Below are 57,671 nucleotides of genomic sequence, written 5' to 3'. Positions count from 1 at the left end.
CAGGTTCTGCCTGTCCTGCTTCGTCAGGTATTTATACGCCGTGTTGTTCATCGCCAGATGGTCGGAAGAGACCACGATCACCGTGTTACGGAAATACGGCGAGGCTTTGATTTTGTCTATCAGCGCCGCGATATGCTCCTGGCTGCAGGAAACGGCGCTGAAAGATCGGTTTTCTTTGCCCCCGTAGCTGTAGCTGCGGCGGTTACAGGTTTTCGAGATAAAGCCATCGGGATGATGGGTATCGACCGTCAGGGTAAACAGCGAGAAACGCTTCCCGGCTTTAGAAAGCTCGATAAACTTGTCATAAGCTTCGTCCAGCACCGTATCGTCGTAAAAGCCCCAGTTATTCTTGTAATTCGGGTCCGCCACCATTCCCTTCAGCTCCTGCGCGCCGTACATATGCTCGAAGCCGTGGGACTGCAGGAAAATGTCTTTACCCGCAAAGCGCAGGTCCGCGCCCTGGATAAAGTAGTTTTGATAGCCGGATGCCTTAAGAATATCCCCGAGGCAGATGTTCTTCGGGAAGAAGCTCGACATTGACGCCGAGGAGTTCCCCTCGAAAGGTGCAAACAGCGGGATCCCGCACTGCGAGGCCACAATGCCCGCAATGGTGTAGTCCATCCCCGCCATCTGCCCGGTATGGCTGAAATCTATTGCCTGGCTTTTCAGAGCGTTCAGCTCGGGCGCTAAGCCGGGAAACGTCTGCTCATCAAAATAGGTGCGTTCCAGACTTTCGCCGTAGATATAAACCAGGTTGAGCTTCGGCTGTTTAATGGTGCCTTCCGGGACTTTATACCAGTCGGCAAAGTCAGACGTGCCGGTGCGGGTCTGGGATTTAATCAGCGACACCACCTGCTGGTAGGCAGGCGTTGTTTTGATTGAAAACAGGGCCAGAAACAGCGCCAGGGCACTGTAGCCCAAATGATGAGGATGATTCTTCCGGCGTAAAATCCAGGTCAGACCGCCAAAAATCGCAATCAACCCGACGGCGAGGCCCAGCCCAGGCAAAATGTATTTGCCGACGCCCGCGCCTGTCATGCTGCTGGTGAGCGTATAGAGCACCGCGTCGTTAATGCCTTCGCCGGTAAAATAATTACTGGCCAGCAACGTCACGTTGAGCACGATAAACAGGCCGAGCATCAGCAGGATGATCGACAGCCACCAGATATTTCGACCCGCCTTTACCGCATATACGGCAATAGCTGCCAAAAACAGCACCAAAGAAAGCAATTCGGACAATGCCAATACCTCAACCCTCGCGCAGCCTGGCGCGATTATTCATGCAGAAAAATAACAGCCGGTAATTTAACCTTACCGTCATATAGCTGCAATTCCCCTGACATTACTTTGCTCACCAGCTCGACTTTTCAGAATATCCCGCGAATTTTAGGACTGATGACCTTTAATAGTTTTCAACGATTACAACCATCGCTACTACAACGAACCGGGGAATTGACCTTTTTAAGGCTAAAGTGCTGTAATTTCGCCGCTGTTATAATTTTTTAAAGTGGAATTGTAACGCGCAACACCGGCCACCCCGCAACGGGTGGCCTTTTTTATGCCCGCCGCATAGCTGTTAGGAAATACCTCTTGATTCAATAAAGCCTACCCATTAGTGACGCAGTTCAAAATTCGGTACCTTTCTCCCATCGCAAAACGGAGGAAGTTTAGATGTCTTTAATTAATACCAAAATCAAACCATTCAAAAACCAAGCTTTTAAAAACGGCGAATTCGTTGAAGTTACGGAAAAAGATACCGAAGGCCGCTGGAGCGTTTTCTTCTTCTACCCGGCTGACTTCACTTTCGTTTGCCCGACCGAACTGGGCGACGTGGCTGACCACTACGAAGAACTGCAGAAACTGGGCGTAGACGTGTATTCCGTTTCTACCGACACCCATTTCACCCACAAAGCGTGGCACGGCAGCTCTGAAACCATCGCTAAAATCAAATACGCGATGATCGGCGACCCAACCGGCGCACTGACCCGTAACTTCGAAAACATGCGTGAAGACGAAGGTCTGGCAGACCGCGCTACCTTCGTGGTTGACCCACAGGGCATCATCCAGGCTATCGAAGTGACCGCCGAAGGCATTGGCCGTGACGCGTCTGACCTGCTTCGTAAAGTGAAAGCGGCTCAGTACGTGGCTTCTCACCCAGGCGAAGTTTGCCCGGCTAAATGGAAAGAAGGTGAAGCGACTCTGGCTCCATCTCTGGACCTGGTCGGCAAAATCTAAGTTTTACCCGCGTTACCCTCTTTTATTTTACGGCTGCTCCGGCAGCCGTTTTTTTCTCGCCACCAGGGAGACTGACCATGCTCGACACAACAATGAAAACCCAGCTCAAAGCCTATCTTGAGAGACTAACGAAACCTGTTGAGTTGATTGCCACGCTGGACGACGGCGCGAAATCATCTGAAGTAAAAGAACTGCTGGCAGACATCGCTGAGTTATCCGATAAAGTTTCTTTCAGCATTAATAACGACCTGCCAGTGCGCAAACCGTCGTTTTTAATCACTAACCCAGGCTCAAGCCAGGGCCCGCGCTTTGCCGGCTCTCCTCTGGGTCACGAATTCACTTCCCTGGTGCTGGCTTTGCTCCAGGTCGGCGGTCACCCGTCCAAAGAATCTCAGGATCTGCTGGCACAAATCCGTGAGATCGACGGTGACTTCCACTTTGAAACCTATTATTCCCTCTCCTGCCACAACTGCCCGGACGTTGTGCAGGCGCTGAACCTGATGAGCGTGCTGAATCCGCGCATCACCCATACTGCTATCGACGGCGGCGTTTACCAGAATGAAATTCAGGCACGCAATGTGATGGGCGTGCCTGCCGTGTTCCTGAACGGCAAAGAATTTGGTCAGGGCCGCATGACGCTGGCTGAAATCGTGGGCAAAATTGATACCGGCGCAGAAAAACGCGCGGCGGAAGCGCTGAACCAGCGTGAGGCTTATGACGTGCTGATCGTCGGCAGCGGCCCTGCGGGCGCGGCGGCGGCGGTCTATGCGGCGCGTAAAGGCATCCGTACTGGCCTGATGGGCGAACGCTTCGGCGGCCAGGTGTTGGATACCGTGGATATCGAAAACTACATTTCCGTGCCGAAAACCGAAGGCCAGAAGCTGGCGGGCGCGCTGAAAGCCCACGTGGACGACTATGACGTGGACGTGATCGACACCCAAAGCGCCAGCAAGCTTATCCCGGCGAAAACCGAAGGCGGCCTGCACCAGATCCAAACGGCATCAGGCGCCACGCTGAAAGCACGCAGCATTATCGTGGCGACCGGCGCAAAATGGCGCAACATGAACGTGCCGGGTGAAGATCAGTACCGTACCAAAGGCGTGACTTACTGCCCGCACTGCGACGGCCCGTTGTTCAAAGGCAAGCGCGTGGCGGTCATCGGCGGCGGGAACTCCGGCGTGGAAGCGGCCATTGACCTGGCGGGTATCGTTGAGCACGTCACCCTGCTGGAATTTGCCCCGGAAATGAAGGCCGATCAGGTTCTGCAGAACAAAGTACGCAGCCTGAAAAACGTCGACATCGTGCTGAACGCCCAGACGCTGGAAGTGAAAGGCGACGGCAGCAAAGTGACCGGCCTGCAGTATAAAGACCGCGTGACCGAAAGCGTGCATGACGTTGCCCTGGCCGGCATCTTCGTGCAAATCGGCCTGCTGCCGAATACCACCTGGCTGGAAGGCAGCGTGGAACGCAACCGCATGGGTGAAATTATCATCGACGCGAAATGCGAAACCACCGTCAAAGGCGTATTCGCTGCAGGCGACTGCACCACCGTGCCTTACAAACAGATCATCATCGCCACCGGCGAAGGCGCGAAAGCCTCCCTGAGCGCGTTTGATTACCTGATTCGCACCTCAGCCCCGGAATAAAGTACCTGCCAATATGGCCGCGCCACAGCGGCCAGCCATAAAAAAAGCGGCTCATTGAGCCGCTTTTTCACGTTCTAAATGTTACTTACGACGCCAGGTTGTGCCGCCCGCGCCATCTTCCAGCACAATGCCCATCTCGTTCAGACGGTCACGCGCCTGGTCCGCCAGCGCCCAGTCTTTCGACTGACGCGCATCGTTACGCTGCTTGATCAGCGCTTCGATTTCCGCCACTTCGCCGTCGTCCGCCTGCGCGCCGCCCTGCAGGAACAGCTCCGGATCCTGCTCCAGCAGGCCCAGAATTGCGGAGAGCTTACGCAGCGCCGCCGCCAGTCCGTTTGCCGCCGCAAGATCTTCCGCTTTAAGGCGGTTCACTTCGCGGGCCATATCGAACAGCACGGAGTAGGCTTCCGGGGTGTTGAAGTCATCGTCCATCGCTTCGCGGAAGCGGGCTTCGAAGGCTTCGCCCCCGGCTGGCGCCACGCTACTGTCGGTCCCACGCAGCGAGGTGTACAGACGCTCCAGCGCCGAGCGAGCCTGTTTCAGGTTCTCTTCACTGTAGTTGAGCTGGCTGCGGTAGTGGCCGGACATCAGGAAGTAACGCACGGTTTCCGCGTCGTAATACTTCAGCACGTCACGCACGGTAAAGAAGTTACCCAGGGATTTGGACATCTTCTCGCGGTCAACCATCACCATCCCGGAGTGCATCCAGGTGTTGACGTACTCGCCGTCGTGGGCACAGGTAGACTGCGCGATTTCGTTCTCGTGGTGCGGGAACATCAGATCGGAGCCGCCGCCGTGAATATCAAAGTGGTTGCCCAGCTCTTTGCAGTTCATGGCGGAACATTCGATATGCCAGCCCGGCCGGCCTTCGCCCCACGGAGACGTCCACGCAGGCTCGCCTGGCTTGGACATTTTCCACAGCACGAAGTCCATTGGGTTGCGCTTAACGTCAACCACGTCCACGCGTGCACCCGCCTGAAGCTGATCCAGATCCTGGCGAGACAGCAGGCCATAATTCGGGTCGGTCAGCACCGAGAACATCACATCGCCGTTTTCCGCAACATAGGCGTGATCGCGGGCCAGCAGCTGTTCAACAATTTCGATGATTTCCGGAATGTGTTTGGTCGCACGCGGCTCGCTGTTCGGGCGTGAAATGTTCAGCGCGTCGAAATCTTTGTGCATTTCGACGACCATGCGGTCGACCAGCGCCACAAAGTCTTCGCCATTTTCATGGGCGCGCTTAATGATTTTATCGTCGATGTCGGTGATGTTACGCACGTAGTTCAGCTCATAGCCGAGAGAACGCAGGTAGCGCGCCACCACGTCGAACGCAACAAAAGTACGGCCATGGCCGATATGACAGAGATCGTAAACGGTGATACCACACACGTACATGCCTACCTTTCCGGCATGAATAGGTTTGAATTCCTCTTTTTGGCGAGTCAGTGTATTAAATATTTTTAACATCAGGGGATTCCATGTAAGCGTGTGGAAGAATACTCCCGGTTATCTTACCCGATTATTTTCCCCGACGGCAGTCTGCTTTGCATTACTGACTATGATGTAGCGTTATGCTATAACAGCGTGCTGGTACGATGGCACCGTTTGCCGCCGTACTCTCTGACACTCATAGGATGCAAGCATGGTTACTTTTCACACTAATCACGGCGACATCGTCATCAAAACTTTTGATGATAAAGCGCCTGTTACCGTTAAAAACTTCCTGGACTACTGCCGCGAAGGCTTCTACAACAACACCATTTTCCACCGTGTGATCAACGGCTTTATGATCCAGGGCGGCGGTTTCGAACCGGGTATGAAGCAGAAAGCGACCAAAGACACCATTCAGAACGAAGCGAATAACGGCCTGAAAAACACCCGCGGTACGCTGGCAATGGCTCGTACCCAGGCTCCGCACTCTGCCACCGCACAGTTCTTCATCAACGTTGCCGACAACGACTTCCTGAACTTCAGCGGCGAAAGCCTGCAGGGTTGGGGCTACTGCGTGTTCGCAGAAGTGGTCGAAGGGATGGACGTGGTTGAGAAAATCAAAGCCGTTTCCACTGGCCGCAGCGGTATGCACCAGGATGTACCGAAAGAAGACGTTATTATCGAAAGCGTGACCGTCAGCGAATAATGTCGACGCTGTTTATTGCAGATTTACACCTCTGCCCAGAAGAACCGGCGATCACCGCCGGTTTTCTGCGTTTCTTATCCGGTGAAGCCCGCCAGGCGGATGCGCTCTACATTCTTGGCGATCTGTTCGAAGCCTGGATTGGCGACGACGCCCCGGAGCCGCTCTACCAGCAAATCGCCGCGGCCATTAAAGCGGTGGTTGATACCGGCATTCCCTGCTATTTCATTCACGGCAACCGGGACTTTTTACTCGGCAAGCGCTACGCCAAAGCCAGCGGCATGACGCTGCTGCCGGAAGAAAAGCTCATCGATGTTTATGGCCGCAACATACTGATCATGCACGGCGACACGCTGTGTACCGACGACGAAGGCTATCAGGCGTTTCGCCGCAAGGTGCATCAGCCGTGGCTGCAGAAGCTCTACCTTGCCCTGCCGCTGTTTATTCGCCAGCGTATCGCCGACCGCATGCGCGCCGACAGCCAGGCGGCGAATAATATGAAGTCGCTGGAGATCATGGATGTGAACCCGCAGGCTGTGGTCGACGCCCTCACCCGCCACAATGTTCAATGGCTGATTCACGGGCATACCCATCGCCCGGCGATTCACGAACTCGAAGCTAACGGCCAACCCGCTTTCCGCTGCGTGTTAGGCGCGTGGCATAAAGAAGGGTCGATGATCAAAGTCACGCCGGAAAACGTCGAGCTGATTCATTTTCCTTTCTGACCTAAAAGCCCGCTTTTTTGCCGATTCGTTAACCACGCAACCGTTTTCCTTGCCGGAAGTTCGTGCTATTCTCTGAGCCCTTCTGATACGGGCGACCGTCGCCCGATGATGTCTGCACACCCACAGGAGTTTTGAGACGCATGTCTTCTGAGCACACCCCGGCGCGTATCGCCATTGTTATGGGTTCCAAAAGTGACTGGGCCACCATGCAGTTCGCCGCTGAAATCCTTACCGCCCTGAATGTCCCTCACCATGTCGAAGTCGTCTCCGCCCACCGCACGCCGGATAAGCTTTTCAGCTTCGCCGAGCAGGCCGAAGCCAATGGCTACCAGGTGATCATCGCCGGAGCCGGTGGCGCAGCGCACCTGCCGGGTATGCTGGCCGCGAAAACCCTGGTCCCGGTGCTGGGTGTGCCGGTTCAAAGCGCTGCTCTGAGCGGCGTGGACAGCCTTTATTCTATCGTCCAGATGCCGCGCGGCATTCCTGTCGGCACGCTGGCTATCGGTAAAGCCGGAGCCGCCAACGCCGCCCTGCTGGCCGCGCAGATCCTGGCCCTGCATGACGCCGACCTGAGCCAGCGCCTTGCGACCTGGCGTCAAACCCAGACCGACGAAGTGCTGGATAATCCGGATCCACGGAGTGAAGCATGAAGCGCGTCTGTGTCTTAGGTAACGGCCAGCTGGGGCGCATGCTCCGCCAGGCCGGTGAGCCGCTGGGCATCGCCGTTTACCCTGTCGGGCTGGACGCCGAGCCGGAAGCCGTGCCGTTCGCCCAAAGCGTAATCACCGCCGAGATTGAGCGCTGGCCGGAAACCGCGCTGACCCGCGAACTGGCGCGCCATAACGCCTTCGTTAACCGCGATATCTTCCCGATCATCGCCGACCGCCTGACGCAAAAGCAGCTGTTCGATAAGCTCGGCCTGGCCACCGCACCGTGGCAGTTGCTCTCCGGCAGCCACGAATGGCAGGACGTGTTCAGCCAGTTGAGCTCTCTGGCTATCGTGAAGCGCCGCGTGGGCGGCTACGATGGCCGCGGCCAGTGGCGCTTACGTGCCGATGAAACCGACCAGCTGCCGGAAGAATGCTACGGCGAATGCATCGTCGAGCAGGGCATTAACTTCTCCGGCGAAGTTTCTCTGGTAGGTGCGCGCGGCCACGACGGCAGCACGGTGTTCTACCCGCTGACCCACAACCTGCACCAGGACGGCATTCTGCGCACCAGCGTTGCCTTCCCGCAGGCCAATGCCGAACAGCAGCGCCAGGCCGAAACCATGCTCACCGCCATTATGAACGAGCTGGGCTACGTCGGCGTGATGGCGATGGAGTGCTTCGTCACGCCAGCCGGCCTGCTGATCAACGAGCTGGCCCCGCGCGTGCACAACAGCGGGCACTGGACGCAAAACGGCGCCTCCATCAGTCAGTTCGAGCTGCACCTGCGCGCCATCGTGGATTTGCCGCTGCCGCAGCCTGTCGTTAATGCCCCGTCGGTGATGGTGAACCTGATCGGCACCGACCTGAACTATGCCTGGCTGAAGCTGCCGCTGGTGCACCTGCACTGGTACGACAAAGACGTTCGTCCGGGCCGTAAAGTCGGGCACCTCAACCTGAACGACACCGACACCGGCCGCCTGAGCGCCTCGCTGGAAGCCCTGGTTCCCCTGCTCCCGGCCGAATACGCCAGCGGCATCGCCTGGGCGCAGAGCAAGCTGGTGAAGTAAAACCGCACCTCGTCTGACCCTCTGTTTGACTTTAGAGGGTCAGACCATTTTCCCCCTTCCCCTTTCCTTTGCCCGACCAGAAGCGCACAATCCCCCCGTTTCGCCGCTTCAGACTAAGGTTATGCCATGGAAAAACGCCCCAACACGCAGGACTACGACCGCCTGCTGCTCAACGACATTCCGCTGATTGACGTTCGCGCCCCGGTAGAGTTCGCTCAGGGTTCAATGCCCGCCGCGCATAACCTACCGCTGATGCTGGACGATGAACGCGCGCAGGTCGGAACGTGCTATAAGCAGCAGGGCCAGCAGGCCGCCGTCGAACTGGGGCACCGGCTGGTAAGCGGCGAGCGAAAAGCCAGCCGAATCGAAAGCTGGCTGGAAAGCTGCCGCCAGCAGCCGGAAGGCTATTTATGCTGTGCCAGAGGCGGAATGCGCAGCCACATCGTGCAGCAGTGGCTGCGGGAAAACGGCCTCGAGTACCCGCTGGTCACCGGCGGCTACAAAGCCCTGCGCCAGCATGCCATGCAGATAATCGACACCCGTTCTCAGTCGCCGATGATTATCGTCAGCGGCAACACCGGCTGCGGTAAAACTATCCTGATCCGCTCGCTGCCGACGGGCGTTGACCTTGAAGGCCTGGCGCACCATCGCGGCTCGTCGTTTGGCCGCACAATTGTCGCCCAGCCCTCTCAAGCCAGTTTCGAAAACAATCTCGCCGTCACCCTGCTGAAAATCAGCCCGGCTGAACCAACCAGGCTGGTTGTGGAGGATGAAGGCCGGATGATTGGCTCCCGCCATATCCCCGAAGCTTTCAGGGAACAGATGCTGCGCTCGCCGATTGTGGCCATTGAGGATCCGTTCGAGCTGCGGCTGGAGCGCCTCCAACACGAATACTTCCGGCAGATGAGCGAGGCGTTTTTATCCGTCAGCGAGGAAGAAACCGCGTGGCGCGATTACGCCGAGTATCTGCACCACGGTCTGTTTGCCATCCGCCGCCGCCTGGGCATGGAACGCTTTCAGCAGTTCACCGCCAGGCTGGACGAAGCCTTGTTAACACAGCGGAAAACCGGCTCCTGCGAAGGCCATCTGGCCTGGCTGTCGCCGCTGCTGAAAGAGTATTACGACCCGATGTATCGCTATCAGCTCAGCCAGAAGGCCGACCAGATCGTCTTCCGGGGGGATTACCAGCAGGTCGAAGCCTGGCTGCGCAGCGTTAACGAGTAGCCGATTTTTCCCCGGCAGCGAGCGTCAGCCCTAGTCCGGTCACCGCCAGCCCGACCAGCGGAATGCCCACCGCCCACGGCAACGTAAACGCCAGCGCGAACAATGCCGTGCCGGTCGCTGGCCCCACCGAGCCCTGCAGATCGCTCACCACTGAAAGTGCCGCCATGTAGGTCGCGCGCAGCCTCGCCGGGGCTAACTTGTTCACCGCCGTCGGGATCAGCGGGCCGGTCATCATCTGGGACAGAGAATAAAGGCAGACCGCCATCATCAGCGTGACGACGTGTGGATGTGCCAATAGCAAAACAAAGGCAGCGATCAGCGCCAAACCCGCACTGAGGGTGATAAATAACGGCGAGCGTCGGGCAAACAGCTTCGTTAAGGCCAGTTGGCCGACCGTGTTAATCCCCGCCCCGAACGCGAACAAATAGCCGATACTGGCCGCGCTCATTCCCATCTGATTGCTGGCATACAGCGGCATGACGGCCTCCACCCAGCTCCCGGAGACGCCCAGCAGCAGCACCCAAATCAGCAGCCCGGCCAGACGGCGGTCCCGAAACGCGGGCAGCAGCGCGCTGAGCCCCTCTTCATCGTCGGCCTCATCGTCCATTCCAGCAGCCAGCGGACGCGTTTCCGCCAGAGAGATCGCCAGCATCAGGCCGCCGATCACCATTCCCGAACCTCCGGCCAGAAAAACGTAGCCCAGCCCCTCTTGCACCAGCACCGCGCCCAACAGCGGCCCGGCAATCGCCCCCGCACCGGAACACACGCGCATGATGCTGAACTGGCGGCGGTGCTCCGAGGCTGGCGTGGCGTCCGCCACCACGGTGTAGATAGTCGGGTGCAGCACGGATTCAAACAGGCCAATAACGATCAGCACGGCAGCGGCGGCAAATACGCCGTGCGCAAAGAACAGCGCAATAAAGCCCGCCCCGACGCCGGTCGCCGAAATAATCAACACGGGCCTTCTGCCCACGCGGTCGGCAATGCCGCCGATAAACGGCGCGGCCACCAGCTCGCCCCCGGCATAGCAGCCGAACAGCAGGCCAATAAACTCCACCGGGATAGCGGCAGACTGCTGCGCCCACAGCGGGAAAAAAGGCACAATCGCGCCGTCGACCAGGCCAACGATGAAATAGAGGATAAAGCCCAGAACGTGGGGCTTGCGGTACGAAACAACGGGGGATGCGAATAGTGCCATGATATTACCCAAGTACAATTACCCCGAATGCCGGGGAGAATATGTACGTTGGATAACGTTAACGTTTACGACTTGCGAGAAGCTGGAGCGATACTAGCCAATCGCCGGGCAAAGGGCAACTGTGAGATTTGGGGCAACCTGGATACAAATTTTCAAAGATACGCCGCCCCCTATGTCACCAAGTTCTCTGAACCGCAAACTATCACCCACACATCAAAACATCTGCGTGGGCTCGGAATAAACATGAAATCTAAATTCAGCTAAAGGTTACAAAAATCCAAATGAGTTTTATTTGGCAAAGAAAAAAAGGAAAGCCAATACTGTCATGATCGCCGCTGCCCATTTCCATTTTTTCGATTGCTCAAAGTAAAAAAATAGCATCTGAGATAGAGATATAAAGAGTAATATTACCCCTGAAAAAACGACATCATTATTGCTGCCATTACCTAATGCCCCCCTGGGAAATGCCGAATCCATATCATATATGACATCATATTTATCAACCATAGATAAATACATCGCAACCATACACAATAGATAAAACAGAACAAGTACAACCCTAATAAACACTCTCATTCTGCCCCCTACTGCAAAACCAGTCTGTTAAAGTGCGGCCAATGCTTGACAATAAAATCACCATATCGCGTATCTTTTTTTATATTTTCCAGACTCGGACTCGTACCACGGTTATATCTCGCCCCAATAATTTTCACATCATTAATACTAAGCCGCGAAGGTAACCTGTCATAGTCGGCAAGTTGGCGTAAATGCATAGCAGCAAGATTGATATTATAGGTGTCTTTTTCAAGGCACTGAGACAGGGAGCGAAGCTCTGATGTGCTCATTGTGTCAGCATCCAGCCCCATAGTTTGAGCGGCAGTACGCAACTGCATACTGACATATCCAAACGAGGTTTTAGCAGGAGGGGAGGTTATTGTGAAATAACGGTCGGTATACGCAGGCCCGCTCCAGTCTATGGCTCGAACCTCAAAAGCAAAACGATCTATGATATTTGGGTCACCGCCTACCTCTATCCAGCAAACACCCGCGAGCAATTCTGGCGGAAGTTTATAGCGAAACGCTGCAGCTCTGATAAGAGTACGATTTTTTTTGACCCATGCATCTTTAAAATCTCGGGCATAAGATCTGCCGCCGCCGAATTTTTCGGGAAGTATTTTCCAGCGAAAGACATCAAGAAAAGTCCATGATGGTGATTTCGTCATCCCTCTACATTGTTGGAAATTACGCATATCCATATAAAAATCTCCATTATTCGGGGGCGCTTCTTTTTCCGGCTTTGACCGGGTTTATCTTTTGCTCAACGCTCCGATCATACGGGATGGCTGCACAGTCATATAGATTAAAAATCAGGCAGAATGGAAAAATTCGAGGCGGTTCGCAGGAATGATGAAACGCCTTGGGGAATTGCAGTTTGGGGGCTTATCAGGCAGAAAGCCGCCGGGAAATGAACCTCTCCGGCAGCTAAAAATCATATTGGCCGAACGAACGCCCGGCCAGAAAGAAGGTTAATGCCTGTCGCGCTTGTCCGCGCGTTTGGCGAGAAAGTCGCCAAACATTTGCACGATTTGCACCAGCACGATCAGCGCCACAACCGTGACCACCATGACCTGGGTTTCGTAGCGGTAATAGCCGAAGCGGATCGCGAGGTCGCCCACGCCGCCGCCGCCGACAATCCCCGCCATCGCAGAGTAACCGATCAGGCTGACCAGGGTTATGGTTAACCCTCGCAGCAAACCGGCGCTGGCTTCCGGCAGCAGCACGGTACAGATGATGCGCATCGGGCTGGCACCAAAGGCTTCTGCGGCCTCAATAATGCCTTTGTCCACTTCCCGCAGCGCGCCGTCTACCAGGCGGGCATAAAACGCAATTGCCGCCACCGACAGCGGCACGGAAGCCGCAATCGGCCCGATGGTGTTGCCGAGCAGGAACTGCGTCAGCGGCAGCAACAGCACCAGCAGAATGACGAACGGCACCGAGCGCACGATGTTCACCAGTACCGAGCTGATGATGTTCAGCGAACGGTTCTGCCAGAACAGATTGCGGTCGGTCACGAAGATCAAAAAGCCCAGCGGCAGGCCGCCGATGATCGCCAGCAGCGTGGAAATGCCCAGCATCTGGAAGGTTTCGCCAAAGGCAATCGTCAGGTCCGCGACTAAATCATCCATTCAGCACCTCCACACAGGCCGTATGTTTCCGAATATGGTCGATGGCATCCCCCACCGCCGCCGGGTTGCCGGGTGCGGTGATCGCCACCACCAGAATGCCCAGCGCACGGTCGCTGATGTACTCAATTTTGCCGTGCAGAATGTTCACCGCCACGCCGTATTTCACCGCCGCGAAGGAGAGCACCGGCTGTTCGGCCGAGTCGCCGACGAACATGATTTTCAGCAGCGCGCCGCGCATGTTGTCCAGCAGGCGCACCGGCAACGTCAGGTTCAGCGTGTGGGACACCAATTGACGGGTAAATTCATGCTGCGGATGCGCGAAGATGTCGAACACCTCGCCGGATTCCACCACTTCCCCGCCGGACATCACCGCCACGCGGTCGCAAATCGTTTTGATCACGTTCATCTCGTGGGTGATCAGCACGATGGTGATCCCAAGTTGCTGGTTGATCTTCTTCAGCAGCGCCAGAATGGTGGCCGACGTTTCCAGATCCAGCGCGGAAGTCGGTTCGTCACAGAGCAAAACATCCGGGTGGTTAGCGATGGCGCGCGCAATGCCTACGCGCTGTTTCTGCCCGCCGCTCAGCTGCACCGGGTAGCGGTTCGCTTTGTCGGCCAGGCCCACCAGCTCAAGAATTTCGGCCACGCGCGGGCCGATTTTACTGCGCTCCCAGCCTGCGGCTTTGAGGCTGAACGCCACGTTCTGCCTGACCGTCCGGGTGTGCATCAAATTGAAGTGCTGGAAAATCATGCCGATGCGCTGACGCGCTTTGCGCAGCTCGACCCCCTGTAGCGCGGTGATCTCGGTCCCACCGATTTTTACACGGCCCTCACTCGGGCGCTGGAGCACGTTCAGGGTACGTAATAAGGTACTTTTCCCGGCTCCGCTGGTGCCGACAATGCCAAAAATCTCCCCCGCGCCAATGTGCAGCGAAACATCGTTCACCGCACGGCTGGTCTGGCTCCGGCCCGTGGGGAAGTCCACGCAGACCTTTTCAATCTCAATCATGACAACCTCAAATCAGCGACAAAAGGCAGGCATCCCGCCTGCCCGCTTTGCTCTATTACTTTTTATCCGCGGCAACCATCCAGTCCGGTTTCTGGAAGGCGTTGAAAATATTCTGCGGATCGTCGATCGCTTTTTCGTAGGCCGGGGACTGCACGGTCTCCACGATGTCTTTGGCGAACGGTTTATCCGCATCTTCGGCACGCACCGCGATGATGTTTTTGAGGTTCTCGTCCAGGTGTTCCTGTTTCAGCGCGGAAGAGAGTTTTAGCCCGGCGGCAATGGCAAAGTTACCGTTGACCAGCGCGGCGCTGGCGCTGTCCAGCGTGCGCGGCAGCTGTGCGGCTTCCAGCGATTTAAACACCAGGCCTTTCGGGTTGGTGGCGATGTCGCGCTCGGAGGCTTTAGTCGGGTCAATGTTCTCTTTGATGGTGATAAGCTGCATCGACTGCAGGAAGCGCAGCCCACGGGCGAGGTTGGTCGGGTCGTTAGACAGGGTGACAATGTCGCCCTTCTTCAGCTCGTCCAGGCTTTTGACTTTATGGGAATAAATGCCCATCCCGGCGGTTGGCACGGTAATCAGCTTCGCCAGCTTGAGGTTTTTGTCGGCGGTGAATTTGTCGAAGTACAGCGAGTGCTGGAACAGGTTGGCGTCGATGCTGCCGTTGGCCAGCGCCATGTTGGGCTGCACGTAGTCGCTGAACTCGCGCACCACAACTTTATAGCCTTTCTCTTTTAACGACGGGGCGATGGCCTGTTTGACCATGTCGCCGTATGGCCCCGGCGCTACGCCGAAGACGATGGTGTGCGGGTCGCTGTTGGCCTGAGCAAACTGCAGGCCGCTGGCCAGAAGTAAAGCGCCGGTCGCCACGCGCCAGCCGAAATGATTTCCCATGGGTATTCTCCCTTACAGAATGATGTGTGGTGTCCTGAGGCGAGCCTCTTTCACGGGCCGCTTACTAAGTCGTTGATCCAACTTGACAGAATAAGATGGCACATTCCGTTAACAGGGTTAATTGAAAATATTTCATCTTGCTCGCAGGAGAAGGCGCGGCGGGCATGAACAGGGCTTTTGCGAATAACAACCAAGCAAAGCGGAAAACCCGCTTTGTATTGAGATGAGCTTAATCCGCGCAGGATGCCGCCCGTTTGCGCTTAACGTTTGGTTTGACATTGAACAGCAAATAACTCGCCAGCGACAAACAACCCACGCCCACAGCGCCGTAGGTCAGCACGCCAGAAAAACCGTTATTCAGCGCCTGAACAATCATGTCGCTGCTGAGCATGGCTCTGGTGCCGCCGGCTATTTGCTCGGCCAGGGCATACCTTTCGCTCACGCTTTCGATATGACTCTGTAAGCTTTCGGCTATCCCCGCCACCAGCAGGCTCCCCATTAACGCAATATTGATGGCGAGGGTAATTAGGCGCGAACTGATATCAATCCCGGAAGCCATGCCCACGCGGTTAGCGCCCACGGAGCCGGTGGTGGTGTTGGTGACCGGGGTATTGATTAACCCCAGCGCCATGCCCGAGAGTATTGCGCCGGGCAGTAAACTGACGTGATAGATAACGCCCAGCCTCATCAGCACAAATCCCAGGCCGATAGCAAGCAGCCCCAGCGGGATGATGCGTGCGGCCCCAAAGCGCAGCACGAGTTTTTCACCGACCGGCGGCATTAATAGCGTGGGCAAGGTGTAGGCCAGCAGCGCCATGCCGGTCTCCATAATGCTGTAACCCTTCCCAATCTGGTAATAAACCGGCAGATAAATCATCAGCGGCCAGAAGCTGAAATTCATCCCCACAGATCCCATTAGCGCCCCGGAGAAAGGCCTGATCCGAAAGACGGAGAAATCAAACATAGGATGCGGGTGGCGGAGCTCAATAATGACGAACAGCGCCAGGCTGATAAACGTGCCCAGCAAGATGAACTGGGCTTCACGGCTGGTCCAGCCGATGCTCCCGCCCTGGGTGATGAGCCACGTCGCCCCCACCACGCCCACGCTCAACGTCATCAGGCCAGCGACATCCAGCGGTTTCGTGGTATTTTCCCGCGACTCGACGACATTTTTCAGAGTCAGGGCCAGGGTGAGCAGCGCAATAACGCCGTGGATCAGAAATACCCATTGCCAGCTAAACCACGCCTCCAGCACGCCGCCGATGACGGGGCCAAAGCCCAGTCCAAAACCAAACGTGATCCCCCAGGCGGAAAACGCCCGGCTGCGCGCTTTTCCTGCCGGAAACTGAACCGACAGGATGGCAATCAGGCTGGTTAACATCGCCCCGCCGCTCAGTCCCTGCAAAAAGCGCCCCACAATAAGCCATTCGGGCGTCCGGGACAGGCCACAGAGGATCGACGTCAGGCCAAACCCAATAATGCTGATAATAAAAATACGCTTGCGGCCATATTTATCCGCCAGCGTCCCCGTGGCCATCAGCACCGCGGTGCAGGAGAGGGTGTAAGCATTCATGATCCATTGCAGTTCACGGAAATTAGCCTGCATCTGCTTTTCCAGCACCGGCAGGATAACCGGGACGCTGGATATTTCCAGGCCCGACATCAACGCAGCTAAGCAGACCGCCATCAACGCTAAGAGATTTTTCATACTGATTTCCTGCCAAACGTTAAGAAGGTGCCAGCATGAAAGATTCGGGGTGGAGTAGAAATCGACGCTCAGGTCAGATATCGTCAAGATCGTGCCATTTTTAGAGACAGGACAACCATGCCGGGCATCTCCCCAGATCAAGACCGCACTTTTAGACCGAAAAATCGACGGCTGGTTGTGCTGGCCTATCAGTGTCTCTGCACTTTTGAGTTTGGGATTGCCGTCGAAGCTTTTGGCCGCGTGGACGAAGTGCTCGGCCAGCCTCTCTATGACCTGCGCGTCGCGTCGTTAGAGAACGGCGTTTTTGACGCTCAGGGCGGCGTGCGTTTAGTGGTGGATGGCGGGCTGGAGCTGCTGGAAGACGCAGGAACCATTATCATCCCCGGCTGGCGAAATGTTTTTGAACCGGCCCCGGAGCCGCTGATTGCCGCCTTACAACGCGCCCATCAAAACGGTTCCCGCATAGTGTCGATTTGCGCCGGCAGTTTTATTCTCTGCGAAACAGGATTACTGGACGGCAAGCGAGCCACCGCCCACTGGAACAGCACCGAGATCCTCGCGAACAGGTTCCCTGCGGTACAGGTGGAGCAAAGCATGATCTACGTCGATGAGGGCAGCCTGATCACCTCCGCAGGCGGTGCCGCCGGGGTCGATCTCTGCCTGCATCTTATCCGTCGTGATTACGGGATTGAAATCGCCAACCGGACTGCGCAGCGCATGATTACGCCCCCGTTACGGGAAGGCAATCAGGCACAGTGGGTCCAACAGCCCGTTCCTAAACGCAGCACCAAAAGTCTGGCGCCGTTGCTGGACGACTTGCGCCACCATCTCAATGCGCCCCTGGTGATTGAGCAGTTAGCCAGGCAAGCGGGCATGAGCCGCCGCACCTTCATCCGCCGGTTCAAAGATGCCACCGGCACCACGCCGGGCGAGTGGATGCTCAGCCTCCGGCTGGAAAAGGCTTGTGCGCTGCTGGAAAGCGAGAAAATCAGCATTGACCAGGTGGCAGAGCAGTCTGGATTCGGCTCAGCGGAAACACTCCGGCATCACTTCAGGCTGCGTTTCAAAACCACGCCCACAGAGTGGCGCAAAGCCTTCAGGGCCCGAACATGCTTACCCGTTTCTGGATAGATAAAAAATAAGGCAGGAAACGCTGAATGAGGCGGGCAGCAAGGCTGCCACCCGCCAGAGGCACGATTAGAAATCGTAGCGCAGACGAACCAGGTTCATGTCGCCCAGGTTGTCGGTGCTGGAGGTGAAGACGTGCTCGTAGTCCACCTGGAAGCCGTAATCCAGCTTGAAGCTCACGCCCACACCGTTGTCGATGCGCTGGTAGCTGCGACCGGTCACGTACTGCAGACGGTCACCCATGAAGTATGGCTGTACGGATTTCACCGCGTACTGGCCAACCGGGATGGTGTAACCCGCGAAGTACTCGATGCCCCACGCGTCGCCGGAGAAGTAGTTGTTCACGTCTTTCAGCTTGGTGGTCAGGAAGTTCTGGTACCAGCCGCCGCCGAAACTAAACGTCCAGTTGTCCGGTTTCCAGCTCAGCGCCGTACCGTAGATGTTCTGGTTGTAAGACTTGCTGTCGCCGTCGGTCGGGTTACGCATGTCGGCACGGGTGTAGTTCCATGCGGTACCCCAGGTCAGGTCTTTGGTGATGTGGTAATCCACGCCCAGAGAGCCGCCGCCTTTACGCTTGTAGCGCATGCCGTTGGTGGCACGGATGTCGTGATCTTCAAACAGGTAAGAAGCGTACACGTCCGCATCGCCGAAGGTGTTTTTGTACTTCAGCATGTTGCGGGAACGGTAAGAACCGTCGTAGTCGCCGTTCATGCCGTTACCTGGAGCCTGACCGATCATGTCGTAGTCCCAGATATCGGTTTTCGCGCCAACCACATCATAGTAGATGCTGTTTTGCTGGCCGTAGGTCAGCTGACCCCAGGTTTTGCTTTTCAGACCGGTGTACAGCATACGGCGAGTAGTATTGTTCGCGCCTTCTGCATAGTGGTTGTCCCACTCGAAGACCGCCGGAATATTCACGCCCAGCTCGTAATAGCTGATCCAGCTAATATCATCGAACAGATAATAATCAGCCGCGAAGCGGAAACGGGTGCCGCCATCAAAGCCATTACGTTTGTAAGAGCCTTTATCGCCGTCGCCGGACATCATATTAAACTGTGGACGAATACTGCCGCCCACGGTGAAATTGAGGCGGCTGAGCGGGTTACCGGCCTGCGGATCTTGCTTCAGGACAGTGATTTCTGCGTTAGCAGCGAAAGATACCATACCTGCAAGCAGGCCGGCCCCAATCAGTAATGGTAAAGCGCGCAAATTTGCTTTCATGTGGATCCCTAGTAACCATATTTATTATAAGCGGGGGCATATTAACGCTTATTAAGTCCGATTTCTGAGGGATTTTTATTAATTCGTGCGGTTATCCATCAGTCTTTTCTTAATAGATATTAAAAAAACACCAATAAATGCAGAAAATATGTTCTAACGCAATAAATAGCGAAATATAACAAAGTTTATAGCGGTAGCCGGGCATCCCTGCCCGGCCTCCTCAGACGACAAACTGGCGGAACAGCGCCTTCCCTTTCAGCAAACGAACGCCCAGCCAGCCGCCGCAAAGCGACAGCAATACCGCCCCGGTGACCGGCAGTACGATCCACAGACGCAAATCTGGCTCCCACGGGAAGTCGAACACGTGCGTTTGCAGTACGCCCAGCGCCGTTTCCGCGCCGATGGCCGCTACCAGACCGGACACCAGCCCCAGCACGGCAAACTCGCACCACAGCGTGGTTCTGAGCAGCTTTTTACCCGCGCCCAGCGTGCGGTAAACCACCAGCTCCTGATGACGCTGGCGCATACCCACCTGTACCTGAGCCAGCAACAGCAGCAGACCGCAGGCGGTCACCAGCACCACCATCACCTCAAGCGCGCGGCTGACCTGCTCCAGCACCTGGCCGATTTGTTTCAGGATAGCCCCTATATCCAGCAGGCTGACGGTCGGGAATTCGCGGTTAAGCTGGGTCAGCAGGCCGTTATTCCCCTCCCAGCGGAAGCTGGTGAGCCAGCTCTGCGGCTGCCCGTCCAGCGCGCCCGGCGGGAAGATAAAGTAGAAGTTTGGCCGCAGGCTTTCCCAGTCCACTTTGCGCAGGCTAGTCACCTTCGCGGTGAAGTCCTGGGTATCCCCCATAAAGGTCACGCTGTCGCCGAGTTTAATGTTCAGGCGTTTCGCCACGCCGTCGTCCATCGACACTTCCCCGGCCTTCGGCGGCCAGCTTCCCGCCAGGATAGGGTTATGATCCGGCTTCTGGCTCTGCCAGGTCAGATTCAGCTCGCGGTTCAACGCCTCATCCGGGTTGCCCTCGGTGGGCTGGCCGTTAATCGCCGTCATGCGCGCCCGTACAATGGGATAGAACGACTCCGGGATCACCTGATGGTCAGCAAGGAAGGTTTTCACCGGCTGAACCTGCTCCGGCGCAATGTTCACCAGGAAGTAGTTCGGGCTTTCCGGCGGCAGCTGCTGCTGCCATCTGTCCAGCAAATCCCCCCGCAGCACTAACAGCAATGCCAGCAGCATAAACGACAGCGAGAACGCCGCCAGCTGGCTGAGCGTCGCCCACGGCTGGCGCAGCAGGCGGTTAACCGCCAGGCGCAGGGCCAGGTTTTTCAGCGTCAGCTTTTTCAGCAGCTTCAGGACGCCCCAGCCAACGAGGCCGCACAGCGCCGCCAGCACCAGCGTGCCCGCCAGCACCGCCCACAGCAGCGAACTGCCGCCCATTAGCAACGCGAGCAGCACCACCACCACTACGCTGATGACCGGCAAATAAATTTTCAGCGGCCAGACGTTGGCCACGGCGTCACGGCGCAGCACACGCAATGGCTGAGTGGCCAATAGCAGCCGGTACGGGCGCAGCCCCACCAGCACGGAGATTGTGACCATCGCGCCAATAGCCCACACCCACGGCCACAGGCTCGCCGGCGGCAGCGCGGCAGGCAGCACCGGCTTCAATAGTTGCATCAGCGCGGCCTCAAACAGCAAGCCGACGGCGCCTCCGGCAATAGCCGAGAGCACCAGCACCATCAGCCACTGGCCGATAATCAGTTTCCGGAGCGCCGCCCTGCCCGCGCCCAGCGTTTTCAGGATTGCCACCAGGTCGTAGCGGCTGCGGCAGTAATGGCTCATCGCCACGACAATCGCCGCCACGGCCAGCAGCAGCGTCAGCAGTGCAGAAAGCAGCAGGAACTGCTGCGAACGCTCCAGGGATTTGCCCAGCGCGCCTTCGTCCTGCTCCATGCCGATCCAGCGCTGCTCCGGCTTGAGCTTAGGCAGCAGGTAGTTTTCATACTGCAGCAGCTGCTGCGGGTTACCACCAAACTTGTAGCGCCAGCTAATACGGCTGCCGGGCTGCACCGCCCCGGTTTTCTCGACGTCGGCCAGGTTCATCATCAGGCGCGGCGCAATCTGGAACGGGTTAAATCCGGCGTCCGGCTCCTGAATCACCTGCCCGACAATACGCAGCGTGGCGTCGCCCACGTCAATGTTGTCGCCCACTTTCAGGTTAAGCAAAGCCAGCAGGCGCGGGGCAAGCAGTGCGGTGCCTGGCTCAGGCTTCAGGCCCGGCGGGCTGGTTTCAAGTTCCCCGTACATCGGATACACGCCGTCGACCGCTTTCACATCGGCCAGCTGCGGCGTGTCCCCGGCAAAGGTCATGGTGGCGAAGCTCAGCTGTTTGCCGACCTTTAAGCCGTCGCTTTGCGCCTGAGTCAGCCACTCGTCCGGTACGGCGCGGGCGCTGCGCAACGTCCGGTCGCCCGCCATGTATTCGCGGCTTTGCTGGCTGAGCCCTTTTTCCATTCTGTCGCTGATGCTGCCCAGCGCCAGCACGCAGGCCACCGCCAGACTAAGCGCCAGCCAGACAATCAGCAGCGAGGGAGAGCGCCACTCGCGCCAGAACCAGCGGGCTATCATGCTTCCTCCCACAGTTTGCCTTCGCGCAGCCGCAGGCGGCGGTCGCAGCGTGCCGCCAGCTGTTCGTCGTGGGTGACGAGGATCAGCGTGGTGGCGAAATCACGGTTGAGGGAAAACAGCAGGTCGGCAATGCGGTCGCCGGTTTGCCTGTCGAGGTTGCCGGTGGGCTCATCGGCAAACAGCACGCCGGGCTTGCCGTTAAACGCGCGAGCCAGCGCCACGCGCTGCTGCTCCCCGCCAGATAGCTGAGCTGGCAGGTGATCGAGGCGTTTGCCTAAGCCCAGCTGTTCCAGCAGCGCTTTAGCCTGCGCCCGGCTGGCCGAACTGTTTTCGCCGCGCAGCAGCGAAGGAAGTTCCACGTTTTCCAGAGCATTAAGGGTGGGCACCAGCATAAAGGACTGAAACACAAAGCCAACGTTTTTCGCGCGTAGCACCGCCCGGGCCTCTTCATCCATGCTGTGCAGCGGCTGCCCGCAAAGGTGGACTTCGCCGTCCGTGCCGTCATCAAGCCCGGCCAGAATCGCCAACAGCGTGGACTTGCCCGATCCTGACTCGCCAATCAGGGCGATGGTTTCGGCCGGTTTGACAACCAGCTCAACTCCGGTAAGGATGGAAAGCTCGTGTTCACCCTGACCCACGGACTTACTAAGATGATGAACTTCAACAATGTTTTCCGCTGGCATTTGCCCTTCCTGTTTCTGGCTTTGATGACTTTCCGCGCCGCCGCGGCGGACACGCTATTGATTTTAGGCGATAGCCTGAGCGCCGGTTACCGTATGGCGGCCACCAGCGCCTGGCCCGCCCTGCTGGATGCCAAATGGCAGCCGCAGGGTACAAAAGTCGTGAATGCGAGCATCAGCGGCGATACCGCGGCGCAGGGCCTGGCTCGCCTGCCGGCGCTGTTAAAACAGCACCAGCCCCGCTGGGTTTTAGTGGAGCTTGGCGGCAACGACGGCCTGCGTGGGTTCCAGCCTCAGGCGGTAGAAAAAACCCTCAACCAGGTTATCACCGACGTGAAGGCTGCCGGTGCGCAGCCGATGCTGATGCAAATTCGCCTGCCCGCCAACTACGGACGCCGCTATAATGAGGCGTTTAGCGCTATTTATCCGCAGCTTGCCAAAGCGTTTGATATTCCCCTGCTCCCGTTCTTTATGGAGGAGGTATATCTGAAACCGCAATGGATGCAGGATGACGGCATTCACCCTAATCGGGATGCTCAGCCGTTTATCGCCGACTGGATGGCGACGCGGCTGACTCCGTTACTCTCTAAATAACCGGCGCAGCCGCGTCGGATACAACGAGATAGTTAAACACGACTGATAAATAATCGGGGCGCCCTTCGGGTAAAGTTATGCAAAAATCCGTTTTAATTACAGGCTGCTCCAGCGGGATTGGCTTAGCCAGCGCGCAGGAGCTACAGAAGCTTGGCTATAACATTCTCGCCGCCTGCCGCAAACCAGCCGATGTAGAGCGCATGAATCAGCTTGGGTTTACCGGCATTGAGCTCGATCTTGACGATGCGGAAAGCGTCCAACGCGCCGCCGCCGAAGTGATTGCCATCACCGGCAACCGCCTGTACGGACTGTTTAATAACGGTGGCTACGGTGTGTATGGCCCGCTGAACGCCATTTCCCGCGAACAGCTTGAGCAACAATTTTCCACCAACTTCTTCGGCACGCATCAGCTCACCATGCTGCTGCTGCCGGCCATGCAGCCTCATCAGGAAGGCCGCATCGTGATGACCAGCTCGGTGATGGGGCTGATTTCCACGCCGGGTCGTGGGGCCTACGCCGCCAGTAAATATGCACTTGAAGCGTGGTCCGACGCGCTGCGCATGGAGCTTCGCCACAGCGGGATTAAAGTCAGCCTGATTGAGCCGGGGCCGATCCGCACCCGCTTTACCGATAATGTCAATCAAACCCAAAGCGACAAACCGGTAGAGAATCCGGGGATTGCCGCACGGTTTACCCTCGGCCCGGAGGCGGTGGTAGCGAAAGTACGCCATGCTTTTGAAAGCCCAAGGCCGAAGCTGCGCTACCCGGTGACCGTGGTAACTCACGTGATTACCGTGCTCCGCCGCCTGCTGCCAGCGTGCGTAATGGACAAAATTTTACGGAGCTGAGTTGAAGTCCCGGCCTCAGCCCCCATGTAAAAAAACAAATGCTTAACAGAGAATCGCCCATGTCCGCAGAAAACATTATTAACATTACCGAAGCGAACCTGCATCAGACGCTGGAACAGTCCATGGCTAAGCCGGTGCTGTTTTATTTCTGGTCTGCCCGCAGCCAGCATTGCGAGCAGTTAACGCCGATCCTAGACAAGCTCGCGGCCCAATACAGCGGCCAGTTTATTCTCGCTAAAGTTGACTGCGACGCCGAGCAAATGGTGGCTTCGCAGTTTGGCCTGCGCTCCATTCCTACCGTCTATCTGTTCCAGAACGGCCAGCCGGTGGACGGCTTCCAGGGCCCGCAGCCGGAAGAAGCGATTCGCGCCCTGCTCGACAAAGTGCTGCCGCGTGAAGAAGAGCTGAAAGCCCAGCAGGCCGTAGAGCTGATGCAGGAAGGCAAGCACGCCGAAGCCCTGCCGCTGCTGAAAGATGCGTGGCAGCTGTCCGGCCAGAACAGCGAAATTGGCCTGCTGCTGGCGGAAGTGCAGATTGCCCTGAACCGCAGCGAAGACGCAGAAGCGGTGCTGAAAACCGTGCCTCTGCAGGACCAGGACACCCGCTATCAGGCGCTGGTTTCCCAGATTGAACTGCTGAAACAGGCCGCCGACACGCCGGAAATTCAGCAGCTGCAGCAGCAGGTTCAAAACGAGCCGGACAACGCCCAGCTCGCCAGCCAGCTCGCGCTGCAGCTGCATCAGGTTGGCCGGAACGAAGAAGCGCTGGAGCTGCTTTACACTCACCTGAAAAAAGACCTGGGTGCCGCCGACGGCCAGGCACGCAAAATGATGATGGAGATTCTGGCCGCGCTGGGCACCGGCGATGCGCTGGCGTCCAAATACCGCCGTCAGATTTATGCGTTGATGTATTAAGCAGAGAGAACGAAAAAAGGCCGGATATTCCGGCCTTTTGTTTATCGGTAAACGCGGATCCCGCCGTCCACCCCATTAGGGCTCAGCAATACCTGCCAAAGCTGAATATTCCTCGCGCGAAATGCGCCCGCACAGGCGTTCAAATAATAGCTAAACATCCTCTTGAAGCGCTCGTCATAATTACGCGAGATATTAGGCCAGCAGCGGAGGAAATTATCGTACCAGGCCATCAGCGTTCTGTCGTAATCGGCCCCGATATTGTGCCAGTCCTCCATAATAAAATGTTTTTCACTGGCGCTGGCAATGTGGCGCACCGAGGGCAAACAGCCGTTAGGGAAGATGTATTTGTTGATCCACGGATCGACGTTTAAATCCGTTTCATTCGACCCAATGGTATGCAGCAGGAACAGGCCATCAGGTTTTAAATTGCGGGCTGCAACTTCAAAATAGGTATTGTAGTTTTTTGGCCCGACGTGTTCGAACATGCCCACGGAAACAATGCGATCAAATTTGCTGTTGAGGTCTCGATAATCCTGCAGCAGGATCTCGACGTCCAGGCCCCGGCAGCGATCCTGGGCCATTTTTTGCTGTTCCGCCGAAATAGTTACGCCGACGACGGAGACGCCATATTCCTGCGCCGCATACTGCGCCAGTCCGCCCCAGCCGCAGCCGATATCCAGCAGCTTCATGCCCGCTTTGAGCTGCAGTTTTTCGCAGATCATCCGCAGCTTGTTACGCTGCGCCTCTGCCAGATTTTCCGCGTCTTTCCAGTAGCCGCAGGAATATTGCATATACGGATCGAGCATCGCGGCAAAAAGATCGTTGCCAATATCGTAATGTTCTTTGCCGACTATCCAGGCGCGTTTGCGAGACTGCAAATTAAAGACTCTGGCCCCGGCAATACGCAGCAGGTCGGAGAAATGCTTCGGCATTTTGCTGTCCAGACCGTGCCGCAAAATATGGGTAAATAAAATATCCAGCCGGTCGCAGTCCCACCAGCCATCCATATAACTTTCACCCAGGCCGAGAGAACCTTCCTGTAATATTCGCTTGAAGAAGTCTGGATTGTTCACCCGAATATCTGCCGGGCCGTTGCCGTCAATATCAATCGCCATGGGTGAAATTAATTCTTCCACAATTTTCTGCCAGCGGTTGTTATTCGCCTGATGCTGCTCAGCTATTATTGTTCCCATTGCTTCCTCACCGGGATAAGTGTTCTTGCCAAATACCGCCCGCCCGATAGCGCGAGCTGCCGAAGCATTCGATACTACGCCTGCTGACACCATGCGTGAAATGAACTTACTCCATGAAAATCATTCCATTTAGGCATGATAAAAATAAAAACAGCAATTAATTCCTCTCGTGTACAGGGATGTTGCTGAATGTTTCAAATTAAGCAGTTAGACTGAATGCAAAACAAACAGGAGGTTTTTTAATGCTTATCGTGATCCCCGTATTAATTCTCGTGGCGCTGGTGATTGTGGCTGCCGGGGTAAAAATCGTGCCCCAGGGCTTCCAATGGACCGTCGAACGCTTTGGCCGCTACACCAAAACCCTGATGCCAGGCCTGAATCTTGTGGTGCCGTTTATGGATCGCGTAGGCCGCAAAATCAACATGATGGAACAGGTGCTCGACATCCCTTCTCAGGAAGTTATTTCCAAAGACAACGCCAACGTCGCCATTGACGCCGTGTGCTTTATTCAGGTGGTTGACGCCCCGCGCGCCGCCTATGAAGTCAGCAACCTTGAGCTGGCGATCATCAACCTGACGATGACCAACATCCGTACCGTGCTAGGCTCAATGGAGCTGGATGAAATGCTGTCCCAGCGCGACAACATCAACACCCGCCTGCTGCACATCGTCGACGAAGCGACTAACCCGTGGGGCATTAAAATCACCCGTATCGAAATCCGCGACGTTCGCCCGCCGGCTGAGCTGATTGACGCGATGAACGCCCAGATGAAAGCCGAGCGTACCAAGCGCGCCTATATTCTTGAGGCCGAAGGGATCCGCCAGGCAGAGATCGTCAAAGCCGAAGGTGAAAAGCAGTCGAAGATCCTGAAAGCTGAGGGTGAGCGTCAGTCGGCTTTCCTTGAGGCGGAGGCCCGCGAGCGTAGCGCTGAAGCAGAAGCTCGCGCCACGCAAATGGTGTCCGAAGCTATCGCCAAAGGGGATATTCAGGCGGTGAACTACTTCGTGGCCCAGAAATACACCGACGCGCTGCAGCAAATCGGGTCGGCCAATAACAGCAAAGTGGTGCTGATGCCGCTGGATGCCTCCAGCCTGATGGGCTCCATCGCCGGGATCAGCGAACTTATCGCCCAGAGCGGCACCGAGCGTAAAAAATGATCGACAGCATTCTCGCGCACCCACACGTCTTCTGGCTTGCGCTTGGCGGACTGCTGCTGGCGGCGGAGATGCTCGGCGCCAGCGGCTATCTGCTGTGGAGCGGCGTGGCGGCAGTGATCACCGGCCTGCTGGTCTGGCTGCTGCCGCTTGGCTGGGAAACGCAGGGCGTTTGTTTTGCCCTGCTGACGCTGGTCGCCGCCTTTCTCTGGTGGCGCTGGCTGTCCAGCCGCAGGCAGCAAATTCCAGGTGAAGTGCTGAATCAGCGCGGGCAGCAACTGGTTGGCCGCCGTTTCCGCCTGGAAGCGGCACTGGTCAATGGCCGGGGACATGTTCGCGTGGCCGACAGCAGCTGGCCAGTCACCGCCGATGAAGATCTCCCGGCGGGCAGTGAAGTTGTGGTGCTGGCCGTGGAAGGCATAACGCTCAAAATTAAAGCGGTTTAGTTTATCTCGTGGCGATGGCAGCAGCCGGAAAGATTGTCGATGATCGGGCAATCGGCGCTGTCATCGCCCGGGCAGGCTTCCGCCAGCGTGAGCAAATGCTGGCGCATATTCTGCAGCTCAATAATGTGCCGCTCGATATCCGCGACTTTCTGCAAAGTGCGGGCTTTTACGTCCGCGCTGTGCCGGGCCGGATCGTTAAACAGGCTCACCAGCTCTTTGCACTCTTCCAGATTAAACCCAACCTGACGGGCCTGGCGCAGCAGCGTCAGCTCATCGAGATGCTTTTGCGTATAGCTGCGGTAGCCGTTGTCGGCGCGAAACGGCGGCGTGACCAGCCCTTTCTCTTCGTAAAAACGAATCGCCTTGCTGGTTAGCCCGGTTTTTTTCGCCACATCGCTAATATTCATTTTTGCTCCTTGACCTTCCCCTTGATGGAAGGTTTAACCTCTTTCATAGTTAACCGAATCATCCTTTCGGTCAATATTTCACCTCACCATCATACAGGAGTCTCGCGATGTCACACATTGTGGATCTGAATCTGGATGGCCTGACCTGCGGCCATTGTGTTAAACGCGTCAAAGAGAGCCTCGAGCAGCGTGCAGACGTTGAGCAGGCTGAAGTCACCCAAACCCACGCCCGCGTTACCGGCAGCGCCACGCCGGAAGCGTTAGTGGAAACTGTCCAACAAGCGGGATACGGCGCAGAAGTCGCCAGCCACCCAAAGGCTGAACCGCTGGCAGAGTCATCAACTCCGTCGGAAGCACTGACAGCGGTCGCCCCTTCGCTTCCGGCAGCCTCTACCGACGATGACAGCCAGCAGTTGCTGATCGGCGGTATGAGCTGCGCCAGCTGCGTCTCCCGGGTGCAAAATGCCTTACAAAATGTACCGGGCGTCAGCCAGGCACGGGTTAATCTTGCGGAGCGCAGTGCGCTGGTGATGGGCACCGCCTCCGCAGAATCGCTGATCAAAGCCGTGGAAAGTGCCGGCTACGGTGCCGAAGCGATTGAAGACGATCAGAAACGCCGCGAGCGCCAGCAAGAAACGGCGAACGCCGCCATGAAACGCTTCCGCTGGCAGGCGATTGTCGCCCTCGCCGTCGGGATCCCAGTGATGGTCTGGGGCATGATCGGCGACAACATGATGGTTACCGAGAACAACCGCTCCCTGTGGCTGACCATCGGGATTATTACCCTTGCGGTGATGGTCTTTGCCGGTGGTCATTTTTACCGTAGCGCCTGGCGCAGCCTGATGAACCGCTCGGCCACCATGGACACGCTCGTCGCCCTCGGTACCGGCGCGGCCTGGCTCTACTCAATTACCGTAAATATCTGGCCGCAGCACTTCCCGATGGAAGCCCGCCACCTCTACTACGAGGCCAGCGCGATGATCATCGGCCTGATAAATCTCGGCCATATGCTGGAACTGCGCGCCCGTCAGCGCTCTTCTAAAGCACTTGAACGCCTGCTGGACTTAACGCCGCCGACCGCGCGAGTAGTGACGGAAGAAGGCGAGAAAACTTTACCGCTGGCGGAAGTCACCGCCGGAATGACGCTGCGCCTGACCACCGGCGACCGCGTGCCCGTTGACGGGGAAATCACCCAGGGCGAAGCCTGGTTCGACGAAGCGATGCTGACCGGTGAACCGGTGCCGATGCAAAAATCAAACGGCGACGGGATTCACGCCGGGACCGTAGTGCAGGACGGCAGCGTGCTGTTCACCGCCACCGCCACCGGCAGCCACACCACGCTGTCGCGCATTATCCGCATGGTTCGCCAGGCGCAGAGCAGCAAGCCGGAAATCGGCCAGCTTGCCGATAAAATTTCTGCCGTGTTTGTGCCGGTCGTCGTCGCTATCGCGCTGATCAGTGCCGCCATCTGGTACTTCGTCGGCCCTGCACCGCAAATTGTTTACACCCTGGTCATTGCCACCACGGTGCTGATTATCGCCTGCCCTTGCGCCCTGGGCCTTGCCACGCCGATGTCGATTATTTCAGGCGTGGGCCGTGCCGCCGAATTTGGCGTTCTGGTTCGTGATGCAGATGCCCTGCAGCGCGCCAGCACGCTGGATACCGTGGTCTTTGATAAAACGGGCACGCTGACCGAAGGCAAACCGCAGGTGGTCGCCGTGGAAACCCGCGCCGGCGTGGACGAGGTGCAAGCGATACGGCTGGCGGCCGCACTTGAGCAGGGTTCAAGCCACCCGCTTGCTCGCGCCATTATTGAAAAAGCAGGCAGTTCAACGCTGCCGGAAGTGACCTCGTTCCGTACTTTGCGCGGGCTGGGCGTCAGCGGTGAGGTGGACGGGCATAAACTGCTGCTGGGCAATAAAGCATTGCTCGATGAGCAGGGCGTGGACACGCAGCCGCTTGCCGACAGCATTGACGCTCAGGCTCGTCTGGGCGCAACCCCGGTGCTGCTGGCGGCAGACGGCCAGCTCATGGCGCTGTTAGCCATCCGCGATCCGCTTCGTAGCGACAGCATCAGTGCGCTCCAGCGCCTGCACCGTAACGGCTACCGCCTGGTCATGCTCACCGGCGATAACCCGGTGACCGCCAACGCTATCGCCAAAGAAGTCGGCATTGATGAGGTGATTGCGGGCGTGCTGCCGGACGGCAAAGCTGACGCTATCAAGCAGCTGCAGCAGCAGGGCCGCCAGGTGGCGATGGTCGGCGACGGCATTAACGATGCCCCGGCGCTGGCTCAGGCCGAGGTAGGGATTGCGATGGGTGGCGGCAGCGACGTAGCCATTGAAACCGCCGCCATTACGCTGATGCGTCACAGCCTGGTGGGCGTTGCCGATGCGCTGGCTATTTCCAAAGCCACGCTGCGGAACATGAAGCAAAACCTGATGGGGGCGTTCGTTTACAACTCGCTTGGCATTCCGATTGCCGCGGGCGTGCTCTACCCGCTGACCGGCACGCTACTCAATCCGGTGGTTGCCGGTGCCGCGATGGCGCTGTCTTCCATCACCGTGGTGAGCAACGCCAATCGCCTGCTGCGCTTTAAACCGAAAGACTAACCTCTCTGCGGCCTTCCCTTCTCCTTTTGAGCGGAAGGCCGACTTTTTCCTTTCCCCTTCCAGCCCAGGGCGTTAGCATGGCTTTTTAGCCAGGGAATCGCGATATGGGTTTGTTCCAACGTCTTAGCGCACTGCTTTCCAGCCTGACAGCCTCTACTTATCCCTGGCCTGCCCTTGATATCACGCTCCCCGGCAAGCGCCATTTGCACCTCGTGGGCAGCATTCATATGGGTACCCGGGACATGGCTCCGCTTTCCTCACGCCTGGTGGACAAACTTCGCGCGGCAGATGCGCTGATCGTCGAGGCAGATATCCGCTCTGCCGATTCGCCGTTCAGCGAAATAGTGGAGGACATCGACCTGGAGGCTCGTCTGGCTCCAGACGATTACCAGCAGGTGCTAGGCCTGTGCAGCGAGTTAGGTATTTCACTGAGCAGCATTGAGCACCAGCCCGCCTGGCAGGTGGCACTGATTTTACAGGCGCATCAGGCACAGCGGCTTGGCCTTCGCCCTGACTACGGCATCGACTATCAGCTGCTGGAAGCTGCACAGCGCTACGGCGTGCCGGTCACCGAGCTTGAAGGCGCGCAAAGCCAGATAGAATTATTGAAGGGGTTGCCTGAAGGTGGGCTGCCGCTGCTGAACGACACGCTGGAGCACTGGCACACCAACGCGCGGCTGCTGCAGATAATGATTGGCTGGTGGCTGGAAACGCCGCCGCAGCAGGGCAATATTGCGCTACCGAACACCTTTGGCGATGCGCTGTATGACGTGTTGATGCATCAGCGAAACCGCCAGTGGCAGGCGTTTCTGCAACAGCTGCCCGCCGGGCGCTATGTGGTTGCGGTCGGCGCGTTGCACCTTTACGGCGAAGGTAACCTGCCAGAAATGCTGAAAAAAGGATAAAAAAATGGCCAATATTTCTATTGGCCCGTCAAAGAGGAATTTCATTTATTATTCTGTTTATCCCGGCTGCCGAAGCAACCGAAGCTGAATTGTCGCTTAATGTGATGGTTTACGCCATCACTATTATGTAGCGCTATATTACTCGTCAAGTATATCACTATGATTACTATTTTGTGCGTTTTCAAAACAACGAATAAAGAAGGAAACCATGACTCCCGCGGTAAAACTCCTCGAAAAGAACAAAATCAGCTTTCAAATTCATGCCTATGAGCACGATCCGCTGGAAACCAACTTTGGTGACGAAGTGGTCCGTAAGCTGGGGCTAAATGCCGACCAGGTCTATAAAACGCTGCTGGTGGCGCTGAATGGCGACATGAAACACCTCGCCGTGGCGGTGACGCCGGTTGCCGGGCAGCTTGATCTGAAAAAGGTCGCTAAGGCGCTGGGCGTGAAGAAGGTTGAAATGGCGGACCCGATGGTCGCGCAGCGAATCACCGGTTATCTGGTGGGCGGCATTAGCCCGCTGGGGCAGAAAAAACGCCTGCCAACGGTGATTGATGCTCCGGCACAGGAGTTTGCCAGCATCTACATTTCCGGCGGCAAGCGCGGGCTGGATATCGAACTCGCGGCAAGCGATCTGGCGAAACTGCTGGATGCCAGCTTCGCCGATATCGCCCGCCGCGATTAACGCTTAGTTCCAGCTTACCTCGCCCTTAGGTTGGTAAGCATTTACGTCCAGCGGGGAGTTCTGTTCGATGTACTGCTTCAGGACTTCCGCATCGACAAACCCGGTGTTGACGTAGCCCGGCTTTTTATCGATTTCCGGGTAACCATCGCCGCCGGTGCCGTTGAAGCTCAGCGTGGCCATGCGGTAAGTTTTGGCCGGATCAATCGGCTGGTCTTTGATTTTCAGGTTACTCAGCTTGCCGCCGGTTGAGGTGAAGCTGACGTTAGAGAACTGCGGGTAAGCGCCGGAGTCCGGCGTTTTCTGCGCCACCGCCGTCAGGTATTCCTCAACGTCTTTGCCGTTCATGTCGATATAAACCACGTTGTTGCCGAACGGCTGCACCTTGAGCACATCTTTATAGGTAATGTTCCCGGCTTCGATAGAATCGCGCACGCCGCCGCCGCTCATCACCGCAAAATCCGCGCTGGTTCGGGCCATTTGTGCCGCCAGCAATACGCGCGCCAGGTTGGTCTGCACAAAGCGCACTTTGCTGCGGTCCCCTTCCAGATGCCCGTTCACGCTGCCTACTTTCACCTTCAGCGCGGCCTGGCCTTTGTTCTGGAACGGCGTCAGCAGGGAAAGCATCTGCTGGCTTTCGGCGATTTCAGGCGTGTAAAGTACGCGCTCACTTTGCCCGTTGTCGTAGGTGATTTTCTTTTTCAGGTTGATGGGGATCAGCTGATAGTGCACCAGCTTCATCTCGCCGTTGCGGAACTCAAAATCTGCCCGCCCGACGTATTTCCCCCACTCATGCGCCTGCACAATCCAGGTGCCATTTTGCCTGTCCGGCGCGCACGGTGTGCCCGGCACATAATCTTTCTGCTTCTGGTTTTCCTGCGCCATGCAGACCGGATCCTGTGAGTGACCACCCACAATCATCGTCAGCGCGCCTTCCGGCAGGCTTCTTGCCATTTCGACATCGCCCGGCGCATTCGAGCCGTGGTTGCCGTTATCATAGTGGCCCATGTGGGTTGCGGCGATGATCACGTCCGGTTTTTCGGTGCCCTGTAGCTCCTGGATCACCAGTTTGGCTTCCTCCGCAGGTTTGCGGAATTCGATGTCGGTGAAGTATTCCGGATTGCCAATTTTGGCCGTATCGTCGGTGGTCAGGCCGATAACCGCCACCTTAATGCCCTGAGGTTTGAAAATCGCATAAGGCTTAAACAGGCGCTCGCCGGTACTTTTTTGATAAATGTTGGCGGACAGCAGCGGGAACTTCGCCCATTTTTCCTGCTGGCGCAGCACGGATAAGGGGTTGTCGAATTCGTGGTTGCCGACGGCCATGGCGTCATAGCCAATCAGGCTCATGCCGCGAAAATCGGGTTCAGCATCCTGCAGGTCTGATTCCGGCACGCCGGTGTTGATATCCCCGCCGGACAACAGCAGCACGCTGCCACCTTCCGCCGCGACTTCTTTACGCACGCTGTCTACCAGCGTTTTTTGCGCTGCCAGCCCGTATTCTCCATACTCATTCCGCCAGAAGTGACCATGGTGGTCGTTAGTATGAAGAATGGTAATTTTATAGGTCTTGTCTTTTTCCCAGGCCAGCGCTGAAGCGCTGGTTAAACTCAATGCCACCAGCAGCGCCGTGGTTATTGTTTTCGCAGCAAACCGCATTGCAAATCTCCATGTCAAAATGTAACTGCGCAGAAATAACAGATAGCGTTCAGGATAGACAGCTATCTTTTCCGAAATGCGACTTTCTTCAAATCCCCCGTGCGAGTATGTTAGCAGGGTAAGAATTTCTTCCGGGCGATCTCCTGCGCCGCCCGCTCTAAAAACAATAACCGTTCGTACAGGTAATTATGGCAAGCTCTCAAACCCTCACCCAGCCGGGTACGCCCCCGGAGCAAAAAAAAGCGCGCACCGCATTTGGGATCCTTGGCGCTATAAGCCTCTCCCACCTGCTTAACGACATGATTCAGTCGCTGATTCTGGCTATTTACCCGCTGCTACAGGCCGAGTTCTCCCTAAGCTTTATGCAAATCGGGATGATCACCCTGACCTTCCAGCTCTCTTCATCGCTGCTGCAGCCGCTGGTGGGCTACTACACAGACAAATACCCGATGCCGTGGTCATTGCCGATCGGCATGTGCTTTACCCTTTGCGGGCTGGTGCTGCTGGCGCTGGCGGGCAGCTTCCCGGCCGTTCTGGTCGCCGCGGCGCTGGTAGGCACAGGCTCTTCGGTATTCCATCCTGAGTCCTCACGCGTGGCACGTATGGCGTCCGGTGGCCGTCACGGGCTTGCGCAGTCGCTCTTCCAGGTCGGAGGCAACTTCGGCAGCTCCCTCGGGCCATTGCTGGCGGCTATTATTATCGCGCCTTACGGCAAAGGTAACGTGGCGTGGTTCGTGCTCGCTGCTCTGCTGGCTATCGTGGTTCTGCTGCAAATCAGCCGCTGGTACGCCGCTCAGCATAAAATCGCCAAAAGCCGCCCTCCCGTGCCGGTGGTCAACCCGCTGCCACGCAACAAAGTGATTCTGGCGGTCTCGATTTTGCTGCTGCTGATCTTCTCTAAATACTTTTATATGGCGAGCATCAGCAGCTACTTCACTTTCTACCTGATGCAAAAATTCGGATTATCCGTACAAAATGCCCAGATTCACCTGTTCGCATTCCTGTTTGCCGTCGCGGCAGGCACGGTGATTGGTGGCCCCGTGGGGGATAAAATTGGCAGAAAATACGTAATTTGGGGCTCTATCCTCGGCGTCGCGCCATTTACCCTTGTTTTACCCTACGCATCACTTTACTGGACGGGCGTCCTGACGGTGATCATTGGCTTTATTTTGGCCTCCGCTTTCTCGGCCATCCTGGTGTATGCTCAGGAGCTGCTTCCTGGCCGTATCGGTATGGTTTCCGGGCTCTTTTTCGGATTTGCCTTTGGGATGGGCGGCCTGGGTGCAGCCGTACTCGGGTTAATTGCTGACCACACCAGCATCGAGTTGGTCTACAAAATATGTGCCTTCTTGCCGTTACTCGGCATTATGACAATATTCCTGCCCGATAATCGCCACAAAGCGTAGATTTTAGCGGCCAAAGTATTGCTTTGGCCGCATCCTGTCTCCATACCCTTCTGGCAGTCGCCTCAGATAACTGAGTTAAATGCTACTCAGAGCCTATTTTTTATCGAAATGCGCTTTTTATTCAAAATTCAACAATTATTCATAAACGCCGATAAAGAATTTGTCATAAACTGTGTAACAGAACGTTTTGGAACATCGGCCAACCAAAGGAGACGGAATGCATCACGCCACACCGCTTATCACCACCATTGTTGGTGGTCTCGTGCTCGCTTTTTTACTGGGTATGCTGGCTAACAAGCTGCGCATATCTCCGCTGGTGGGCTATTTATTAGCTGGTGTGCTGGCGGGACCTTTTACCCCTGGTTTTGTTGCTGATACCAAACTTGCCCCTGAGCTGGCGGAGTTAGGCGTGATTCTGCTGATGTTCGGCGTCGGGCTGCATTTTTCATTGAAGGATTTGATGGCGGTAAAGGCCATCGCCATCCCCGGCGCCATCGCGCAAATAGGCGTCGCGACGCTGCTGGGCATGGCGCTTTCCTGGCTGATGGGCTGGTCGGTGATGACCGGTATCGTCTTTGGGCTTTGTTTATCGACGGCAAGTACCGTCGTGCTGCTGCGCGCGCTTGAAGAAAGGCAGCTAATTGATACTCAGCGAGGGCAAATAGCCATTGGCTGGCTGATTGTTGAAGATCTGGTGATGGTGCTGACTCTGGTGCTGCTGCCAGCCGTCGCCGGTATGATGGAAAAAGGCAACGTTGGGCTGGTTTCCCTGAGCCTGGATATGGCTATCACCATCGGGAAGGTCGCGGCGTTTATCGCCCTGATGATGCTGGTTGGCCGCCGCCTTGTGCCGTGGATTCTGGCTCGCAGCGCAGCGACAGGTTCCCGCGAGCTGTTTACCCTTTCCGTGCTGGCGCTGGCCCTGGGCATCGCATTCGGCGCGGTTGAATTGTTTGATGTCTCCTTTGCGCTGGGTGCCTTCTTTGCCGGTATGGTGCTGAATGAGTCAGAGCTAAGCCACCGCGCGGCACACGACACCCTGCCGCTGCGCGATGCGTTTGCGGTGTTGTTCTTTGTTTCCGTCGGCATGCTGTTTGATCCGCTGATCCTGATTCAGGAACCGCTGGCGGTACTGGGCACGCTGGCCATCATCATCTTCGGTAAATCCCTGGCGGCATTCCTGCTGGTGCGCATGTTTGGTCACTCCCAGCGGACCGCGCTGACCATCGCCACCAGCCTCGCGCAGATCGGTGAGTTCGCCTTTATTCTGGCCGGCCTCGGCATGGCGCTGAACCTGTTACCACAAACGGGGCAAAATTTGGTGCTGGCTGGCGCAATTCTGTCGATTATGCTGAACCCAATTCTGTTTGCCGTGCTTGAGCGCTACCTCGAGAAAACCGAAACGCTGGACGAGCAAACCCTGGAAGAAGCCATCGAGGAAGAGAAACAAATCCCGGTGGATATCTGCAACCACGCTCTGCTGGTGGGCTATGGCCGCGTCGGTAGCCTGCTTGGCGAGAAGCTTATTGCCGAAGGTGTGCCATTGGTGGTGATCGAAACCTCCCGCAGCCGAGTGGATGAGCTGCGCGAACGCGGGATCCGCGCCGTGCTGGGCAATGCTGCTAACGAAGAGATCATGAGTCTGGCCCATCTGGACTGCGCCCGCTGGCTGCTGCTGACCATTCCTAACGGCTACGAAGCCGGTGAAATCGTCGCGACGGCCAGAGCAAAATGCCCGGATATCGAAATCATCGCCCGCGCACATTACGACGACGAAGTGGATTACATCACCGAGCGTGGCGCTAATCAGGTTGTGATGGGAGAAAGGGAGATTGCCAATACCATGCTTGGGCTGCTGGTGCCGCCGGTCACACAGGAAGCGGTGACGGGTTAATTCTCTTTTAGGGCAGGTCTGACACCTGCCCACGCCGAAAAAAGCTGAGCCTTCAGGCTCAGCTTTTCAGCTTAACGTTCCCAGTAAGACTCTTCGAGGCTGTCTTCCCGCTCAGGCAGGCCGCGCGTCAGGCGCGGAGAATGCTGGTTCAGAACCTGATAGCTCACGCGGTTGGCGTATTTGCATACCTGGGCCAGCGAGGAATAAGTCAGCCAGGTCAGCTTGTGTTTGCTGGAATTCGGCACGTTACTGCGGTGGTAATTGTTCGCGGTGATATCGTGCAACAGCGCCGCAAGCGCCCCGTCTCCCGCGCCGTTGGTGTTCATGATCTTCTCCGGGCCGCCCATATATGGCGCGATGTGGGAGTAGATTCGCAGCGGCTCAGCGCAGTCTTTCAGGCGCATCGCGCGGCTAAATTCGAACTGGTTAAATTCGGCAATCGCACCAGGCAGAAGTGGGTGCTGGGTTTTACGCTTCGCGGTCTCTTCGGTATAACCCGCCATATAAAGGCCTACCGGCCCGGCGGTGCAAAGCACCAGGTCAACCCAGTCCAGCGCCTTGTCGGCGGCCAGCAGCGGATCGCTTTCACCGGTTAGCGCTTCACCCTCTTCTTCGTTCATCGCCAGGATCGAAACGTGCTCGCTCAGGAAAGCCTGCCACCAGGTCGGGTTTTCGGCAATCACGTATTTGGTGCCCAGAGTCAGTACCACCGGCACGTTGTGTTTCTTCGCCCAGGCAATCGCCTGCATGGTGGCCTCCGGCATCGGCTCGCCCGGCTTGCAGCGCACCAGATAAGAGGTCAGCACCAGCGCGGATGCCCCGGCAATCACTTCTTCCGGAATGCTATCCGCACGTAGCTGGTTCATGTGGCCCGGGCTAATAGCAAAGGTACGCTCGCCCTGGTCGCCAATCAGCGTAAAGCAGCGGCCAATCGGGCCATCAACGCCCTGCAAATAGTTAAGGTCGGTCCGGCTGGAGGTATTGCAGAGGTAGCGGTAAGCGTAGCTACCGATCTCGACATTGCGGCACATTACGCCGAGCAGCACCGAGCGGTCATCGGCCAGCACCGAGTAATTGTGCATGGTATTGCCGATGGTGCCTCCGGCAAACTGGTGGGTAATCAGGTTGTTGTCGACCAGCTCTTTGTAGAGCGCGTCGGCCACATCATCCTCAATCACCAGAGAGTGGCCAAAACTCAGCCCGTAGCGCTGTACAAACTCATCGTCCACTTTGGCTTCAATGTCGACCAGCGTTTGGTCGATGCCGACCACCCAGGAAGAGCCGCTTTCTGCTTCAGGCTGAGTTTGCTGTAAGAGCGGGTCGCGGGCACTGACGGGGAAGTAGTGTTTGGATTTGCGTTTACCGGGAAATTTCATGGTGTCGTTACGGGGCTGGATAATAAGGCGGGGAATAGTAGCATTCCCCGCCTCAGGTTTCTATTTGCGATACCGCTCCACCAGATTCATCATCATCGCGATATGGGCCGGATCGTCATTCAGCGCCGGAATGTACTCGTATTTCGTCCCGCCCGCCTCGATAAACACTTCCCGGTTCTGGACCGCCATCTCTTCCAGCGTTTCCAGGCAGTCAGCGGAGAAGCCCGGGCACATCACCTGAATATGCTTCACGCCCTTTTCGGCCAGCATTTTCAACGTTTCGTCGGTGTACGGCATCAGCCAGGGTTCGCGGCCAAAGCGGGACTGGTAGGTCATCATCACTTTTTCCGGCGGCAGCTCAAGGGCGCTCAGCAGTTCGCGGGTGGTGTCGCGGCAGCGCTGCGGGTAATCATCGCCTTCATTCGCGTAGCGCTGCGGAATACCGTGATAGGAAAGCAGCAGCACGTCCGGTTCACCGTGTTCGGCAAAAGAGCGTTTGACCGAGGCCGCCAGCGCGTTGATGTAAGCCGGCTCTGTCGCGTAGTCGCGAATCAGGGAAATAGAAGGCAGACTGCGGTAATCGGCGAAGATCCGCCCCAGCTCGTCCCATACCGCCGCCACGGTTGAGCAGGAAAACTGCGGATAAAGCGGCAGCACCACAATGTGCGTCACGTTCTGCGCCAGGAGGTCGTCCACGGCGCTTTTGAGCGACGGTTCGCCGTAGCTCATCCCCAGCGCAACCGGCGTGTCCGGCAGCTGCTGCGCCAGCGCTTTTTCCTGCCGACGGCTGTATACCATCAAGGGCGAGCCCTCTTCCATCCAGATGGACTGATAGAGTTTGGCGACACGCGGTGAACGGATCGGCAGAATGACGCCGCGCAGCAGCGGCCACCAAAGCAGGCGGGGCGTATCTACCACGCGCTTATCGCTGAGGAACTGACGAAGATAGCGGTTGACCGCCGCCGGTGTCGGGGCGCTCGGCGTACCAAGGTTAGCCAGTAAGATGCCAATTTTTTCCTGATTCATTCCCACCCCTTATCTGTAAATTGCCGTCAATTGTAACGTAAAAGAGCGAAACGAGAACCGATTACAGTGAAAGGGAAAATAGGGGCAAAAAAATACCAGGGCATGCCCTGGTATTTTTTGCCGCTGCGGGAAATTATCCGAGGATTTTTTCCAGTTCAGCGCGCACGTCAGCCACGGCCTGGGTGCCGTCAACTTTAGCGTATTGGGTGTTACCCGCCTGCGCTTCTTTAGAGTAGTAGCCGATCAGCGGCGCGGTCATCTGATGGTATTCCACCAGGCGTTTACGCACGGTTTCTTCCTGATCGTCTTTACGGGTAGTCAGCTCTTCGCCGGTCACGTCGTCTTTACCTTCAACCTTAGGCGGGTTGAATTTAATGTGGTAAACGCGGCCGGAAGCAGCGTGCACGCGGCGACCCACGATGCGGTCAACGATCAGCTCGTCAGGTACGTCGAACTCCAGCACGAAATCAACCTTGATGCCCGCTTCTTTCATGGCGTCTGCCTGCGGGATAGTGCGTGGGAAACCGTCCAGCAGGAAGCCGTTACGGCAGTCTTCCTGCGCAATGCGCTCTTTAACCAGGGCGATAACCAGCTCATCGGTCACCAGTTTGCCAGCATCCATGATGTCTTTGGCCTGTTTACCCAGTTCTGAACCAGATTTAACCGCAGCACGCAGCATATCACCGGTGGAGATTTGCGGAATACCGTATTTCTCCATGATGAACTGAGCCTGAGTCCCTTTACCTGCGCCCGGTGCGCCGAGCAGAATGATACGCATTGCGTAATTCCCCATACATTTAATTATTCAATCGAATTTGAGGCGAAAACCATACCACTAAAGGCGGTATCATCACAAGGAAGGGAGGCGCTCAGGCTGAAGCCCTGGGCCTCGATTTCGCCTGAATCCCGACCGCTTAGCGGCCCTGATGGAAGCCAGAATCGGTTCAGCCAAACAGCATTTTTATTTTTCAGCAGCGGCCTTATCCCTTATCTCATCGGGGGAATAATAAGGTTTTCGCCTGGTAATTTATGAACCGTCAGGCTGGCTGAAAAAGGCCTGCTATATAGATTAGGTTTATGTACAGCAATTATAATGACGGCCAACACAGCCTGCCGACGCTGTTTGGCGTCAGGCTGTTAACCAGGAGATCTATTTTGCTAAAAGGAAGAGCGCCCGCCATGAATAAGCCCTTAATTGCCATTATCTGTTGTTTGCTGCTAAGCGGGTGCACATCTCAGTGGGTAAAAACCCGCAGTAACGCGCAGGAGTACACCAGCGCACGAGGAGACTGTGAAACCCAGTCCCAGCAGGCTTTTCCGGTAAGGAATGAGGTTGCACAACGAACTAAGTACACCACTTACTACGAAGCCTGTACTAAAAAAGATGAGTGTGATGGCGAGAAAACCCGGGCGGTAAAAAAGCCAGAAATTGAAAGCTATGTGATGGACGTGAATAGCGAAAGCCGGGACCGGTTATTTAATCAATGCATGGAACTGAAAGGTTGGGAAAGCAAAATAAAGTGGCTGTAATATCTGAAATTCAACATCCATAGCCCGTATTCCGACAGAAAAATAACCTTACTTTTTAAAGCATGAAATTTTCTGCAGTTACTGTGCCTGAATATTTAAGTGAAAAAAAACCACCTGTCGATACAGGTGGTTGTTGTCAGATAATCAATCCGACTTAAGAAACCAGCAGCTGGTTCATGCGGCGGATGAACTGGTTAGGATCTTCCAGCTGGCCGCGCTCAGCTAACAGCGCCTGGTCAAGCAGCAGCTCAACCCACTCGCTAAACTGCGCGTCATCCTGCGTATCCGCAGCGCGTTTCACCAGCGCATGCTCCGGGTTAAGCTCGAAAATGTACTTAACTTCCGGCACTTCCTGGCCCGCAGCGGCAAACAGTTTCGCCATCTGGGTGCTCATGTCGTTGCTGTCGGTGGTGACGATCGCCGGGGTATCGGTCAGGCGATGCGTCAGACGCACTTCCTTCACACGCTCGCCCAGCAGGGTTTTCACGCGGTCCACGAACGGCTCCAGCGCCTTCTCAGCTTCTTTCGCCTCTTCGGTTTCTTCGTCCGTCAACTTATCCAGTGATTCATCGGTCTTGCTGACTGACTGGAACGCTTTCCCGTCGAACTCGGTCAGGTAGCTCATCATCCACTCGTCGATGCGATCGGAAAGCAGCAGGACTTCGATGCCTTTCTTACGCAGCAGTTCCAGGTGCGGGCTGCTCTTCGCCGCCGCGTAGCTGTCCGCGGTGATGTAGTAGATCTTCTCCTGGCCTTCTTTCATGCGGGAGACATACTCTTCCAGCGACACGGTCTGCGCGGAGGAGTCGTTGTGCGTGGTCGCGAAGCGCAGCAGTTTAGCGATAGCTTCCTGGTTCGCGTTATCTTCCGCCGGGCCTTCTTTCAACACCAGGCCAAAGTTTTTCCAGAAGGTCTGGTATTTCTCAGCATCGTCTTTCGCCAGCTTGTCCAGCATCTGCAGCACACGCTTGGTCAGCGCGCTGCGCAGGTTCTGGGTCACGCGGCTGTCCTGCAGGATTTCACGGGAAACGTTCAGCGGCAGATCGTTAGAATCTATCAGGCCACGCACGAAGCGCAGGTAGTTCGGCATGAACTGCTCGGCATCGTCCATGATAAACACGCGCTGCACGTAGAGTTTCAGCCCGTGTTTGTGGTCACGGTTCCACATATCCCACGGCGCCTGCGCAGGGATGTACAACAGGCTGGTATACTCCTGCTTCCCTTCTACGCGGTTGTGGCTCCAGGCCAGCGGGTCGGTAAAGTCGTGGGCGATGTGCTTGTAGAACTCTTTGTATTCGTCATCGCTAACTTCGGATTTGCTGCGGGTCCACAGCGCCTGAGCTTTGTTGATTTTTTCCCAGCTAACGATGGTCTCACCGTCTTTTTCTTCCTGCTGTTCAATCTCAACCGGCAGAGCGATGTGATCAGAATATTTGCTGATGATGGAGCGAACGCGCCAGTCGTCGAGGAACTCATCTTCGCCTTCACGCAGATGCAGCGTGATTTCGGTACCACGATCGACTTTCTCAATGTCGGCCACGGTGTATTCACCCGCGCCTTCAGACTCCCAGAACACGCCCTGCTCCGCGCTGGCACCGGCGGCGCGAGTGCGAACGGTGACTTTGTCCGCCACGATAAACGCAGAATAGAAGCCTACGCCGAACTGGCCGATAAGCTGGCTGTCTTTCGCCTGGTCAGACCCCATGGACTCGAGGAAAGCCTTGGTGCCGGATTTAGCAATGGTGCCCAGATGATCGATAACTTCATCACGGGTCATGCCGATGCCGTTATCGGCAATAGTCAGGGTACGGTTGTCTTTGTTAAAAGAGACGCGAACGCGCAGTTCACCGTCACCTTCGTAAAGGCTGGCGTCAGACAGGGCGCGGAAGCGCAGCTTGTCTGCCGCATCGGAGGCGTTGGAGATCAGCTCACGCAGGAAGATTTCTTTGTTTGAATAGAGAGAATGGATCATCAGGTGCAGAAGCTGTTTTACCTCTGACTGAAAACCGCGGGTCTCTTGTCCTTTCATGGTCATTGATACCTCAACAAAATCATACGGGATGAAGAAAACGTTGAGGGGGATATGGTAGCGATTTGTGCCTTTTCAAGCTGGAGGAGGCAAAAACCTCCCCCAACCGATTAAAAATTAATCTTATGGCGACCCAGCAGCGAGTGTGAAAGCGTGGTGCCATCCACCATTTCCAGCTCGCCGCCCACCGGCACCCCGTGGGCGATACGGCTGGCTTCAACGCCGTACTGCGCGCACAGCTCGGCAATGTAGTTCGCCGTGGCTTCGCCTTCTACCGTCGGATTAGTGGCAAGAATAACTTCTTTCATCGGCTCGCTGGCAAGGCGCTGCTCAAGGCGATCCAGTCCAATATCGTTTGGGCCAATGCCATCCAGCGGCGAGAGGTGCCCCATTAAGACAAAGTAGCGGCCTGAGAACTGGCCGGTTTGCTCGATGGCGTGAATATCCGCCGGGCTTTCCACCACGCAAATCTGGCCGTTTTCCTGGCGACGTGGATTGGAGCAAATGGAGCAAACTTCCTGCTCGGTAAAGGTACGGCAATCCGCACAGTGGCCAATCTCGGACATGGCGCGGGTCAGCGCCTGAGCCAGACGCATGCCGCCGCTGCGGTCGCGCTGCAACAGGGCAAACGCCATACGCTGGGCGGATTTCGGGCCAACGCCGGGCAGGCAGCGCAGGGATTCCATAAGGGCTGAGAGTAAAGGACTGGTTTGCATCGCTCGGGCTTGTGAGAAAAAAGTGGGCTATAGCCTAACATTAGCCCCGCGGATGGGTATAGGAAAAGATATCCCCCGCACGAAGGCTCGCCGGGGGAAATGTTTACGCGATGTCTTTGCCGAAACGGCCCTGATTAAAATCATCGATGGCCTGATGAATCTCCTCTTTGGTGTTCATCACGAACGGGCCATAACCCACCACAGGCTCATTCAGAGGCTCACCGCTGAGCAACAGAACCACCGCGTCATTATTGGCTTCGAGGGTCACGCTTTCGCCTTTGGCATCCAGCACTACCAACTGTGCTTCACGCGCCACCTCTTCACCGTTGACCAGCACCGTGCCTTTCAACACCACCAGCGCCGTGTTCCAGCCGTCTTTCACCGCCAACTGCGTAACGCCTTGTGGATTCAGGCGCAAATCCCAAATGCTGATTGGCGAGAAGGTCCTGGCCGGGCCTTTGGTTCCGTCAAACTCACCGGCAATCACGCGAACCTTACCGGCATTGTCCGGCAAATCGACCGCCGGAATATCGCCGTCGGTAATCGGCTGATAGCCAGGCGCGGTCATTTTGTCTTTTGCAGGCAGGTTAACCCACAGCTGCACCATTTCCAGGCTGCCGCCCGCTTCGCTGAATGCCGGAGAATGGTATTCCTCGTGAAGGATGCCGCTCCCGGCGGTCATCCACTGCACGTCACCCGGGCCAATCACACCGCCGTTGCCCGCGTTATCGCGATGCGCCACTTCGCCTTTGTAGACGATGGTCACGGTTTCAAAGCCACGATGCGGATGCTGATCCACGCCGCGCTGGCCTTTATTGCTCGGCTTAAATTCCGCCGGGCCCGCGTAGTCCAGCAGCAGGAAAGGGCTAAGCTGCTCGGCAAATTTTGAGTACGAAAACAGCGACCGAACCGGGAAACCATCTCCCACCCAATGGGAAGCCGGTGCGGTGTAGACGCCAAGAATTGATTTCATGATTCTCTCCACAAGGGTTGTTTCTGATGGGATAAAGCTTACCCGTCAGACGCTCAGCCCGGTAGAGTGCTAAAATGGACTCAGTGTTCCATAATCAGGACAATAAAAATGCAGGACCTAAACGATCTGTGGTACTTCGTGCAGGTGGTGGACCACGGCGGTTTTTCCCCCGCCAGCCGGGTTATCGACATTCCAAAGTCCCGCCTGAGCCGCCGCATTGCGCTGCTGGAAGAGCGGCTTGAAACCCGCCTGCTGCAGCGCTCGACGCGGAGCTTCACGGTCACCGAAGCCGGGCAGATCTTCTACCGCCACTGCAAGGCAATGATGATTGAAGCCGAAGCGGCGCAGGAAGCCATCGACACGCTCAAGTCAGAGCCGCGAGGGCTGATCCGCCTCACCTGTCCGATAGCGCTGCTGCATGTCCACGTCGGCGATATGCTGGCGCGCTTTATGCAGCTTTATCCGCAGATTGTGATTCAGCTTGAGGAAACCAACCGCCGCGTGGACGTGCTGAACGAAAACGTTGATTTAGCTATTCGCGTGCGTCCTTTGCCGCTGGAAGACAGCGACCTGGTGATGCGCAAGCTGGCCACCCGCAGCATGTGCCTGGTCGCCAGCCCTGATCTGGTCGCCCGCCAGGGTATGCCTGCGGCACCTACAGATCTCGCCCACTGGCCAAGCCTGGCGCTGGACAGGCCGCAGCAAACTTATCGCTGGTGCCTGTTTGGCCCGGAACAGCAGGAGGTGATTGTTCACCACAAGCCCCGCTATGTGACGACGGATATGATCGCGCTGCGTACCGCGGCGCTGAACGGGATTGGCGTCGTGCAGCTCCCGAAGCTGATGCTTAACGACGCGCTGGCGCGGGGCAAGCTGGTTCACGTGTTGCCAGAATGGCGAGCAAGAATGGAGATCGTGCATGCGGTCTTCCCTTCACGACGAGGGCAGTTACCTGCGGTGCGGGCGTTGATTGATTTTCTGGCGGAGAGCTATCAGGCGCTGGACGAGGAGTAAGAAAACGGCCTTCTCCCGGGCGGGAGAAGGCGGAAAATCATCAGAATGGCATTTTGAAGCCCGGTGGCAACTGCATGCCGTTGGACACCCCAGCCATTTTTTCTTTCTGCGCTTCGCCGATACGGCGAGCGGCATCGTTGAAGGCTGCGGCAACCAGGTCTTCAACCATCTCTTTGTCATCTTCCATCAGGCTTGGGTCGATTTCGACACGGCGGCAGTTGTGCGCCCCGTTGATGGTGACTTTCACCAGGCCCGCGCCGGACTCGCCGGTGACTTCCATGTTGGCGATTTCTTCCTGAGCCTGGGCCATTTTTTCCTGCATCTGCTGGGCCTGCTTCATCAGGTTACCCAGACCGCCTTTTCCAAACATAATCTTCTCTCTTTCATCGGGCCAGCCCTCACAGAATGCGAGAGTGGCTATCAGGGTTTCACACTATGCCGCGCCAGGCGAGGCATATCAAACAGGGCGAATACTATCTTCATCCAGCTCAGCATCAAAGAACCTTTGCAGAGTCTGAATATTGCTGTCGTTGCTCATCGCCTCGCGCGCCTGCGCCAGCTTCTCTTCGTAGATAGCCTGACGCCACTCCAGCGGCGTACGGCGAGCCAGATTATCATCTTCAATAATAGTCAGTTCTATCGCTTCGCCATGGTGCGAACTCAGGGCATCTGACAGCGTTTTTTGCGCCGATGGCGAATTCAGGTGGCGCTGGCCAGGACGCAAATGCAGGCAAACCCGGTTGCCGTCCACCTCTTTCCAGGCGTTAAGCGCCAGCTGTTGTACCAGCTTTGGCAGCACCAGCTGATTGATTTCCGCCGCCCATTCATCGCGCTCGATAGCCTCTTCGGCCAGCTTCTGCGCTAGCTCCGGCGTTTTTTCATGCTCAAGCGCCTTTTTCAGCGCCTTGGGCGTAGCGACCGGTTCAGGGGCGACTTCCGTCGGATTTTGTGCCTTCCAGCGATAGGCTTCAGGCTTCGCTGGTTTTTCCAGCGCCGTCGGCGCAGGGCGCGCCTGAACGCGTTCGGTCACCGAGGCCAAACGTTCCAGCGCGGAGCTTTTTGCCGGCCGCGCTAGTCGTTGCGCTGCCGGCTCATTCTTTTTTGCTTTATCAGCCTCCTGCTGGCGCATCAGTTGGCTGCGCGCCTGGAGGATCTGGCTGGTGGCATCCGGCAGCGGAGGGGCTTCCCGGTCCGGCGGCGGTGCCGCCTGCTGCTGCCTTACCGCTGGCTGGTGTGAGACCGGGTTAATCACCGGAATGCTTGCCGCCTGGCGAGGTGCTTCCGGCTCAGGCAGCGGCTTGCGCGGATGGAAAGCCAGCGCGCGCAGCAGCGTCATTTCTACGCCCATGCGGCGATCCGGCGCCCACGGCAGCTCTTTGCGGCCAATCAGCAATGTCTGGTAATAAAGCTGCACGTCGGCCGGGGGAACAACGCGGGCAAGCTCTCGCATGCGCTGTTCGATGGCTGCCATATCGCTGCCAAGGGCGGACGGAGAAAGCTGAACCATCGCCACGCGGTGTAGCAGCGCGGACATTTCTACCAGCAGAGCTTCCCACTCCACGCCGCGAGCGGCTGCGTCGTTAAGCAATGCCATGACTCGCTGGCCGTCAGCCTGGACGACAGCTTCAATCAGCGACAGCGCCTGGTCATCATCCAGCGTGCCGAGCATAGCGCTGACGGCGGCGGTGGTGACCTGCCCGTCGCCGCTGGCAATCGCCTGGTCGGTGAGGCTCAGCGCATCGCGCAGGCTGCCGTCCGCCGCCCGGGCTAACAGCTGCAGCGCGCGGGGCTCGCTCACGACCTTCTCTTCACCAAGAATGTGCTCCAACTGATGGCGGATCTGTTCGACATCCAGCGCTTTCAGGTGGAATTGCAGGCAGCGAGAAAGAATGGTCACCGGCAGCTTTTGCGGATCGGTAGTTGCCAGCAGGAATTTTACGTGCGGAGGCGGCTCTTCCAGCGTCTTAAGCAGCGCGTTAAAGCTGTGGCGCGAGAGCATGTGCACTTCGTCAATAAGGTAGACTTTAAAGCGGCCACGCGCGGGGGCGTACTGCACGTTGTCCAGCAGATCGCGGGTGTCTTCTACTTTGGTGCGCGAGGCGGCGTCTATCTCAATCAGGTCGACAAAGCGGCCCTGTTCTATTTCGCGGCAGTTATCGCAGACGCCACAAGGGGTCGCGGTAATACCGGTTTCGCAATTCAGCCCTTTCGCCAGCAGACGGGCGATTGAGGTTTTCCCCACCCCACGAGTGCCGGAAAAAAGATACGCATGGTGGATGCGGCCCAGCGACAAACCATTAGCCAGCGCGGTCAGTACGTGTTGCTGGCCGACAACATCAGCAAAAGTTTGGGGGCGCCATTTGCGGGCTAAGACCTGGTAGCTCATCTGGAGTTAGGCTCTGGTTCGCGGGAAAGGTGAATCGAGGGGGTAATGCTAACATAAGCCCCGCCCGCTGGGCGAGGCTTGTGATATCTGACTGGATATTGACGCTTTAAAAGCATTCTCTTCGCCTCAAAAAAGCAAAGGATATGAACTTTTGGCTTGCCCAAACGCCTAAAAACCACGTTTTTTGGGCGTTTGTCTCTAAACTAAAGCCCCGCCCGCTGGGCGAGGCCTGTAGGTCGAAGAAGCTTAGTGGCCCGGGAAAGGCACCAGGCAGAAGCTTTTCACGCCCATGTTTTCCAGACGCTGCTCGCCGCCGAGGTCAAACAGGTTGATAACGAAAGCGGCATCAGTCACTTCCCCACCGAGGCGGCGAATCAGTTTCACCGTCGCTTCAATGGTCCCGCCTGTAGCCAGCAGATCGTCCACGACCAGCACTTTATCGCCCGGTTTGATGGCATCTACGTGGATTTCAAGGCTGTCGGTGCCGTATTCCAGCTCGTAGCTTTCGGCGATGGTTTCGCGCGGCAACTTACGAGGTTTGCGCACGGGAATGAACCCCACGCCCAGCTCCAGCGCAACCGGAGCACCAAACAGGAAGCCACGGGCCTCGGTGCCCACCACTTTGGTGATACCGGCGTCTTTGAAACGAGAAACTAACAGCGCAATGCTGGTGGCATATGCTTTCGGATCTTCCAGCAAGCTGGTCACGTCACGGAACAGAATTCCTGGTTTTGGGTAATCAGGAACGCTTTTAATGCTGTTTTTGAGATATTCAAGCTGCTGCGCAGTCGCGGTCATCGGTTTATGCCTGCTAAAAACATGATACTAAACAGAGTACCTGTGGGTTCAAATGTGAACCACTGGTTAACGGTTAACCAGCTGTACCCGTGCTCGAAAACGCTCGAATTTACTGGCTGGACGCGACAATTGCAACAGCTTCTGCTGCGGTTTATCGCTTTTGTTGCGCTTCATCAACCACCGGAATGCGCCACATAAAGATCAACAGCGCACAAAGTATCACCAGCAGCAAAATTCTAACCCACACTATCTTCACCAGCCATAGCGAAAGCGCGAAGGTGGCAAGAATAAACAGGATAGCTTTTGGCTTAGATCCGCGGGGCATCGCGCGGTGCGTTTGCCAGTGCCGCAGATAGCTGCCAAACCATGAACGGTACAGCAGCCAGTGGTGAAAACGAGGCGACGAGCGGGCAAAACACCACGCGGCCAGCAGCAAAAATGGCGTGGTCGGCAACAGCGGTAATATCACGCCAAGCGTCGCAAGCACTACCGCCAGCCAGCCGATGATGAGTAGAATAAGACGCTTCATGCTGTAACCTCTGACAATCCCTGGAGAGCCATTCTGTGAAAACCGCTTCGCTGTTACAAGCCCTGGAAACCCGGGTCGCCGAGCTGGCCGCCGCCGTTGAGCCGGTCGCCCTGCTTCGGGCAAGCCAGGCGCGCTTCGACCGCAAGCTTTTCCATACCCACAGCACGCAGCTGAAAGACTATCTCCAGGAAGCTCAGGCTAATCTCGCCCAGCTTCAGCTTAGCGTCAGCCACGGTAAAACGGACCAGGTGGCATTTATCGCCGAAAAGCTGGTGGCACAGATTGCCGCGCTACAGCGGGAATTGGCCACCGCGCATTTACGCCAAAGCGAGCCGCAGCAAAAGGTGCAGGAAAACCTGTACGAAAAACTGGCTACCCATCAGGATTACGAACGCAGGCTGCTGGCGATGGTGAGCGATAGAGAAAGCCAGCTTTCCCTGCAAACCACGCTTGCTGGCCAGCAAAAGCTTCAGCGAGAACTGGCCGCGCTGGAAGGCCGCCTGCAGCGCTGTCGTCAGGCGCTGACCCGCATAGAAAAAGCCATTGAAAGACGCGAACGCGGGCTGAGTTAACCCCAACTAAGGAGCAAGAATGTCGCTGGATAACGCCCCGGACGAGGTCAAACTGGCCGTCGATTTAATCATGCTGCTGGAGCAGCACCAGATCCCAACGGACACCGCCCTCGCGGCGCTGGACATTGTCCGTCAGGATTTTCTGCGTAAGCAGCGGGAAGCACAAACGCCTCCCGCCGGCGATTAAGGCTGGCTGGTCGGCGGCAGCAGACCGCCGTTTTTGCCTAAATCACGCTTCACTTCCGTTAGTTCATCGCCTTTTTCATTGTGCAGATGCACTTCAAGCTGGTTAAAGGCGATGTTGATATTGTTTTCACGGCACAATCTGTCAATGGCGCGGTTCAGCTCATCCACGGTAATGCTGCGGTCGCGTAGTTCACGGACATACAGGCGCAGTTCATGGTCAAGCGTGCTGGCGCCAAACGTGGTGAAGTACACCGCTGGTTCCGGGTCGTGCATCACTCTCGGATGTTCCATCGCCGCCTTCAGCAAGATCGCTTTCACTTTATCGAGATCGGATCCATACGCCACGCCGAGCTTGATCACCACGCGGGTGATCGTGTCCGTCAGCGACCAGTTGATCAGTCGTTCGGTCACAAACGCTTTGTTCGGAATGATCACTTCTTTACGGTCAAAGTCGGTGATTGTCGTCGCACGGATGCGGATCTTACTGACGCTACCGGAGAATGTCCCGATGGTAACGGTATCGCCGATGCGGACCGGGCGTTCAAACAGGATGATCAGGCCGGAAACGAAGTTACCGAAGATCTCTTGCAAACCAAAGCCCAGGCCCACCGACAGTGCCGCCGCCAGCCACTGCAGTTTGTCCCACGACACGCCCAGCGAGCCAAACACCGTCATCGCTCCAATCACGATAATGGCGTAGTTGAGGATGGTCGTAATGGCGTAAGAGGCGCCCTGGCGCATTTTCAGCCGCGACAGAACCAGCACTTCCAGCAGGCCCGGCAAGTTTCGAATCAGCGCCCAGGCGACCATCGTCGCCACTATCGCGAACAAGATGCTGCCCATCGTAACGTTTTTCATCACCGTGGCGCCGGCTTCGCTGCCGGTGTAATGCCACAGCACGATGCTGTCGAGATAGGCAAAGACGGTAATTAAATCCGACCAGATGGCGTAGAACACCACGCCGAACAGGGCGAACATCAGCAGCATGGTCAAACGCATGGTTTGCTGGTTGATCTGATCCAGCGCCAGCGGCGGCTCTTCGACCGGCTCTGCGCCCTCTGCCCCCTCTTTAACCATATTCTGGCGGCGAGCCAGCGCGCGGCGGTAGGCAATACGGCGTGCCGCAACGCTCAGACCACGAATCACCGTCTGGTGAATCAGGTTCCAGATAATAACCAGATAAACTGTGTCTATCCAGCGATTAGCCAGGCGCAGCGTGGTATAGAAATAGCCGGTTGCGGTCAGCACCAGCAGCGCGACCGGCACAATGGAGAGCACCGTAATGGTCAGCAGCCGCATCGGATGGGACTCTTTGTCCCGCCAGTTGTCGCGGCACATCGGGATAACCAGGGCGGTGATCAGCAGTAGGTTAAGGAGGATCATAAACTGCCCGAGCACATCGTCCATCAGGTTCAGCGGTGACATCTCGCCGACGACAGACCAGAACAGCAGCGGCAGCAAGGCAAAGCTGATGCGCACGATTTGGCGACGATAATGACGGGTCAGGTGCTCCGGCATGTTAAACCAGATCACGGCCAGACCGCGGCTGCTCAGAATGCGCCAGGCCATGCCAAACACCAGCCAGAACAGCGCCAGCTCTTTGGCAAACGCCCACAGCAGCTCACTGATATTGAGCTGCATAAACAGCAATACCAGCCCCACCGAGAGAATGGCCATCGTCAGCGGCAGCACTTTCAGGAAGTTGAGCAGAATCGCCTTAGGCGTGTTGAGCTGGGTATCCGTGCGCAGCTGCCCGACCTCCGAGGCCAGCTTAGCCAGCTGCCTGTCGATCCACTTGTAGCGCCAGCGCAGCAGCCCGGCCAGCAGCATTAACGGCAGCGCGGTGAACAGCGACATAAACAGCCCGTCCAGCACTTTGTGCCAGCTGATATCCAGCTTCATGCCTTTGATTTGGTCGTGCAGCGCACCCGGGAAGGATTTGATCCACTCCCAGTTCATCGGTTTGTTACTGTTCACCCAAAAGATTTGCTGGGTAAGCATTTTCTTCAAGCTGCTGCTGACGCTCATCAGCTGCTGTTGGTTAATCTGCAGGTTAATCGCCATCATCAGCTGGTTGCCCAGCTGCTTGTTGAGCTGGTCCAGCAGCTCACGACGCATGTCCACCACCTGCATCAGCGCGTCGTGAACTTCGTCGTTAACCTCGTTTTTATGCCCTTCGACAATCTTGTCGACGTAGCTGTCGCTTTGGAACAGCGCATCACGCTGCTGGTTGATGTCGAACTGCTCCAGGCGCAGGTCGGCGATGCGGTTGGTGAGGTCTTCCAGGTCGTCGGCTGACGGCAGCGTTTGCTGCTGCTGATAAAGAATGCGCGACAGCAAAAGGCTGCCCTTCAGCACCGAGATTTGTTCTTTCAGATTACGCTCGGACTGTAGCGCACGATCGAGCCAGTTTTTAACGCGGATATTCCGCTGAACCAGCTCATTCCCGCTTTGAGTGGCGTTAATCAGCCGCTGGCTGAGCTGGTGGTTAACGTCCAGTTCCTGACGCACCAGCGGGTTATTTTGCACCGCGCTGGCATCGGCGTCGTCCGGCGTGACGGCTTCCTGAGCCGTTTTTTCCGTCAGCGTTAAGCGCTTACTGTTAACCGCTTCCTGCAGCAGTTGAAGCGTGTGCTCAAGCTGCCCGATATTGGCGTTGGTGTAATCGCGCTGTTTTTGCAGCGCATCCTGCAAGACAGTGTTGCCTTCCAGGCTTTTCCGCTGTTGCTCAATTTGGGTATTCAACAGCGCCTGCTGCACCAGCAGCAAGTTTTGCTGGCTTGGACGGAGAGTGGCTTCCCCCGGCGTGGTGCCGTTCAGCCTGTTACGCACCTGCAGAAGCTGCTGAGAGGCGCTGTACATGGCATTCTGCACGCGCTCAGGCTGGGTTTGCAGCGACACCAGCTGACTGTTCAGCGTGGATAAATCGTTGTTGGCCGACTGCAGCTGATCCAGCACGCCGGTCAGCCGGGCTTCCAGTTGACGAAGGGAAAGCGAACCCAGCGTTTTACGCGTCGCTTCGTCATCGGCTGGCGTGCTCAGCGAATTCAGCGCGTCGGTCGCCTGCTTCAGCTTGTCCGGTGCCTGGGCAACCGTGGTTTTGAGCTGTGCCGTTTCCTGCTTCACGCGGTCGAGCTTGTCCAGCATCTCAAGCGTTTCGGTGAGATCTTTCTGGGTAAGCTTATCGTCCGGCGTCAGCGTTTTTTGCTTATTCAGCGAGTCCAGCTGCGACTGCACCTCTGCCTTTGTAGGCAAATCGCCATTGCCTGCCGCCGCCTGGGCCACAGAAAAAGGCAACAGGACGGAAACACACAAAAACAGGAAAAGAATCAATGCGGAACGGGAAGTCCGCGACAGAGCGTTGGGCTGGGTAGTCATGGTTGAGTCATTACGGTGCTGCGCATGTGAGTGCCAGCTAAAAGTAAAAGGCCACGGAAGACGCGCAGAATAACACGGCTTCAGGGCGCAGAATAGCAATCGCCCTCGGAGGAATCTCAAATGATTTATCGGGTGAATGGCAGCCGAAAGTTACGCCGGTTTGTTCAGCGTGGGGCTAAGCTGGAACATCTCCAGCAGGACGGCGACAAAGTCTGGCGCTTTAGCATGTAAATCAAAGGTTTCCGGAGCCACCAGCCAGTTCTCAATCAGCCCGGTAATGTAGCTGCGCATCAGCGTGACGGCGAGGGAAAGGCGCAGGCCTGCAGGGAGTTTTCCGGCGTCGATACAGCGCTGTAAAGCGGCTTCGATACGCTCATTTCCTTCCATATAAAGCGTGCGTCTGGCCTGCTGCAAAACTTCGAGTTCGCCCACAAACTCGCACTTGTGGAAAATGATTTCGGTCATCAGGCGCCGGCGCTCTTCTGTCACCGTTGCCTGTAGGATATAAATGAGTAATTCTCTTATCACCGAGAGTGGATCGTCTGGATATTTTGCCCGATACTCAATCTCTAAGTCACCAATACTGGATTCGGTTAGCTCCCAGATCTCACTAAACAATTCCGACTTATTTTTGAAATGCCAGTAAATTGCACCACGAGTTACCCCGGCAGCCTGCGCGATATCCGCTAGCGAAGTCGCAGAGACGCCCTGTTGTGAAAACAGGCGAATCGCAACGTCGAGGATGTGCTGGCGGGTTTCAAGCGCCTGAGCTTTAGTTTTTCGTGCCATAAGTGAGTGAATTTACTTTAGTCAGATTTACATACATTTGTGAACGTATGTACCATAGCACGACGATAATATAAACACAGCAATGGGTTTGTGGACATTTGATCCATTGAACAACTTTGAAATCGGACACTCGAGGTTTACATATGAACAAAAACAGAGGGTTTACGCCTCTGGCGGCCGTTCTGATGCTCTCAGGCAGCTTAGCGCTTACAGGATGTAACGAGAAAGAGACTCAGCAGAGTGCGCCGCACGCCCCGGAAGTGGGTGTAGTGACTCTGAAAAGCGCGCCATTGCAGATTACTACTGAGCTTCCAGGACGCACCAACGCCTTCCGCATCGCAGAAGTTCGTCCTCAGGTTAGCGGCATTATTCTGAAGCGTAACTTCACTGAAGGGAGCGACATTCAGGCCGGTGTTTCGCTGTATCAGATCGATCCTGCCACCTATCAGGCTGCCTACGACAGCGCGAAAGGCGACCTGGCGAAAGCCCAGTCCAGCGCGAATCTTGCACAGCTGACCGTCAAACGTTACCAGAAACTGCTGGGCACCAAGTACATCAGCCAGTCTGACTACGATACGGCTGCGGCAACCGCACAGCAGGCAAACGCTGACGTCGTCGCAGCAAAAGCCGCAGTGGAAACTGCTCGTATCAACCTGGCCTACACCAAAGTCACTTCACCTATCAGCGGCCGCATCGGGAAATCCGCGGTCACCGAAGGTGCGCTGGTTACCAGCGGGCAAACCACCGCCCTCGCCACCGTCCAGCAGCTTGACCCGATTTATGTGGATGTGACCCAGTCCAGCGATGACTTCCTGCGCCTGAAGCAGGAGCTGGCCGACGGCAAACTGAAACAGGAAAACGGTAAAGCGAAAGTCCAGCTGACGATGAACAACGGCGTTGCCTACCCTCAGGAAGGCTCGCTGGAATTCTCTGAAGTGACCGTTGACCAGACCACCGGGTCTATCACCCTGCGCGCTATCTTCCCTAACCCGGACAAAACCCTGCTGCCAGGAATGTTTGTTCGCGCCAAACTGGAAGAAGGCGTTAACCCGAATGCCATCCTGGTTCCGCAGCAGGGGGTAACTCGTACTCCACGCGGTGATGCTTCAGCGATGGTTGTTGGGAAGGATGACAAAGTTGAAGTTCGCCAGCTGCAAACCAGCCAGGCGATCGGCGACAAATGGCTGGTTACCGATGGGTTACAAACAGGCGATCGCGTGATTGTTACCGGCCTACAGAAAGTAAAACCGGGTGTTCAGGTAAAAGCGCAGGAAGTTGCGGAAGACAATAAAGGCCAACAGCAACCCGCCGCAGGCGCGCAGTCAGAACAACCGAAGTCTTAACTCAAACAGGAGCCGTTAAGACATGTCTAAGTTTTTTATCGATCGCCCCATCTTTGCCTGGGTAATCGCCATCATTATTATGTTGGCGGGTGCGCTTGCGATCATGAAATTGCCTATCGCGCAGTATCCTACGATCGCGCCACCGGCAATTCAGATCTCAGCTAACTACCCGGGTGCAGATGCGAAAACGGTACAGGATTCAGTAACCCAGGTTATCGAACAGAATATGAACGGTATCGATGGCCTGTTATACATGTCCTCTACCAGTGATTCCTCTGGTACCGTTCAAATCACCATCACCTTCGATTCCGGCACCGATGCCGATATCGCACAGGTTCAGGTGCAGAACAAACTGCAATTGGCTATGCCGCTGCTGCCGCAGGAAGTACAGCAGCAAGGGGTTAGCGTTGAGAAGTCCTCAAGCAGCTTCCTGATGGTACTGGGTATGATCAGCACCGACGGTTCAATGAACCAGCAGGATATTGCAGACTACGTTGGCGCAACCATTAAAGACCCGGTCAGCCGTACCCACGGTGTCGGTGACGTTCAGCTGTTTGGTGCTCAGTACGCGATGCGTATCTGGATGGATCCGAACAAACTGAACAACTACCAGCTGACGCCGGTGGATGTGATCAACGCTATCAAGGCACAAAACGCCCAGGTAGCAGCGGGCCAGCTCGGTGGGACTCCGCCGGTCAAAGGTCAGCAGTTGAACGCCTCCATCATTGCGCAAACCCGTCTGAAATCAGCAGAAGAGTTCAGCAAAATCCTGATGAAAGTGAATCAGGATGGATCTCGCGTACTGCTGAAAGACGTGGCAAAAGTTGAGCTGGGCGGCGAAAGCTATGACGTTATCGCTCGCTATAACGGCCAGCCTGCTGCCGGTCTGGGTGTAAAACTGGCGACAGGTGCTAACGCCCTGGATACCGCCGAAGCGGTACGCGCCACGGTAGAAAAACTTCAGCCTTACTTCCCGGCAGGCCTGAAAGTTGTATATCCGTACGACACCACGCCGTTCGTTAAAATCTCCATTAACGAAGTGGTGAAAACGCTGGTCGAAGCTATCGTGCTGGTGTTCCTGGTTATGTATCTGTTCCTGCAGAACTTCCGGGCAACGCTGATTCCAACCATTGCGGTACCGGTGGTACTGCTGGGCACGTTCGCTATCCTTGCCACCTTTGGCTACTCGATAAACACCCTGACGATGTTCGGCATGGTGCTGGCGATAGGCCTGTTGGTGGATGACGCCATCGTTGTGGTTGAGAACGTCGAGCGCGTGATGGTGGAAGATGGACTGCCACCGAAGGAAGCCACGCGTAAATCCATGGGTCAGATTCAGGGCGCACTGGTCGGTATCGCGATGGTACTGTCTGCAGTGTTTGTCCCAATGGCCTTCTTCGGCGGCTCTACCGGTGCCATCTATCGTCAGTTCTCGATTACTATCGTTTCGGCGATGGTGCTCTCGGTACTGGTCGCGATGATCCTGACTCCTGCACTCTGTGCAACCATGCTTAAGCCAATCCCGAAAGGTCATCACGATGACAAGAAAGGGTTCTTCGGCTGGTTCAACAGAATGTTCGACAAGAGCACGCACCACTACACCGACAGCGTCGGTAACATTCTGCGCAGCACCGGCCGCTATCTGGTGGTGTATTTGCTGATTGTTGTCGGCATGGCAGTTCTGTTTGTTCGTCTGCCAAGCTCGTTCCTGCCGGACGAGGACCAGGGCGTGCTGTTAGCCATGGCGCAGCTGCCTGCGGGGGCAACCCAGGAACGTACGCAGAAAGTGCTGGATGAAGTCACGGATTACTTCCTGACGAAAGAGAAAGCCAACGTTAACTCAGTGTTTACCGTTAACGGCTTCGGCTTCTCCGGTCGTGGTCAGAATACCGGTCTGGCGTTCGTGTCGCTTAAAGACTGGAGTGAGCGCTCTGGAGAAGAGAACAAAGTTCCGGCTATTGCAGGCCGTGC

Annotated in this window: 51 protein-coding genes and 1 other annotated feature (2 of these 52 cut by a window edge); of the genes, 24 read left to right on the top strand and 27 right to left on the bottom strand. The window is 56.5% G+C overall.

The window, feature by feature from the left end; genetic code table 11:
- Positions 1-1,239: the 5' portion of a phosphatidylglycerol--membrane-oligosaccharide glycerophosphotransferase gene (gene opgB, locus F3J26_RS01060; protein ID WP_166990678.1), read on the bottom strand. 1,050 nt of this gene lie to the left of the window's left edge; only the first 1,239 of its 2,289 coding nucleotides appear in the window; its start codon is at positions 1,237-1,239; the stop codon falls past the left edge of the window.
- Between the two features lie 432 nt (positions 1,240-1,671).
- Here opgB and ahpC point away from each other — a divergent pair, with 432 nt between their 5' ends.
- On the top strand, positions 1,672-2,235 hold the full coding sequence (gene ahpC / locus F3J26_RS01055) for an alkyl hydroperoxide reductase subunit C (protein WP_008460202.1): 564 nt from the start codon (positions 1,672-1,674) through the stop codon (positions 2,233-2,235).
- 77 nt (positions 2,236-2,312) lie between these two features.
- Positions 2,313-3,881 (top strand): alkyl hydroperoxide reductase subunit F, encoded by a 1,569-nt coding sequence (gene ahpF / locus F3J26_RS01050; protein WP_008460203.1) that lies wholly within the window; start codon positions 2,313-2,315, stop codon positions 3,879-3,881.
- 81 nt (positions 3,882-3,962) lie between these two features.
- Here the strand turns inward: ahpF and cysS are convergent, their stop codons facing one another.
- Positions 3,963-5,348, bottom strand: coding sequence for a cysteine--tRNA ligase (gene cysS, locus F3J26_RS01045; protein WP_166990675.1), 1,386 nt, complete (start codon positions 5,346-5,348; stop codon positions 3,963-3,965).
- 175 nt (positions 5,349-5,523) lie between these two features.
- Between cysS and ppiB the strand changes: the two genes are divergently transcribed.
- The 5 genes from ppiB (at position 5,524) to mnmH (ending at position 9,681) form a co-directional block, all read left to right on the top strand.
- Positions 5,524-6,018: a peptidylprolyl isomerase B gene (ppiB, locus tag F3J26_RS01040; protein ID WP_008460206.1), complete on the top strand. Its 495-nt coding sequence runs from the start codon at positions 5,524-5,526 to the stop codon at positions 6,016-6,018.
- Positions 6,018-6,740: a UDP-2,3-diacylglucosamine diphosphatase gene (lpxH, locus tag F3J26_RS01035; RefSeq protein WP_166990672.1), complete on the top strand. Its 723-nt coding sequence runs from the start codon at positions 6,018-6,020 to the stop codon at positions 6,738-6,740. The genes ppiB and lpxH overlap by 1 nt, the downstream gene beginning before the upstream one ends.
- A gap of 140 nt (positions 6,741-6,880) precedes the next feature.
- Positions 6,881-7,390: a 5-(carboxyamino)imidazole ribonucleotide mutase gene (purE, locus tag F3J26_RS01030; RefSeq protein WP_038480306.1), complete on the top strand. Its 510-nt coding sequence runs from the start codon at positions 6,881-6,883 to the stop codon at positions 7,388-7,390.
- Positions 7,387-8,457: a 5-(carboxyamino)imidazole ribonucleotide synthase gene (gene purK / locus F3J26_RS01025; protein WP_166990669.1), complete on the top strand. Its 1,071-nt coding sequence runs from the start codon at positions 7,387-7,389 to the stop codon at positions 8,455-8,457. Before purE ends, purK begins: the two co-directional genes overlap by 4 nt.
- 126 nt (positions 8,458-8,583) lie before the next feature.
- Entirely contained in the window at positions 8,584-9,681 is a 1,098-nt protein-coding gene (gene mnmH, locus F3J26_RS01020) for a tRNA 2-selenouridine(34) synthase MnmH (RefSeq protein WP_166990666.1), read from the top strand.
- On the opposite strand, the gene F3J26_RS01015 is transcribed toward mnmH, so the two are convergent.
- The 7 genes from F3J26_RS01015 to F3J26_RS00985 form a co-directional block, all read right to left on the bottom strand.
- The gene (locus tag F3J26_RS01015) at positions 9,671-10,879 is read right to left on the bottom strand and encodes an MFS transporter (protein ID WP_166990663.1); all 1,209 of its coding nucleotides are present in this window, start codon (positions 10,877-10,879) and stop codon (positions 9,671-9,673) included. The two genes, mnmH and F3J26_RS01015, sit on opposite strands and share 11 nt — an antisense overlap.
- A gap of 288 nt (positions 10,880-11,167) precedes the next feature.
- On the bottom strand, positions 11,168-11,386 hold the full coding sequence (locus F3J26_RS01010) for a hypothetical protein (protein WP_286180173.1): 219 nt from the start codon (positions 11,384-11,386) through the stop codon (positions 11,168-11,170).
- Between the two features lie 77 nt (positions 11,387-11,463).
- Entirely contained in the window at positions 11,464-12,135 is a 672-nt protein-coding gene (locus F3J26_RS01005; RefSeq protein ID WP_166990657.1) for a hypothetical protein, read from the bottom strand.
- A gap of 270 nt (positions 12,136-12,405) precedes the next feature.
- Positions 12,406-13,065 (bottom strand): ABC transporter permease subunit, encoded by a 660-nt coding sequence (locus F3J26_RS01000; protein WP_166990654.1) that lies wholly within the window; start codon positions 13,063-13,065, stop codon positions 12,406-12,408.
- The gene (gene sfbB / locus F3J26_RS00995) at positions 13,058-14,074 is read right to left on the bottom strand and encodes a virulence-associated ABC transporter ATP-binding protein SfbB (RefSeq protein ID WP_166990651.1); all 1,017 of its coding nucleotides are present in this window, start codon (positions 14,072-14,074) and stop codon (positions 13,058-13,060) included. The genes F3J26_RS01000 and sfbB overlap by 8 nt, the downstream gene beginning before the upstream one ends.
- A 55-nt stretch (positions 14,075-14,129) precedes the next feature.
- A complete protein-coding gene (locus tag F3J26_RS00990) occupies positions 14,130-14,966 on the bottom strand; it encodes a MetQ/NlpA family ABC transporter substrate-binding protein (protein ID WP_166990648.1) in 837 nt (278 codons plus the stop codon).
- A 229-nt stretch (positions 14,967-15,195) separates the two neighbouring features.
- Complete coding sequence (locus tag F3J26_RS00985; RefSeq protein ID WP_166990645.1) at positions 15,196-16,674, bottom strand: MFS transporter; 1,479 nt, start codon at positions 16,672-16,674, stop codon at positions 15,196-15,198.
- A 117-nt stretch (positions 16,675-16,791) separates the two neighbouring features.
- Here F3J26_RS00985 and F3J26_RS00980 point away from each other — a divergent pair, with 117 nt between their 5' ends.
- Positions 16,792-17,805, top strand: coding sequence for a helix-turn-helix domain-containing protein (locus F3J26_RS00980; protein ID WP_166990642.1), 1,014 nt, complete (start codon positions 16,792-16,794; stop codon positions 17,803-17,805).
- Between the two features lie 66 nt (positions 17,806-17,871).
- On the opposite strand, the gene F3J26_RS00975 is transcribed toward F3J26_RS00980, so the two are convergent.
- The 3 genes from F3J26_RS00975 to ybbA all read right to left on the bottom strand — a co-directional run bounded on the left by F3J26_RS00975 (position 17,872) and on the right by ybbA (position 22,341).
- Positions 17,872-19,023, bottom strand: a complete 1,152-nt coding sequence (locus F3J26_RS00975) for a porin (RefSeq protein ID WP_166990639.1) — start codon at positions 19,021-19,023, stop codon at positions 17,872-17,874.
- Between the two features lie 220 nt (positions 19,024-19,243).
- On the bottom strand, positions 19,244-21,658 hold the full coding sequence (gene ybbP, locus F3J26_RS00970; protein WP_166990636.1) for a putative ABC transporter permease subunit YbbP: 2,415 nt from the start codon (positions 21,656-21,658) through the stop codon (positions 19,244-19,246).
- Positions 21,655-22,341 carry a putative ABC transporter ATP-binding protein YbbA gene (ybbA, locus tag F3J26_RS00965; RefSeq protein ID WP_166990633.1) on the bottom strand — a complete coding sequence of 229 codons (687 nt, stop codon included), beginning with the start codon at positions 22,339-22,341 and terminating at the stop codon, positions 21,655-21,657. Before ybbA ends, ybbP begins: the two co-directional genes overlap by 4 nt.
- Between ybbA and tesA the strand changes: the two genes are divergently transcribed.
- From tesA to F3J26_RS00950, 3 genes are all read left to right on the top strand, one after another.
- A complete protein-coding gene (tesA, locus tag F3J26_RS00960) occupies positions 22,312-22,932 on the top strand; it encodes a multifunctional acyl-CoA thioesterase I/protease I/lysophospholipase L1 (RefSeq protein ID WP_166864843.1) in 621 nt (206 codons plus the stop codon). The two genes, ybbA and tesA, sit on opposite strands and share 30 nt — an antisense overlap.
- Before the next feature lie 77 nt (positions 22,933-23,009).
- The gene (locus F3J26_RS00955; protein WP_008460234.1) at positions 23,010-23,780 is read left to right on the top strand and encodes an SDR family oxidoreductase; all 771 of its coding nucleotides are present in this window, start codon (positions 23,010-23,012) and stop codon (positions 23,778-23,780) included.
- Positions 23,781-23,839: 59 nt separating this feature from the next.
- On the top strand, positions 23,840-24,694 hold the full coding sequence (locus F3J26_RS00950; RefSeq protein WP_166990630.1) for a co-chaperone YbbN: 855 nt from the start codon (positions 23,840-23,842) through the stop codon (positions 24,692-24,694).
- A gap of 41 nt (positions 24,695-24,735) precedes the next feature.
- Here F3J26_RS00950 and cfa read toward each other — a convergent pair whose 3' ends face one another.
- Positions 24,736-25,887: a cyclopropane fatty acyl phospholipid synthase gene (gene cfa / locus F3J26_RS00945; RefSeq protein WP_166862309.1), complete on the bottom strand. Its 1,152-nt coding sequence runs from the start codon at positions 25,885-25,887 to the stop codon at positions 24,736-24,738.
- Between the two features lie 242 nt (positions 25,888-26,129).
- On the opposite strand from cfa, the gene F3J26_RS00940 reads away from it, so the two are divergent.
- Together F3J26_RS00940 and F3J26_RS00935 are read left to right on the top strand one after the other, a co-directional pair.
- Complete coding sequence (locus tag F3J26_RS00940; RefSeq protein ID WP_008460237.1) at positions 26,130-27,044, top strand: SPFH domain-containing protein; 915 nt, start codon at positions 26,130-26,132, stop codon at positions 27,042-27,044.
- A complete protein-coding gene (locus tag F3J26_RS00935; protein ID WP_166990627.1) occupies positions 27,041-27,487 on the top strand; it encodes an NfeD family protein in 447 nt (148 codons plus the stop codon). The genes F3J26_RS00940 and F3J26_RS00935 overlap by 4 nt, the downstream gene beginning before the upstream one ends.
- On the opposite strand, the gene cueR is transcribed toward F3J26_RS00935, so the two are convergent.
- Complete coding sequence (cueR, locus tag F3J26_RS00930) at positions 27,484-27,894, bottom strand: Cu(I)-responsive transcriptional regulator (protein WP_008460239.1); 411 nt, start codon at positions 27,892-27,894, stop codon at positions 27,484-27,486. The two genes, F3J26_RS00935 and cueR, sit on opposite strands and share 4 nt — an antisense overlap.
- Positions 27,895-28,001: 107 nt before the next feature.
- Here cueR and copA point away from each other — a divergent pair, with 107 nt between their 5' ends.
- The 3 genes from copA to ybaK all read left to right on the top strand — a co-directional run bounded on the left by copA (position 28,002) and on the right by ybaK (position 32,099).
- Entirely contained in the window at positions 28,002-30,506 is a 2,505-nt protein-coding gene (gene copA / locus F3J26_RS00925) for a copper-exporting P-type ATPase CopA (RefSeq protein WP_166990625.1), read from the top strand.
- A 104-nt stretch (positions 30,507-30,610) separates the two neighbouring features.
- Entirely contained in the window at positions 30,611-31,411 is an 801-nt protein-coding gene (locus F3J26_RS00920; RefSeq protein WP_166990622.1) for a TraB/GumN family protein, read from the top strand.
- A 208-nt stretch (positions 31,412-31,619) separates the two neighbouring features.
- Positions 31,620-32,099 (top strand): Cys-tRNA(Pro)/Cys-tRNA(Cys) deacylase YbaK, encoded by a 480-nt coding sequence (gene ybaK / locus F3J26_RS00915; protein WP_008460244.1) that lies wholly within the window; start codon positions 31,620-31,622, stop codon positions 32,097-32,099.
- Between the two features lie 3 nt (positions 32,100-32,102).
- On the opposite strand, the gene ushA is transcribed toward ybaK, so the two are convergent.
- Positions 32,103-33,755, bottom strand: coding sequence for a bifunctional UDP-sugar hydrolase/5'-nucleotidase UshA (gene ushA / locus F3J26_RS00910; RefSeq protein WP_166990619.1), 1,653 nt, complete (start codon positions 33,753-33,755; stop codon positions 32,103-32,105).
- Positions 33,756-33,943: 188 nt separating this feature from the next.
- On the opposite strand from ushA, the gene F3J26_RS00905 reads away from it, so the two are divergent.
- Positions 33,944-35,161 (top strand): MFS transporter, encoded by a 1,218-nt coding sequence (locus tag F3J26_RS00905; RefSeq protein ID WP_166990616.1) that lies wholly within the window; start codon positions 33,944-33,946, stop codon positions 35,159-35,161.
- Positions 35,162-35,378: 217 nt separating this feature from the next.
- Positions 35,379-37,055 (top strand): YbaL family putative K(+) efflux transporter, encoded by a 1,677-nt coding sequence (gene ybaL, locus F3J26_RS00900; RefSeq protein ID WP_008460247.1) that lies wholly within the window; start codon positions 35,379-35,381, stop codon positions 37,053-37,055.
- 71 nt (positions 37,056-37,126) lie between these two features.
- On the opposite strand, the gene F3J26_RS00895 is transcribed toward ybaL, so the two are convergent.
- From F3J26_RS00895 to adk, 3 genes are all read right to left on the bottom strand, one after another.
- Positions 37,127-38,431, bottom strand: coding sequence for an inosine/guanosine kinase (locus F3J26_RS00895; RefSeq protein ID WP_008460248.1), 1,305 nt, complete (start codon positions 38,429-38,431; stop codon positions 37,127-37,129).
- Positions 38,432-38,491: 60 nt separating this feature from the next.
- Entirely contained in the window at positions 38,492-39,457 is a 966-nt protein-coding gene (gene hemH, locus F3J26_RS00890; protein ID WP_008460250.1) for a ferrochelatase, read from the bottom strand.
- A gap of 133 nt (positions 39,458-39,590) precedes the next feature.
- Entirely contained in the window at positions 39,591-40,235 is a 645-nt protein-coding gene (gene adk / locus F3J26_RS00885) for an adenylate kinase (RefSeq protein WP_008460251.1), read from the bottom strand.
- 401 nt (positions 40,236-40,636) lie between these two features.
- Here adk and F3J26_RS00880 point away from each other — a divergent pair, with 401 nt between their 5' ends.
- Positions 40,637-40,987 (top strand): hypothetical protein, encoded by a 351-nt coding sequence (locus tag F3J26_RS00880; RefSeq protein WP_008460252.1) that lies wholly within the window; start codon positions 40,637-40,639, stop codon positions 40,985-40,987.
- A gap of 154 nt (positions 40,988-41,141) precedes the next feature.
- On the opposite strand, the gene htpG is transcribed toward F3J26_RS00880, so the two are convergent.
- The 3 genes from htpG to F3J26_RS00865 form a co-directional block, all read right to left on the bottom strand.
- Entirely contained in the window at positions 41,142-43,016 is a 1,875-nt protein-coding gene (htpG, locus tag F3J26_RS00875; protein WP_008460253.1) for a molecular chaperone HtpG, read from the bottom strand.
- Positions 43,017-43,126: 110 nt separating this feature from the next.
- Positions 43,127-43,732: a recombination mediator RecR gene (gene recR / locus F3J26_RS00870; RefSeq protein WP_008460255.1), complete on the bottom strand. Its 606-nt coding sequence runs from the start codon at positions 43,730-43,732 to the stop codon at positions 43,127-43,129.
- A 103-nt stretch (positions 43,733-43,835) separates the two neighbouring features.
- Positions 43,836-44,705, bottom strand: a complete 870-nt coding sequence (locus F3J26_RS00865; protein ID WP_166990614.1) for a pirin family protein — start codon at positions 44,703-44,705, stop codon at positions 43,836-43,838.
- Between the two features lie 108 nt (positions 44,706-44,813).
- On the opposite strand from F3J26_RS00865, the gene F3J26_RS00860 reads away from it, so the two are divergent.
- A complete protein-coding gene (locus F3J26_RS00860) occupies positions 44,814-45,719 on the top strand; it encodes a LysR family transcriptional regulator (protein WP_166990611.1) in 906 nt (301 codons plus the stop codon).
- Between the two features lie 40 nt (positions 45,720-45,759).
- Here F3J26_RS00860 and F3J26_RS00855 read toward each other — a convergent pair whose 3' ends face one another.
- From F3J26_RS00855 to F3J26_RS00840, 4 genes are all read right to left on the bottom strand, one after another.
- Positions 45,760-46,089, bottom strand: coding sequence for a YbaB/EbfC family nucleoid-associated protein (locus F3J26_RS00855; RefSeq protein ID WP_008460260.1), 330 nt, complete (start codon positions 46,087-46,089; stop codon positions 45,760-45,762).
- Positions 46,090-46,176: 87 nt separating this feature from the next.
- Positions 46,177-48,105 carry a DNA polymerase III subunit gamma/tau gene (dnaX, locus tag F3J26_RS00850; protein ID WP_166990608.1) on the bottom strand — a complete coding sequence of 643 codons (1,929 nt, stop codon included), beginning with the start codon at positions 48,103-48,105 and terminating at the stop codon, positions 46,177-46,179.
- Positions 46,777-46,841: a sequence feature (DnaX frameshifting element), on the bottom strand. (Overlaps the previous gene by 65 nt.)
- 246 nt (positions 48,106-48,351) lie before the next feature.
- Positions 48,352-48,903, bottom strand: a complete 552-nt coding sequence (apt, locus tag F3J26_RS00845) for an adenine phosphoribosyltransferase (RefSeq protein WP_008460281.1) — start codon at positions 48,901-48,903, stop codon at positions 48,352-48,354.
- 151 nt (positions 48,904-49,054) lie between these two features.
- Complete coding sequence (locus tag F3J26_RS00840) at positions 49,055-49,432, bottom strand: DUF454 family protein (protein ID WP_166990606.1); 378 nt, start codon at positions 49,430-49,432, stop codon at positions 49,055-49,057.
- A 35-nt stretch (positions 49,433-49,467) separates the two neighbouring features.
- On the opposite strand from F3J26_RS00840, the gene priC reads away from it, so the two are divergent.
- Positions 49,468-50,004 (top strand): primosomal replication protein PriC, encoded by a 537-nt coding sequence (gene priC / locus F3J26_RS00835; protein ID WP_008460286.1) that lies wholly within the window; start codon positions 49,468-49,470, stop codon positions 50,002-50,004.
- Positions 50,005-50,023: 19 nt separating this feature from the next.
- Positions 50,024-50,191, top strand: coding sequence for a pleiotropic regulatory protein RsmS (gene rsmS / locus F3J26_RS00830; protein WP_008460289.1), 168 nt, complete (start codon positions 50,024-50,026; stop codon positions 50,189-50,191).
- On the opposite strand, the gene mscK is transcribed toward rsmS, so the two are convergent.
- Positions 50,188-53,568: a mechanosensitive channel MscK gene (mscK, locus tag F3J26_RS00825; RefSeq protein ID WP_166990603.1), complete on the bottom strand. Its 3,381-nt coding sequence runs from the start codon at positions 53,566-53,568 to the stop codon at positions 50,188-50,190. The genes rsmS and mscK overlap by 4 nt on opposite strands.
- Positions 53,569-53,718: 150 nt before the next feature.
- Entirely contained in the window at positions 53,719-54,357 is a 639-nt protein-coding gene (acrR, locus tag F3J26_RS00820; RefSeq protein ID WP_008460292.1) for a multidrug efflux transporter transcriptional repressor AcrR, read from the bottom strand.
- 143 nt (positions 54,358-54,500) lie between these two features.
- On the opposite strand from acrR, the gene F3J26_RS00815 reads away from it, so the two are divergent.
- Positions 54,501-55,700, top strand: coding sequence for an efflux RND transporter periplasmic adaptor subunit (locus tag F3J26_RS00815; RefSeq protein WP_166871834.1), 1,200 nt, complete (start codon positions 54,501-54,503; stop codon positions 55,698-55,700).
- A gap of 22 nt (positions 55,701-55,722) precedes the next feature.
- On the top strand, positions 55,723-57,671 hold the 5' portion of the coding sequence (gene acrB, locus F3J26_RS00810; RefSeq protein ID WP_166990600.1) for a multidrug efflux RND transporter permease subunit AcrB. It continues 1,201 nt past the right edge of the window; only the first 1,949 of its 3,150 coding nucleotides appear in the window; it begins with the start codon at positions 55,723-55,725; its stop codon lies off the right edge, out of view.

Source organism: Enterobacter sp. Ap-867, assembly GCF_011752855.1.
In the GTDB taxonomy this organism is placed as follows: Bacteria; Pseudomonadota; Gammaproteobacteria; order Enterobacterales; family Enterobacteriaceae; genus Cedecea.
Note: the sequence above shows the minus strand (reverse complement) of the source record. Positions and strands in the feature narration are given on the sequence as shown.

Coding starts and splice junctions, on each gene's coding strand:
- ahpC (WP_008460202.1), top strand. CDS start 1,672: ATGTCTTTAATTAATACCAAAATCAAACCATTCAAAAACCAAGCTTTT.
- ahpF (WP_008460203.1), top strand. CDS start 2,313: ATGCTCGACACAACAATGAAAACCCAGCTCAAAGCCTATCTTGAGAGA.
- cysS (WP_166990675.1), bottom strand. CDS start 5,348: ATGTTAAAAATATTTAATACACTGACTCGCCAAAAAGAGGAATTCAAA.
- ppiB (WP_008460206.1), top strand. CDS start 5,524: ATGGTTACTTTTCACACTAATCACGGCGACATCGTCATCAAAACTTTT.
- lpxH (WP_166990672.1), top strand. CDS start 6,018: ATGTCGACGCTGTTTATTGCAGATTTACACCTCTGCCCAGAAGAACCG.
- purE (WP_038480306.1), top strand. CDS start 6,881: ATGTCTTCTGAGCACACCCCGGCGCGTATCGCCATTGTTATGGGTTCC.
- purK (WP_166990669.1), top strand. CDS start 7,387: ATGAAGCGCGTCTGTGTCTTAGGTAACGGCCAGCTGGGGCGCATGCTC.
- mnmH (WP_166990666.1), top strand. CDS start 8,584: ATGGAAAAACGCCCCAACACGCAGGACTACGACCGCCTGCTGCTCAAC.
- F3J26_RS01015 (WP_166990663.1), bottom strand. CDS start 10,879: ATGGCACTATTCGCATCCCCCGTTGTTTCGTACCGCAAGCCCCACGTT.
- F3J26_RS01010 (WP_286180173.1), bottom strand. CDS start 11,386: ATGGTTGATAAATATGATGTCATATATGATATGGATTCGGCATTTCCC.
- F3J26_RS01005 (WP_166990657.1), bottom strand. CDS start 12,135: ATGGATATGCGTAATTTCCAACAATGTAGAGGGATGACGAAATCACCA.
- F3J26_RS01000 (WP_166990654.1), bottom strand. CDS start 13,065: ATGGATGATTTAGTCGCGGACCTGACGATTGCCTTTGGCGAAACCTTC.
- sfbB (WP_166990651.1), bottom strand. CDS start 14,074: ATGATTGAGATTGAAAAGGTCTGCGTGGACTTCCCCACGGGCCGGAGC.
- F3J26_RS00990 (WP_166990648.1), bottom strand. CDS start 14,966: ATGGGAAATCATTTCGGCTGGCGCGTGGCGACCGGCGCTTTACTTCTG.
- F3J26_RS00985 (WP_166990645.1), bottom strand. CDS start 16,674: ATGAAAAATCTCTTAGCGTTGATGGCGGTCTGCTTAGCTGCGTTGATG.
- F3J26_RS00980 (WP_166990642.1), top strand. CDS start 16,792: ATGCCGGGCATCTCCCCAGATCAAGACCGCACTTTTAGACCGAAAAAT.
- F3J26_RS00975 (WP_166990639.1), bottom strand. CDS start 19,023: ATGAAAGCAAATTTGCGCGCTTTACCATTACTGATTGGGGCCGGCCTG.
- ybbP (WP_166990636.1), bottom strand. CDS start 21,658: ATGATAGCCCGCTGGTTCTGGCGCGAGTGGCGCTCTCCCTCGCTGCTG.
- tesA (WP_166864843.1), top strand. CDS start 22,312: ATGAACTTCAACAATGTTTTCCGCTGGCATTTGCCCTTCCTGTTTCTG.
- ybbA (WP_166990633.1), bottom strand. CDS start 22,341: ATGCCAGCGGAAAACATTGTTGAAGTTCATCATCTTAGTAAGTCCGTG.
- F3J26_RS00955 (WP_008460234.1), top strand. CDS start 23,010: ATGCAAAAATCCGTTTTAATTACAGGCTGCTCCAGCGGGATTGGCTTA.
- F3J26_RS00950 (WP_166990630.1), top strand. CDS start 23,840: ATGTCCGCAGAAAACATTATTAACATTACCGAAGCGAACCTGCATCAG.
- cfa (WP_166862309.1), bottom strand. CDS start 25,887: ATGGGAACAATAATAGCTGAGCAGCATCAGGCGAATAACAACCGCTGG.
- F3J26_RS00940 (WP_008460237.1), top strand. CDS start 26,130: ATGCTTATCGTGATCCCCGTATTAATTCTCGTGGCGCTGGTGATTGTG.
- F3J26_RS00935 (WP_166990627.1), top strand. CDS start 27,041: ATGATCGACAGCATTCTCGCGCACCCACACGTCTTCTGGCTTGCGCTT.
- cueR (WP_008460239.1), bottom strand. CDS start 27,894: ATGAATATTAGCGATGTGGCGAAAAAAACCGGGCTAACCAGCAAGGCG.
- copA (WP_166990625.1), top strand. CDS start 28,002: ATGTCACACATTGTGGATCTGAATCTGGATGGCCTGACCTGCGGCCAT.
- F3J26_RS00920 (WP_166990622.1), top strand. CDS start 30,611: ATGGGTTTGTTCCAACGTCTTAGCGCACTGCTTTCCAGCCTGACAGCC.
- ybaK (WP_008460244.1), top strand. CDS start 31,620: ATGACTCCCGCGGTAAAACTCCTCGAAAAGAACAAAATCAGCTTTCAA.
- ushA (WP_166990619.1), bottom strand. CDS start 33,755: ATGCGGTTTGCTGCGAAAACAATAACCACGGCGCTGCTGGTGGCATTG.
- F3J26_RS00905 (WP_166990616.1), top strand. CDS start 33,944: ATGGCAAGCTCTCAAACCCTCACCCAGCCGGGTACGCCCCCGGAGCAA.
- ybaL (WP_008460247.1), top strand. CDS start 35,379: ATGCATCACGCCACACCGCTTATCACCACCATTGTTGGTGGTCTCGTG.
- F3J26_RS00895 (WP_008460248.1), bottom strand. CDS start 38,431: ATGAAATTTCCCGGTAAACGCAAATCCAAACACTACTTCCCCGTCAGT.
- hemH (WP_008460250.1), bottom strand. CDS start 39,457: ATGAATCAGGAAAAAATTGGCATCTTACTGGCTAACCTTGGTACGCCG.
- adk (WP_008460251.1), bottom strand. CDS start 40,235: ATGCGTATCATTCTGCTCGGCGCACCGGGCGCAGGTAAAGGGACTCAG.
- F3J26_RS00880 (WP_008460252.1), top strand. CDS start 40,637: ATGAATAAGCCCTTAATTGCCATTATCTGTTGTTTGCTGCTAAGCGGG.
- htpG (WP_008460253.1), bottom strand. CDS start 43,016: ATGAAAGGACAAGAGACCCGCGGTTTTCAGTCAGAGGTAAAACAGCTT.
- recR (WP_008460255.1), bottom strand. CDS start 43,732: ATGCAAACCAGTCCTTTACTCTCAGCCCTTATGGAATCCCTGCGCTGC.
- F3J26_RS00865 (WP_166990614.1), bottom strand. CDS start 44,705: ATGAAATCAATTCTTGGCGTCTACACCGCACCGGCTTCCCATTGGGTG.
- F3J26_RS00860 (WP_166990611.1), top strand. CDS start 44,814: ATGCAGGACCTAAACGATCTGTGGTACTTCGTGCAGGTGGTGGACCAC.
- F3J26_RS00855 (WP_008460260.1), bottom strand. CDS start 46,089: ATGTTTGGAAAAGGCGGTCTGGGTAACCTGATGAAGCAGGCCCAGCAG.
- dnaX (WP_166990608.1), bottom strand. CDS start 48,105: ATGAGCTACCAGGTCTTAGCCCGCAAATGGCGCCCCCAAACTTTTGCT.
- apt (WP_008460281.1), bottom strand. CDS start 48,903: ATGACCGCGACTGCGCAGCAGCTTGAATATCTCAAAAACAGCATTAAA.
- F3J26_RS00840 (WP_166990606.1), bottom strand. CDS start 49,432: ATGAAGCGTCTTATTCTACTCATCATCGGCTGGCTGGCGGTAGTGCTT.
- rsmS (WP_008460289.1), top strand. CDS start 50,024: ATGTCGCTGGATAACGCCCCGGACGAGGTCAAACTGGCCGTCGATTTA.
- mscK (WP_166990603.1), bottom strand. CDS start 53,568: ATGACTACCCAGCCCAACGCTCTGTCGCGGACTTCCCGTTCCGCATTG.
- acrR (WP_008460292.1), bottom strand. CDS start 54,357: ATGGCACGAAAAACTAAAGCTCAGGCGCTTGAAACCCGCCAGCACATC.
- F3J26_RS00815 (WP_166871834.1), top strand. CDS start 54,501: ATGAACAAAAACAGAGGGTTTACGCCTCTGGCGGCCGTTCTGATGCTC.